Annotated in this window: 58 protein-coding genes (2 of these 58 cut by a window edge); 19 read left to right on the top strand and 39 right to left on the bottom strand. The window is 67.2% G+C overall.

Annotated elements, in window-relative coordinates:
- The 13 genes from ispC to FOZ74_RS01935 all read left to right on the top strand — a co-directional run.
- Positions 1–280, top strand: the 3' end of a protein-coding gene (gene ispC / locus FOZ74_RS01995; protein ID WP_146911498.1) for a 1-deoxy-D-xylulose-5-phosphate reductoisomerase. 896 nt of this gene lie to the left of the window's left edge; only the last 280 of its 1,176 coding nucleotides appear in the window; the start codon falls outside the window, past its left edge; it ends in the stop codon at positions 278–280.
- A 99-nt stretch (positions 281–379) separates the two neighbouring features.
- Positions 380–1,744, top strand: coding sequence for an RIP metalloprotease RseP (gene rseP / locus FOZ74_RS01990; RefSeq protein ID WP_146911497.1), 1,365 nt, complete (start codon positions 380–382; stop codon positions 1,742–1,744).
- A 47-nt stretch (positions 1,745–1,791) separates the two neighbouring features.
- Entirely contained in the window at positions 1,792–4,089 is a 2,298-nt protein-coding gene (gene bamA, locus FOZ74_RS01985) for an outer membrane protein assembly factor BamA (protein ID WP_146911496.1), read from the top strand.
- Entirely contained in the window at positions 4,089–4,619 is a 531-nt protein-coding gene (locus FOZ74_RS01980; protein ID WP_146911495.1) for an OmpH/Skp family outer membrane protein, read from the top strand. Before bamA ends, FOZ74_RS01980 begins: the two co-directional genes overlap by 1 nt.
- A 25-nt stretch (positions 4,620–4,644) precedes the next feature.
- The gene (gene lpxD / locus FOZ74_RS01975; protein ID WP_146911494.1) at positions 4,645–5,646 is read left to right on the top strand and encodes a UDP-3-O-(3-hydroxymyristoyl)glucosamine N-acyltransferase; all 1,002 of its coding nucleotides are present in this window, start codon (positions 4,645–4,647) and stop codon (positions 5,644–5,646) included.
- Positions 5,643–6,086: a 3-hydroxyacyl-ACP dehydratase FabZ gene (gene fabZ / locus FOZ74_RS01970; RefSeq protein WP_146911493.1), complete on the top strand. Its 444-nt coding sequence runs from the start codon at positions 5,643–5,645 to the stop codon at positions 6,084–6,086. Before lpxD ends, fabZ begins: the two co-directional genes overlap by 4 nt.
- Positions 6,087–6,101: 15 nt before the next feature.
- A complete protein-coding gene (gene lpxA, locus FOZ74_RS01965; protein WP_146911492.1) occupies positions 6,102–6,890 on the top strand; it encodes an acyl-ACP--UDP-N-acetylglucosamine O-acyltransferase in 789 nt (262 codons plus the stop codon).
- Positions 6,891–6,895: 5 nt separating this feature from the next.
- On the top strand, positions 6,896–8,038 hold the full coding sequence (lpxB, locus tag FOZ74_RS01960) for a lipid-A-disaccharide synthase (RefSeq protein ID WP_146911491.1): 1,143 nt from the start codon (positions 6,896–6,898) through the stop codon (positions 8,036–8,038).
- Positions 8,013–8,630: a ribonuclease HII gene (rnhB, locus tag FOZ74_RS01955; protein ID WP_146911490.1), complete on the top strand. Its 618-nt coding sequence runs from the start codon at positions 8,013–8,015 to the stop codon at positions 8,628–8,630. The genes lpxB and rnhB overlap by 26 nt, the downstream gene beginning before the upstream one ends.
- Positions 8,630–9,592: a TrmH family RNA methyltransferase gene (locus tag FOZ74_RS16225; RefSeq protein WP_255437738.1), complete on the top strand. Its 963-nt coding sequence runs from the start codon at positions 8,630–8,632 to the stop codon at positions 9,590–9,592. Before rnhB ends, FOZ74_RS16225 begins: the two co-directional genes overlap by 1 nt.
- A gap of 73 nt (positions 9,593–9,665) precedes the next feature.
- A complete protein-coding gene (locus tag FOZ74_RS01945; protein WP_146911489.1) occupies positions 9,666–10,037 on the top strand; it encodes a DoxX family protein in 372 nt (123 codons plus the stop codon).
- 39 nt (positions 10,038–10,076) lie between these two features.
- The gene (locus tag FOZ74_RS01940) at positions 10,077–10,925 is read left to right on the top strand and encodes an oxidoreductase (protein ID WP_146911488.1); all 849 of its coding nucleotides are present in this window, start codon (positions 10,077–10,079) and stop codon (positions 10,923–10,925) included.
- 251 nt (positions 10,926–11,176) lie between these two features.
- The gene (locus tag FOZ74_RS01935) at positions 11,177–11,806 is read left to right on the top strand and encodes a DUF5610 domain-containing protein (protein WP_146911487.1); all 630 of its coding nucleotides are present in this window, start codon (positions 11,177–11,179) and stop codon (positions 11,804–11,806) included.
- Positions 11,807–11,875: 69 nt separating this feature from the next.
- On the opposite strand, the gene FOZ74_RS01930 is transcribed toward FOZ74_RS01935, so the two are convergent.
- The 15 genes from FOZ74_RS01930 to FOZ74_RS01860 form a co-directional block, all read right to left on the bottom strand.
- Positions 11,876–12,538, bottom strand: coding sequence for a hypothetical protein (locus FOZ74_RS01930; protein ID WP_146911486.1), 663 nt, complete (start codon positions 12,536–12,538; stop codon positions 11,876–11,878).
- 38 nt (positions 12,539–12,576) lie between these two features.
- Positions 12,577–14,523: a lamin tail domain-containing protein gene (locus tag FOZ74_RS01925; RefSeq protein ID WP_146911485.1), complete on the bottom strand. Its 1,947-nt coding sequence runs from the start codon at positions 14,521–14,523 to the stop codon at positions 12,577–12,579.
- 292 nt (positions 14,524–14,815) lie between these two features.
- The gene (locus FOZ74_RS01920) at positions 14,816–15,190 is read right to left on the bottom strand and encodes a hypothetical protein (RefSeq protein ID WP_146911484.1); all 375 of its coding nucleotides are present in this window, start codon (positions 15,188–15,190) and stop codon (positions 14,816–14,818) included.
- A gap of 81 nt (positions 15,191–15,271) precedes the next feature.
- The gene (locus tag FOZ74_RS01915; RefSeq protein ID WP_146911482.1) at positions 15,272–15,625 is read right to left on the bottom strand and encodes a hypothetical protein; all 354 of its coding nucleotides are present in this window, start codon (positions 15,623–15,625) and stop codon (positions 15,272–15,274) included.
- 80 nt (positions 15,626–15,705) lie between these two features.
- On the bottom strand, positions 15,706–15,948 hold the full coding sequence (locus FOZ74_RS01910; RefSeq protein ID WP_146911480.1) for a hypothetical protein: 243 nt from the start codon (positions 15,946–15,948) through the stop codon (positions 15,706–15,708).
- 55 nt (positions 15,949–16,003) lie between these two features.
- Complete coding sequence (locus FOZ74_RS01905) at positions 16,004–16,639, bottom strand: hypothetical protein (protein ID WP_186764634.1); 636 nt, start codon at positions 16,637–16,639, stop codon at positions 16,004–16,006.
- An 86-nt stretch (positions 16,640–16,725) separates the two neighbouring features.
- Positions 16,726–17,085 carry an HNH endonuclease gene (locus FOZ74_RS16525; RefSeq protein WP_432417477.1) on the bottom strand — a complete coding sequence of 120 codons (360 nt, stop codon included), beginning with the start codon at positions 17,083–17,085 and terminating at the stop codon, positions 16,726–16,728.
- 253 nt (positions 17,086–17,338) lie between these two features.
- Positions 17,339–17,731, bottom strand: coding sequence for a DUF4124 domain-containing protein (locus FOZ74_RS01895; RefSeq protein WP_146911474.1), 393 nt, complete (start codon positions 17,729–17,731; stop codon positions 17,339–17,341).
- A gap of 13 nt (positions 17,732–17,744) precedes the next feature.
- Positions 17,745–17,813, bottom strand: coding sequence for a DUF1010 domain-containing protein (locus FOZ74_RS16520; RefSeq protein ID WP_432417476.1), 69 nt, complete (start codon positions 17,811–17,813; stop codon positions 17,745–17,747).
- The gene (locus tag FOZ74_RS01890) at positions 17,814–18,083 is read right to left on the bottom strand and encodes a hypothetical protein (RefSeq protein ID WP_146911473.1); all 270 of its coding nucleotides are present in this window, start codon (positions 18,081–18,083) and stop codon (positions 17,814–17,816) included.
- A gap of 72 nt (positions 18,084–18,155) precedes the next feature.
- Positions 18,156–18,509: a hypothetical protein gene (locus FOZ74_RS16020; protein ID WP_186764706.1), complete on the bottom strand. Its 354-nt coding sequence runs from the start codon at positions 18,507–18,509 to the stop codon at positions 18,156–18,158.
- A 194-nt stretch (positions 18,510–18,703) separates the two neighbouring features.
- Positions 18,704–19,543, bottom strand: a complete 840-nt coding sequence (gene sul1, locus FOZ74_RS01875) for a sulfonamide-resistant dihydropteroate synthase Sul1 (RefSeq protein ID WP_000259031.1) — start codon at positions 19,541–19,543, stop codon at positions 18,704–18,706.
- Complete coding sequence (locus FOZ74_RS01870) at positions 19,537–19,884, bottom strand: quaternary ammonium compound efflux SMR transporter QacE delta 1 (protein WP_000679427.1); 348 nt, start codon at positions 19,882–19,884, stop codon at positions 19,537–19,539. The genes sul1 and FOZ74_RS01870 overlap by 7 nt, the downstream gene beginning before the upstream one ends.
- A 205-nt stretch (positions 19,885–20,089) precedes the next feature.
- The gene (locus tag FOZ74_RS01865) at positions 20,090–20,878 is read right to left on the bottom strand and encodes an ANT(3'')-Ia family aminoglycoside nucleotidyltransferase AadA5 (protein ID WP_000503573.1); all 789 of its coding nucleotides are present in this window, start codon (positions 20,876–20,878) and stop codon (positions 20,090–20,092) included.
- Between the two features lie 5 nt (positions 20,879–20,883).
- Positions 20,884–21,129: a DUF1010 domain-containing protein gene (locus FOZ74_RS01860; protein WP_146914038.1), complete on the bottom strand. Its 246-nt coding sequence runs from the start codon at positions 21,127–21,129 to the stop codon at positions 20,884–20,886.
- 137 nt (positions 21,130–21,266) lie between these two features.
- Here FOZ74_RS01860 and FOZ74_RS01855 point away from each other — a divergent pair, with 137 nt between their 5' ends.
- Positions 21,267–22,292: an integron integrase gene (locus FOZ74_RS01855; protein WP_146911469.1), complete on the top strand. Its 1,026-nt coding sequence runs from the start codon at positions 21,267–21,269 to the stop codon at positions 22,290–22,292.
- Between the two features lie 21 nt (positions 22,293–22,313).
- On the opposite strand, the gene soxB is transcribed toward FOZ74_RS01855, so the two are convergent.
- From soxB to FOZ74_RS01800, 11 genes are all read right to left on the bottom strand, one after another.
- Complete coding sequence (gene soxB / locus FOZ74_RS01850) at positions 22,314–24,050, bottom strand: thiosulfohydrolase SoxB (protein ID WP_146911467.1); 1,737 nt, start codon at positions 24,048–24,050, stop codon at positions 22,314–22,316.
- A 103-nt stretch (positions 24,051–24,153) separates the two neighbouring features.
- The gene (gene soxX / locus FOZ74_RS01845; protein WP_146911466.1) at positions 24,154–24,834 is read right to left on the bottom strand and encodes a sulfur oxidation c-type cytochrome SoxX; all 681 of its coding nucleotides are present in this window, start codon (positions 24,832–24,834) and stop codon (positions 24,154–24,156) included.
- A gap of 16 nt (positions 24,835–24,850) precedes the next feature.
- The gene (soxA, locus tag FOZ74_RS01840; RefSeq protein ID WP_255437828.1) at positions 24,851–25,630 is read right to left on the bottom strand and encodes a sulfur oxidation c-type cytochrome SoxA; all 780 of its coding nucleotides are present in this window, start codon (positions 25,628–25,630) and stop codon (positions 24,851–24,853) included.
- Positions 25,631–25,783: 153 nt separating this feature from the next.
- Complete coding sequence (gene soxZ, locus FOZ74_RS01835) at positions 25,784–26,095, bottom strand: thiosulfate oxidation carrier complex protein SoxZ (protein ID WP_186764633.1); 312 nt, start codon at positions 26,093–26,095, stop codon at positions 25,784–25,786.
- A 49-nt stretch (positions 26,096–26,144) separates the two neighbouring features.
- On the bottom strand, positions 26,145–26,606 hold the full coding sequence (gene soxY / locus FOZ74_RS01830) for a thiosulfate oxidation carrier protein SoxY (protein ID WP_146911462.1): 462 nt from the start codon (positions 26,604–26,606) through the stop codon (positions 26,145–26,147).
- 90 nt (positions 26,607–26,696) lie between these two features.
- A complete protein-coding gene (locus tag FOZ74_RS01825; protein ID WP_146911460.1) occupies positions 26,697–27,770 on the bottom strand; it encodes a c-type cytochrome in 1,074 nt (357 codons plus the stop codon).
- Positions 27,754–29,139 (bottom strand): sulfite dehydrogenase, encoded by a 1,386-nt coding sequence (gene soxC / locus FOZ74_RS01820; protein ID WP_186764632.1) that lies wholly within the window; start codon positions 29,137–29,139, stop codon positions 27,754–27,756. The genes FOZ74_RS01825 and soxC overlap by 17 nt, the downstream gene beginning before the upstream one ends.
- 109 nt (positions 29,140–29,248) lie before the next feature.
- Positions 29,249–29,632, bottom strand: a complete 384-nt coding sequence (locus tag FOZ74_RS01815; protein WP_146911458.1) for a hypothetical protein — start codon at positions 29,630–29,632, stop codon at positions 29,249–29,251.
- A 9-nt stretch (positions 29,633–29,641) separates the two neighbouring features.
- The gene (locus FOZ74_RS01810) at positions 29,642–30,145 is read right to left on the bottom strand and encodes a thioredoxin fold domain-containing protein (RefSeq protein WP_146911456.1); all 504 of its coding nucleotides are present in this window, start codon (positions 30,143–30,145) and stop codon (positions 29,642–29,644) included.
- On the bottom strand, positions 30,142–31,116 hold the full coding sequence (locus FOZ74_RS01805; RefSeq protein WP_255437733.1) for an MBL fold metallo-hydrolase: 975 nt from the start codon (positions 31,114–31,116) through the stop codon (positions 30,142–30,144). The genes FOZ74_RS01810 and FOZ74_RS01805 overlap by 4 nt, the downstream gene beginning before the upstream one ends.
- 62 nt (positions 31,117–31,178) lie before the next feature.
- Positions 31,179–31,685 (bottom strand): DUF2165 family protein, encoded by a 507-nt coding sequence (locus FOZ74_RS01800; RefSeq protein ID WP_222434176.1) that lies wholly within the window; start codon positions 31,683–31,685, stop codon positions 31,179–31,181.
- Between the two features lie 129 nt (positions 31,686–31,814).
- On the opposite strand from FOZ74_RS01800, the gene FOZ74_RS01795 reads away from it, so the two are divergent.
- Positions 31,815–32,525, top strand: a complete 711-nt coding sequence (locus tag FOZ74_RS01795) for a carbonic anhydrase family protein (protein WP_146911454.1) — start codon at positions 31,815–31,817, stop codon at positions 32,523–32,525.
- A gap of 180 nt (positions 32,526–32,705) precedes the next feature.
- On the opposite strand, the gene carB is transcribed toward FOZ74_RS01795, so the two are convergent.
- Genes carB through carA form a run of 3 tightly spaced genes read right to left on the bottom strand, consistent with a single transcriptional unit; the run spans position 32,706 to position 37,569 of the window.
- Positions 32,706–35,984: a carbamoyl-phosphate synthase large subunit gene (carB, locus tag FOZ74_RS01790; RefSeq protein WP_146911452.1), complete on the bottom strand. Its 3,279-nt coding sequence runs from the start codon at positions 35,982–35,984 to the stop codon at positions 32,706–32,708.
- Positions 35,985–35,996: 12 nt separating this feature from the next.
- Positions 35,997–36,374 (bottom strand): hypothetical protein, encoded by a 378-nt coding sequence (locus FOZ74_RS01785; RefSeq protein WP_146911450.1) that lies wholly within the window; start codon positions 36,372–36,374, stop codon positions 35,997–35,999.
- A gap of 22 nt (positions 36,375–36,396) precedes the next feature.
- A complete protein-coding gene (gene carA, locus FOZ74_RS01780; RefSeq protein ID WP_146911448.1) occupies positions 36,397–37,569 on the bottom strand; it encodes a glutamine-hydrolyzing carbamoyl-phosphate synthase small subunit in 1,173 nt (390 codons plus the stop codon).
- A gap of 204 nt (positions 37,570–37,773) precedes the next feature.
- Between carA and ubiG the strand changes: the two genes are divergently transcribed.
- Together ubiG and FOZ74_RS01770 are read left to right on the top strand one after the other, a co-directional pair.
- The gene (ubiG, locus tag FOZ74_RS01775) at positions 37,774–38,487 is read left to right on the top strand and encodes a bifunctional 2-polyprenyl-6-hydroxyphenol methylase/3-demethylubiquinol 3-O-methyltransferase UbiG (protein ID WP_146911446.1); all 714 of its coding nucleotides are present in this window, start codon (positions 37,774–37,776) and stop codon (positions 38,485–38,487) included.
- Positions 38,484–39,155 (top strand): HAD family hydrolase, encoded by a 672-nt coding sequence (locus FOZ74_RS01770; protein ID WP_146911444.1) that lies wholly within the window; start codon positions 38,484–38,486, stop codon positions 39,153–39,155. The genes ubiG and FOZ74_RS01770 overlap by 4 nt, the downstream gene beginning before the upstream one ends.
- A gap of 243 nt (positions 39,156–39,398) precedes the next feature.
- On the opposite strand, the gene FOZ74_RS01765 is transcribed toward FOZ74_RS01770, so the two are convergent.
- On the bottom strand, positions 39,399–39,992 hold the full coding sequence (locus FOZ74_RS01765) for a uracil-DNA glycosylase family protein (protein ID WP_146911443.1): 594 nt from the start codon (positions 39,990–39,992) through the stop codon (positions 39,399–39,401).
- A gap of 75 nt (positions 39,993–40,067) precedes the next feature.
- Between FOZ74_RS01765 and FOZ74_RS01760 the strand changes: the two genes are divergently transcribed.
- Complete coding sequence (locus FOZ74_RS01760) at positions 40,068–41,378, top strand: replication-associated recombination protein A (RefSeq protein WP_146911442.1); 1,311 nt, start codon at positions 40,068–40,070, stop codon at positions 41,376–41,378.
- Between the two features lie 30 nt (positions 41,379–41,408).
- On the opposite strand, the gene FOZ74_RS01755 is transcribed toward FOZ74_RS01760, so the two are convergent.
- The 9 genes from FOZ74_RS01755 to dnaG form a co-directional block, all read right to left on the bottom strand.
- Positions 41,409–42,680, bottom strand: a complete 1,272-nt coding sequence (locus FOZ74_RS01755) for an RsmB/NOP family class I SAM-dependent RNA methyltransferase (RefSeq protein WP_146911440.1) — start codon at positions 42,678–42,680, stop codon at positions 41,409–41,411.
- Positions 42,681–42,730: 50 nt separating this feature from the next.
- Positions 42,731–43,312, bottom strand: coding sequence for a phosphoribosylglycinamide formyltransferase (gene purN, locus FOZ74_RS01750; protein ID WP_146911438.1), 582 nt, complete (start codon positions 43,310–43,312; stop codon positions 42,731–42,733).
- Positions 43,313–43,418: 106 nt separating this feature from the next.
- Positions 43,419–45,041, bottom strand: coding sequence for an ABC transporter substrate-binding protein (locus tag FOZ74_RS01745; RefSeq protein WP_146911436.1), 1,623 nt, complete (start codon positions 45,039–45,041; stop codon positions 43,419–43,421).
- A 113-nt stretch (positions 45,042–45,154) separates the two neighbouring features.
- Positions 45,155–46,177 (bottom strand): dipeptide ABC transporter ATP-binding protein, encoded by a 1,023-nt coding sequence (locus FOZ74_RS01740; RefSeq protein ID WP_146911434.1) that lies wholly within the window; start codon positions 46,175–46,177, stop codon positions 45,155–45,157.
- Complete coding sequence (locus FOZ74_RS01735; protein ID WP_146911432.1) at positions 46,174–47,175, bottom strand: ABC transporter ATP-binding protein; 1,002 nt, start codon at positions 47,173–47,175, stop codon at positions 46,174–46,176. Before FOZ74_RS01735 ends, FOZ74_RS01740 begins: the two co-directional genes overlap by 4 nt.
- 43 nt (positions 47,176–47,218) lie before the next feature.
- On the bottom strand, positions 47,219–48,142 hold the full coding sequence (locus FOZ74_RS01730) for an ABC transporter permease subunit (RefSeq protein ID WP_146911430.1): 924 nt from the start codon (positions 48,140–48,142) through the stop codon (positions 47,219–47,221).
- Entirely contained in the window at positions 48,139–49,149 is a 1,011-nt protein-coding gene (locus tag FOZ74_RS01725; RefSeq protein WP_146911428.1) for an ABC transporter permease subunit, read from the bottom strand. Before FOZ74_RS01725 ends, FOZ74_RS01730 begins: the two co-directional genes overlap by 4 nt.
- Before the next feature lie 233 nt (positions 49,150–49,382).
- Positions 49,383–51,788 carry an RNA polymerase sigma factor RpoD gene (gene rpoD, locus FOZ74_RS01720; protein ID WP_146911426.1) on the bottom strand — a complete coding sequence of 802 codons (2,406 nt, stop codon included), beginning with the start codon at positions 51,786–51,788 and terminating at the stop codon, positions 49,383–49,385.
- Between the two features lie 281 nt (positions 51,789–52,069).
- Positions 52,070–53,962, bottom strand: a complete 1,893-nt coding sequence (dnaG, locus tag FOZ74_RS01715) for a DNA primase (protein WP_146911424.1) — start codon at positions 53,960–53,962, stop codon at positions 52,070–52,072.
- 89 nt (positions 53,963–54,051) lie between these two features.
- On the opposite strand from dnaG, the gene FOZ74_RS01710 reads away from it, so the two are divergent.
- Positions 54,052–54,413, top strand: the 5' portion of a protein-coding gene (locus tag FOZ74_RS01710) for an acyl-CoA synthetase (protein ID WP_146911421.1). It continues 1,282 nt past the right edge of the window; the window shows 362 of its 1,644 coding nt (coding positions 1–362); its start codon is at positions 54,052–54,054; the stop codon falls past the right edge of the window.

The raw sequence follows: 54,413 nt of genomic DNA, 5'->3' as shown, positions 1-54,413 counted from the left end.
CACCTTCGAAGAGGCGGACGCGCGGCGTTTCCCCGGCCTGCACCTGTCCTGGCAGGCGCTGGCGGCGCCCCCTGGCACCACCGCGGTGCTCAACGCCGCCAACGAGGTGGCGGTGGCGGCCTTTCTGGCCGGGCGCATCCGCTTCGACCAGATTCATGCGCTCAACCGTGCAACTTTGGAGCGCGTCACGCCCTCCAAGCCGGATTCGCTGGCGGCGCTGCTGGAGCTCGATGCGCACAGCCGGGCGGTGGCAGCCGAGCAGGCCGGGCGCTTGCAATAAGAGAGCTTCCAGCGCTTGCCTCATAAGGGTTTCAGATAGAAAAACATCTGAAACCCGCATGGCACCAGCGCCGGCAGCTTCGTTTTTTGAAACCATGCCATGTTGCTCACCGTCCTTGCCTTTCTCTTCGCGCTGGCGCTGCTGATCGCCGTGCATGAATACGGCCACTACCGCGTGGCCGTGGCCTGCGGCGTCAAGGTGCTGCGCTTTTCCATAGGTTTCGGCAAGCCGCTGCTGCGCTGGCAGCGCAAGGGCTCGCCCACCGAGTTCGTGCTCGCGGCCTTTCCGCTGGGCGGCTACGTGCGCATGCTCGACGAGCGCGAGGCGCCGGTCGCGCCCGAAGAGCGCCACCTGGCCTTCAACAACCGGCCGCTGGCCGCGCGCGCCGCCATCGTCGCCGCCGGCCCGCTGGCCAACCTGGTGCTGGCGGTGCTGCTGTACGCGCTGGTCAACTGGATGGGCGTGATGGAGCCCGCGCCCTACCTGGCGCGGCCCGAACCGCAAACCGTCGCCAGCCTGGCCGGCGTGCAGGGCGGCGAGCAGGTGCTGGCCGCCGCGCTGGGTGACGAAAGCCTGGAGCCGGTGCGCTCCTTCGAAGACCTGCGCTGGCTGCTGGTGCGCGGCGCGCTCGACGGCCAGGACGTGCTGCTGCAGCTGCGCCGCGAAGCCGGCGCCGCGCCCGAGCTGCTGCGCCTGCCGCTGGCCCGGCTCGAGACGCACGAGCCGGACACCGCGCTCTTGCGCCACATCGGCATCACCGGCCCCTTGACGCCCGCGGTGCTGGGCGAGCTCGTGCCCGGCGGCGCCGCCGAGCGCCTGGGCCTGCGCAGCGGCGACGTGGTGCAGCGCATCGGCGCGGCGCGCGTGCACGACGGCCAGCAGCTGCGCGCGCTGATCCGCGCCAGCGTGCAGGACGGCCAGCCGCTGGCCCAGACCTGGCAGATTGAGCGCGGCGGGCGCGTGCTCGACATCCTCGTCACGCCCGAGCTGCGGGTGCAAGACGGCAAGCCGACGGGGCGCATCGGCGCCTGGGTGGGCGGCGCACCCGAGATGCTGATGGTGCGCTACGGCCCCTGGGAAGGCCTGGCACGCGGCGTGCAGCGCACCTGGGAGGTGTCGGCGCTCACCCTGCGCATGATGGGGCGCATGGTGATCGGCCAGGCCTCGGTGAAGAACCTCAGCGGGCCGCTCACCATCGCCGACTACGCGGGCAAGTCGGCGCACATGGGGCTGAGCGCCTACCTGGTGTTCCTGGCGCTGATCAGCGTCAGCCTCGGGGTGCTCAACCTGCTGCCGCTGCCGGTGCTCGATGGCGGGCACCTGATGTATTATCTTTGGGAGGGAGTGACCGGCCGTGGCGTGTCCGACGCCTGGATGGAGCGACTGCAACGTGGTGGCGTCGCACTGCTCCTGGTGATGATGACCATCGCCGTGTTCAACGATTTCACCCGGTTGTTTGGCTGACGTTTTTTGCGCGGGCGCCATCGTGCGGCGGCCAGCACACCTCATTCATGAAAAAACTTTTTCCTCGTCTGGGAGTGCGCACCGCCTTGGCCGCCGCTTCCCTGGTCATCGTGGCGCAGGCGGCCTGGGCGCTGCAGCCTTTCAAGGTGCAGGACATCCGCGTCGACGGCCTGCAGCGCGTCGAGCCGGGGACCATCTTTGCCTCGCTGCCGCTGCGCGTTGGCGACGAGTACACCGACGAGAAAGGCGCGGCCGCGATCCGCGCGCTGTTTGCGCTGGGGCTGTTCAAGGACGTCAAGCTCGAGGCGCAGGGCAACGTGCTGGTGGTCGTCGTCGAAGAGCGCCCGACGGTGGCCGAGGTGGAGTTCTCCGGCATCAAGGAATTCGACAAGGAACAGCTCAGAAAGGCCATGCGCGAGGTCGGCATGGTCGAGGGCCGTGCCTTTGACAAGGCGCTGGCCGACCGCGCCGAGCAGGAGCTCAAGCGCCAGTACATCAACAAGAGCCTGTACGGCGCCGAAGTGGTGACCACCGTCACGCCGGTGGAGCGCAACCGCGTGAACGTCACCTTCACGGTGAACGAGGGCGAGCCCGCGCGCATCAAGGACATCAGCGTCGTGGGCAACCACGCCTTCAGCGAGTCCACGCTCACCGACCTGTTCGACCTGGACACCGGCGGCTGGCTGAGCTGGTACACCAAGAGCGACCGCTATTCGCGCGCCAAGCTCAACGCCGACCTGGAAACCCTGCGCTCCTACTACCTGGCGCGTGGCTACATGGAGTTTCGCATCGACTCCACGCAGGTGGCGATGTCGCCGGACAAGCAGTCCATTTCCATCATCGTCAACATCACCGAGGGGCCGCGCTACGTGGTCTCCGGCGTGACCCTGGCGGGCAACTACCTGGAGCGCGAGGACGAGTTCAAGACCCTGGTCACGATCAAGCCCGGCGAGCCCTACAACGCCGACCAGGTGGCCGACACCACCAAGGCCTTCACCGACCACTTCGGCAGCTTCGGCTTTGCCTTCGCGCGCGTGGAGGCGGTGCCCGAGATCGACCGCGAGAACAACCGCGTGCAGCTGGAGCTGCGCGCCGACCCGGCGCGGCGCGCCTATGTGCGCCGCATCAACCTGGAAGGCAACAACCGCACGCGCGATGAAGTCATCCGCCGCGAATTCCGCCAGTACGAGGCCTCCTGGTACAACGGCGACAAGATCAAGCTCTCGCGCGACCGCGTGGACCGCCTGGGCTACTTCACCGAAGTCACCGTCGAGACGCAGGAAGTGCCGGGCGCGCCCGACCAGGTGGACCTGCTGGTGCACGTGACCGAAAAGCCCACCGGCATGATCCAGCTGGGCGCGGGCTATTCCACGGCGGAAAAGCTCTCGCTCACCTTCGGCATCAAGCAGGACAACGTCTTCGGCTCGGGCAACACCCTGGGCATCGACGTCAACACCGGCAAGTACAACCGCACGCTGGTGGTCTCCACCACCGACCCGTATTTCACCCGGGACGGCGTCTCGCGCACGCTCGACTTCTACTACCGCACCCAGCGCCCCTACCAGTACCAGGGCGGCGACTACAGCCTGGTGACCGAAGGCGGCAGCGTCAAGTTCGGCGTGCCCTTCAGCGAGGTCGATACGGTCTACTTCGGCATCGGGCTGGAGCGCACGCGCATCAAGGCGGGCACCAACATCCCCGCGGCCTATCTGGCCTATGCCGACCGCTACGGCAGCTCCAGCTTCTCGGTGCCGCTGACGCTGGGCTGGTCGCGCGACGATCGCGACAGCGCGCTGGCGCCCAATTCCGGGCGGCTGCAGCGCGTGACGGCCGAGCTGTCGCTCGCCGGCGACGCCCGCTATGCGCGCGCCGGCTACCAGTACCAGCAGTACATCCCGCTGACCAAGCGCTACACCCTGGCCTTCAACGGCGAGATCGACTACGGCAAGGGACTGGGCGGGCGGCCCTTCCCGGTGTTCAAGAACTATTTCTCGGGCGGCCTGGGCTCGGTGCGCGGCTTCGACCAGGGCACGCTCGGTCCGCGCGACGTGACCGGCGCCATCCTGGGCGGCACCAAGAAGATCACCTTCAACACCGAATTCATGGCACCGTTTCCTGGCGCCGGCAACGACCGCACGCTGCGCTGGTTCACCTTCCTCGACGTGGGCAACGTCTACGGCGACAACGAGCCGTGGTCGCTGCGCGACCTGCGCGCCTCGGTGGGCGTCGGCCTGAGCTGGATCTCGCCGCTGGGGCCGCTGCGCCTGGCCTGGGGCCAGCCCATACGCAAATTCCCGGGCGATAAAATCCAGCGCCTGCAATTCCAGATCGGAACCTCTTTCTAATGCTCGTCAAAACCCAACTCTCTCGCGGTCTTTCCGTCCTTGCCGTCCTTGCCTGCCTGGCCGCCGCCCCCGTGGCAGCCCAGGCGCAAAGCTTCAAGGCCGGCTTCGTCAATACCGACCGCATCCTGCGCGAGGCCGAGCCGGCCAAGGCAGCGCAAACCAAGCTGGAGGCGGAGTTTTCCAAGCGCGACAAGGAATTGCGCGACTCGGCCGCGGCGCTCAAGAGCGCCTCGGACAAGTTCGAGCGCGACGCACCCACCATGTCCGAGAGCCAGCGCCAGGCACGCCAGCGCCAGCTCGCCGACCAGGATCGTGATCTGCAGCGCAAGAACCGCGAGTTCCAGGAAGACCTGAACGCACGCAAGAACGAAGAGCTTGCCCAGGTGCTGGACAAGGCCAACCGCGTGGTGCGCCAGCTGGCCGAATCGGAAAACTACGACGTCATCCTGCAGGAAGCCGTCTACGTCAACCCCAAGCACGACATTACCGACAAGGTCCTCAAGGCCATGAACGGCAACGGGGCCAAATAGGCGGCCAGCGCCTGGGGATCGGGGCGTGAGCTTGCGCCTGGGTGACATCGTCGATGCCCTGGGCGGCAGCCTTGAGGGGGGCGCACGCGACACGCGCATCGAGCGCATCGCGCCGCTGCAATCGGCCGGGCCGGCCGACCTCTCCTTCCTGAACAACCCGCGCTATGCGGCGCAGCTGGCCACGAGCCGCGCGGCCTGCGTCATCGTCGCGCCGGCGCTGCGCGGGCAGGCGCTGGCGCGCGGCGCCTGCATCGTCACGCCGGACCCCTACGCCTACTTTGCGCGCGCCACCCAGCTGTGGGCGCGAACGCAGGGCCTTGCGCCGGCGCCCGGCATACACCCCAGCGCCGTGGTCCACCCCGAGGCGCGCGTGGCTGCCAGCGCCAGCATAGGGCCGCTGTGCGTGGTCGAGCGCGGCGCGGTGGTGGGCGAGCACACGGTGCTCAAGTCGCGCGTGAGCGTGGGCGAGCGCTGCCGCATCGGCGCGCGCTGCATCCTGCACCCTGGCGTGGTGATCGGCGCGGACGGCTTCGGCTTTGCGCCCGAAGGCGGCGCCTGGCTCAAGATCGAGCAGCTGGGCGCGGTGGTGATCGGCGACGACGTGGAGATCGGCGCCAATACCTGCATAGACCGCGGCGCGCTCGAGGATACGGTGATCGAGGACGGCGTGAAGCTCGACAACCTGATCCAGATCGCGCACAACGTGCGCATCGGGCGCCACACGGCCATGGCCGGCTGCACCGCGGTGGCCGGCAGCACGCAGATCGGCGCGCACTGCACCATCGCGGGGGCGGCCTCCATCATCGGGCACCTGAGCATTGCCGAGCGCACCCACATCTCGACCAACACCGTGGTGATGCGCTCCATCACCCAACCCGGCGGCCATTACACCGGCGTCTTCCCCATGGATGACAATGCGCACTGGGAAAAGAACGCCGCCACGCTGCGCCAGCTCTACCGGCTGCGCGAGCGCGTGAAGGCCCTGGAACAACAACGGCAGGACGATTCCGGATCGCTAGAACAATGATGGACATTCAATACATACTCAAGCAATTGCCCCACCGCTATCCCTTTCTGCTGGTGGACAAGGTGCTGGAGCTGGAGCCCAACCAACGCATCCGTGCGGTCAAGAACGTCACCTTCAACGAACCCTTCTTCACCGGCCACTTTCCCGGCCGCCCGGTCATGCCCGGGGTGCTCATCCTCGAAGCGCTGGCCCAGGCCGCCGGCCTGCTGGCCTTCGACGCCATGGGCCAGGTGCCCGACGAAAACAACATCTACTACTTCGTCGGCATCGACGGCGCGCGTTTCAAGCGCCCGGTGGAGCCGGGTGATCAGCTGCTGCTGGACGTCAACATCGACCGGGTGCGCGGCGGCATCTGGCGCTTCAACGCCGTGGGCCGCGTGGGCGAGGAGGTGGCCGCGGAAGCCCAGCTCATGTGCACCATGCGCCACGTGGGCGACTGACGCGGCCCGCCCGAAGTGAGCCTGATACATCCCACGGCCCTCGTCGACCCGGCGGCTGAACTGGCCGCCGACGTCAGCGTCGGCCCCTACGCCGTGATCGGCCCGCAGGTGCGCCTGGGCGCGCGCACCAGCGTGGGCGCGCACTGCGTGATCGAGGGGCGCACCACCGTGGGCGAGGACTGCCGCATCTTCCAGTTCTGCTCGCTGGGCGCGGTGCCGCAGGACAAGAAATACGCCGGCGAGCCCACGCGCCTGACGATCGGCGCGCGCAACACCATCCGCGAGTTCTGCACCTTCAACCTCGGTACCGCGCAGGACCGTGGCGTGACCGCCATAGGCGACGACAACTGGATCATGGCCTACGTGCACATCGCGCACGATTGCGTGGTGGGCAACCAGACCATCCTGGCGAACAACGCCCAGCTGGCCGGCCACGTGCAGGTGGGCGACTGGGCCATCGTCGGCGGCCTGACCGGCGTGCACCAGTTCAGCCACATCGGCGCGCACGCCATGGCCGGTTTCGGCAGCCACATCGCCCAGGACGTGCCGCCCTTCATGATGGTGGACGGCCACCCGCTGGCGGTGCGCGGGCTCAACGTCGAAGGCTTGCGCCGGCGCGGTTTTTCCGCCGAGCGCATCGCGCTGCTCAAGCTCGCCTACCGCGTGCTCTACCGCGAGGGCCACACGCTGGCCCAGGCACTGGCGCAGATCGACGAGCTGGCGGGCACCCACCCCGATTCCGAGGCCGACCTGACGCTGCTGAGCGACTTCCTGCGCAGCGCCACGCGCGGCATCGTGCGCTGAAGGCCATGCAGGGCAGCCCGCGCATCGCGCTGGTCGCGGGCGAAACCTCGGGCGACCTGCTTGCCGGCCTGCTGCTTGGCGGCCTGCGCGCGCGCTGGCCGGGCCTGGCCAGCATGGGCATAGGCGGGCCGCGCATGGCGCAGCAGGGCTTTGACGCCTGGTGGGACAGCGAGCGCCTGGCGGTGCACGGCTTCAGCCCCGAGCTGCTGTGGCGCCTGGCGGGCATCGTGCGCATCCGCAGCCAGTTGCGCGCGCGCCTGCTCGCGCAGCGCCCCGATGTCTTCATCGGCGTGGATGCGCCCGACTTCAACCTCGGGCTGGAGGCGCGCCTGCGCGGCGCCGGCATCAAGACCGCGCACTTCGTCTGCCCCTCGATCTGGGCCTGGCGGCCCGAGCGGGTGGAAAAGATCCGCGCCGCCGCCGACCACGTGCTCTGCCTCTTCCCCTTTGAGCCCGAACTGCTGGCGCGCCACGGCATCGCGGCCAGCTACGTCGGCCATCCGCTGGCCAGCCTCATCCCCATGGCGCCCGACCGCGCCGCCGCCCGCGCCGCCCTGGGCCTGTCGCCCGACGCCCCGGTGCTTGCCGTGCTGCCCGGCAGCCGCCGCGCCGAGGTCGCCCATCTGGCTTCGGTATTCTTTCAGGCTGCAGCCCATGTGCAGCAAGCGCTGCCAGCCATGCAAATCGTAGTGCCTGCGGTGCCGGCGCTGCACCAAGGCCTGCGCCGGATCGCCCAGCGGACGGGCATGGCCGGGCGCATCACCCTCGTTCCCGGCCGCTCGCACGAGGTGCTGGCCGCCTGCGACCTGACGCTGATCGCCAGCGGCACCGCCACGCTGGAGGCGGCGCTGTTCAAGCGCCCCATGGTCATCGCCTACCGCGTGCACCCGCTCAGCTACCGCCTGATGCGGCCCAGGCAACTGCAGCCCTGGGTGGGCCTGCCCAACATCCTGTGCCAGGACTTCGTCGTGCCCGAGCTGCTGCAGGACGCGGCCACGCCCCGCGCGCTGGCCGATGCGCTGCTGCAATGGCTGCACACGCCCGAGCGGGTGGACGCTCTGCAACAGCGCTTCACCGCCCTGCACGAAAGCCTGCGCCGCGACACCGCGCGGCTTGCGGCCGATGCCATCGGGGGCCTGCTTGCCTGAACAGGCCACGCTGGACTTCAGCGCGCCCGGCCTCGTCGCCGGCGTGGACGAGGCCGGGCGCGGCCCGCTGGCCGGCCCGGTGGTGGCCGCGGCCGTCGTCCTGGACCCCGCGCGGCCCATCGCCGGCCTGGCCGACTCCAAGGCCTTGAGCGCCGCCCGGCGCGAGGCCTTGTTCACGCAGATCCAGGCGCAGGCCCTGTGCTTTTGCATTGCCCAGGCCAGCCGCGAGGAAATCGACCGCCTGAACATCCTGCAGGCCACGCTGCTGGCCATGCGCCGCGCCGTCGAGGGCCTGGCCACGCAGCCCGCGCGCGTGCTGGTCGACGGCAACCGCCTGCCGCGCCTGGCCATCCCGGCCGAGGCCATCGTCAGGGGCGACGCCACGGTGGCCGCCATCTCCGCCGCCTCCATCCTCGCCAAGGTCACGCGCGACCGCTGGTGCGCCGGTTTGCATGCGCGCTATCCACACTACGGCTTCGACCGGCACAAGGGCTATGGCACGGCCGAGCACCTCGCGGCGCTGCAGGAATACGGTGCCTGCCCCGAGCACCGCCGCTCCTTCGCCCCCGTGGCCCGCGTTCTGGAGCCGTGATGAAACCGCTGCAACCCATCCTCATCCAGTCGCGCGACAACCCGCTCATCAAGCAGCTGCGCCGCCTGGCGCAGGAGAGCGGCGCCTACCGCAAGCAGGGCCGTGTCTGGATCGAGGGCGAGCATCTGTGCAGCGCCGCGCGGCTGCGTGGCTGGCGGCCCGAGGTGGTGGTCTGCGCGGAGTCGGTCTGGCACGCGCGGGGGGGCGCTCATGCTTCCTTCACCGAAGGGGGGCAGGCCCCTCACCCCTGCCTCTCCCCGAAGGGGCGAGGGCGATCGGCCGCGCCGGATTTGCCCCCTCTCCCTCCGGAAGAGGACAGGGGTGAGGGCTGGCCTTCCACAGACCCCGGCGGATATTCAAAGCCAAATCAGCCCCAAACGCTTGCCCCGCAAGCGCTGACAGCTATCAAGACAGTAGTCGTCCCCGACGTCCTCTGGCGCGAATTCACCGCGCTCGAATCGCCCGCAGGCATGGGCTACGTCCTCGGCCTGCCCGAGGCCCCCGCGCTGCTGCCCGGCGCTCCCACCGTGGTGCTGGACCGCGTGCAGGACGCGGGCAACGTCGGCTCCATCCTGCGCAGCAGCGCGGCTTTTGGCTTCACGCAGATCGCGGCGCTCAAGGGCACGGCGCTGCTGTGGTCGCCCAAGGTGCTGCGCGCGGGCATGGGCGCGCACTTTGCGCTGCGGCTGGTGGAAGGGCTGGAGCTGGCCGCGCTGGATGCGCTTGCCGTGCCCTTGCTTGCCACCAGCTCGCACCAGGGCGAATGGCTGCACCGCGCCCGCCTGCCCTGGCCCTGCGGCTGGCTGCTGGGGCATGAAGGGCAGGGCGTCTCGCCCGCGCTGCAGGCGCGCGCGGCCTGCCACATCCGCATCGCCCAGCCCGGCGGCGAGGAGTCGCTCAACGTCGCCGCCGCCGCGGCCATCTGCCTGCACGCCAGCGCGGCGCTGCAGGCCGGCGCGTAAGCCCCTACACTGCACCTTCGCCTGCCGCTTCGGGGTTCTTGTGGCGGCGGCCGTCGGCCCGAAAGGAGTTCGCATGCCTGTGAATGCTTCCACCCTGCGCCCCTATGCGCTGGCGCTGCTGCGCGTGACGGCGGCCTACATGTTCTTCCTGCACGGCGCGATGAAGCTGCTGGGCGGCGTGCCCTGGGTCTCGCTGCAGGGCCTGGCGATGGGGCTGGAGCTGGTGGGGGGCGCGCTGCTGGTGCTCGGCCTGTTCGTGCGGCCCGTGGCTTTCATTCTTTCGGGTGAAATGGCCTTCGCCTACTTCATCGCGCACGCCTCGGCCAGCAACTTCTGGCTGCCGCTCAAGAACCACGGCGAATCGGCCGCGCTGTTCTGCTTCATCTTCCTGTACCTGGCCGCGGCGGGCGGGGGCGCGTTCGCGCTCGACGGGCGCCGCCGCTGAGGGCCGGGACCGGGCGCACTCGCACCGCTGAAGGCAGACATGGCCCCGGCCATCGCCACCCCCATCTGGTTCATCACCGGCTGCTCCAGCGGCCTGGGGCGCGCCGCGGCCGAAGAGGTGCTGGCACGCGGCTGGCGCGCCGCCGTCACCGCGCGCCGCGTCGAGAGCATCGAGCCGCTGGCCCGCAAATACCCCGAGGCCGCGCTCGCCCTCACGCTGGACGTCACCCGGCCGGCGCAGATCAGCGCCGCCGTGGCCGCGGCCGAGCGGCGCTTCGGCGGCATCGACGTGCTGCTGAACAACGCCGGCTATGGCTACCAGGCCTCGGTCGAAGAGGGCGAGGAGGCGCAGATCCGCGCGCTGTTCGACGCCAACGTCTTCGGCCTGTTCGCGCTCACGCGCGCGGTGCTGCCGCTGATGCGCCGCCAGCGCCGCGGCCATGTGTTCAACATCAGCTCGGTGTCCGGCCTCTCGGGCTTTGCCGCCTCGGGCTATTACGCGGCCAGCAAGCATGCGGTGGAGGGCTGGGCCGATTCGCTGGCGGTGGAATGCAACCCGCTGGGCATCCGCGTCACCTGTGTCGAGCCGGGGCCGTTTCGCACCGACTGGGCCGGGCGCTCGCTGCAGCGCACGCCCAGCGCCATCGCCGACTATGCCGACAGCGTGGGCGCGCGCATGCGCCAGACCGAAGGCTACAGCGGCAAGCAGCCGGGCGACCCGCGCCGCGCCGCGCGCCTCATTGCCGAGCTCAGCCAGCACGCCCAGCCGCCGCGCAACATCGCGCTGGGCGCGCGCGCGGTGCAGATGGGTGCGCTGCGCCTGAAGGCCAAGCTGGCGGACATCGAGCGCTGGGCGCCCGAGGGCCTGCGCACCGACTACGAGGACTGATGCGGCGGGGCCGCCAGGCCCGCCGCTGCCCGGGCAGCCGCCGCCGGCGCAGGCGCCAGAGCGGGCAGCGCGCTCGGTGTCGGGTATCCGGCGCTGGAGACCGGCAGGCGCCTGCGCGGCGGCCTGAAAAGGCGTGCGGGCGCGCACCATGGCGGAAACGCGAAGGCGGCCCTGCCACGGATCGGCCCTCAAGAAAGCCGGAAAAGCGCCGATAACACAGGCTAGTTCCGTCGTTCAGCTGGAGTCTTGCCATGGCCACCCTTTCCGCCCTCGGCGCGGCAGCGGCGCAGCCCGTGCCCGCCAACCGCCTGCCGTCCGCCGCATCCGACACGCCGCCGGCCGCCGCCGGGCCCGCGGCCGATGCCGCGCCCCGGGACCAGCGCGCGCGCCTGAACGCGCAGATCCTGCAGGCCTCGCTGGAGGTTTCGCTCAAGGCGGGCGACGACGCCACCGCGCTGCTCTACCGCAGCGCGATCGACCGCATCAACGAACTGCTCGCGCCCGAATTCGGCCCCGGCGCACTGCAGGCCGCCTCGGCGCAGGACCACAGCCCCGCGGCCACCGCCGGGCGCATCGTCGCGCTGTCCACCGCCTTCTTCGACCGCTACGCCGCGCAGCACGCGGGCGAAGACCCCGAGGCCGTGGTGCGCAACTTCATGAAGCTGATCCGCTCCGGTTTCGAGCAAGGCTATGGCGAAGCCCGGGACATCCTGAGCGGCCTGGGCGTGATGGACGAGGGCAGCGCTATCGCCGAGGGCGTGCAACAGACCTACGCGCTGGTGCAACAGGGCTATGACGACTTTCTGGCCAGCCGCCTGGCCGCGCTGAACGGTGGCACTGCGGCAGGCGAAGCGCCCGATGCCGCCAGAAGCGCCCCGTAGCCCGCGGCGGTGCGGCGGTAGATTTCAAGTAAAAACGGCTTTTAGCCCATGGTGGGCAAGCGCTTGCAGCTACGGTTGTCGTAGCATTTTGCCGTGGCGGTGCGGTGCGGCTTCGCAGGGCTGGCCGTCGCCGCGCAGGCGCTGCATGGCCCAGTCGGCCTGCGCTTCCTGCTCGTGCAGCGCGGCCCACTGCGCGGAAGGCGGAACGCGCGCGTCCAGCAGATACAGGCACCATGGCGCGCCCCGGGCCTGCAGCAGAACCGGTGCGTCGCTCGCAACGGGCAGGCGCTCAGACCCGTGCTGCGCCCACCAACGCCCCTGCGCCAGTTGCAGCCGCCAGCCGCCCGAAAGCGGCTGTCCTGAGCGGGTGCCGCTGCCCAGCACCAGCCAGGCGTGGTCCTCGCCCGCGCGGGTGAACTCCAGCCGCGCCACCGGCCCCGCTGGCAGCTGCCGCAGTTCGCCGCGCAGCTGCTGCGGCCCCAGCCGCTGCGCCAGCTCGGCCGGCCAGGGCTGGATGCGCAGCGCGCCGGCGCTGCCCAGCGGCAGCAGCATGCGCTGCCCGTCCAGCTGCGGCTGCACCGGCGCTGCCTGCAGCGGCTCGCCCGCGCGCAGGCCGCTGATGCGCAGCAGCGCGCCATGGGCGGGCCAGGCGCTGGCGCCGGCCGCCAGTGCCAGCGCAAGGGCGGCGGACAGGCGGGCGGGGCGGCCAGCGCCGGGTGTGGCCGCGCGCATGCGGGCCGGGGACTGGCTGCCCCGGGCGTTTGCCGCCCTCACTGGCGCCAGCCGGTCGGGGTGCTGGTTTCGACGATCCACTGCCGCGGGTGGCGCGGTGCGGGCGCCGGGGCGTGTGCGCTCTTGTTCAGGGTCTGCACCGGCGCGCCGTTGTTGCTGCCGCTGTAGTAGCGCGAGAAGGGCAGCACCAGGTTGTCCCAGTCGTTGAAGTCGGTCAGCACCTGGCCCGCGGGGCAGTCGTCGTAGCCACCGAAATTCTGCGGGTTCAGGCACAGCGCGTAGGGCGCGGCGTCCGGCACGCCGTTGTGGTTCCAGTCGGCGAACGCACCCGGGTCGCTGCCGCGCCCGAGGTTCAAGCCCTCCTGCAGCCGCGCGGTATCCAGCGGCTGGCCGCTGCCGTCGGAATAGTCCAGCCTGAAGTCGGCCGTGCAGGGCGAATTGCTGACCGTGACCACGCCCGGCGGGTTGCCGCCGGGGCGCTCGCACAGCACGTAGCGGCGGGCGCTGCCGTCGTTCTGCGTATCGAGCAGGTAGCGCTCGGCCGCCGCCCCGTCGGTGAAGGAGGCACTCAGGCCCGTCATCTGGTGCAGGTAGTTCATGATGCTCAGGTAATTGGGCTTGTAGTTGGTCATCAGGTCGTCCCCGCCGTGGCCCAGCCCCAGGTTGTGGCCGAACTCGTGCATCAGCGTGCCCGCCTGGGTGTTGATCAGGCGGTGTTCCTGTGCCGGGGTTTCGGGCACCCGGGGCGTTGCGGCGCCGTCCACGTCCAGCGAGCCCAGCGTCACGATGAAGTCGTTGCCGTAGAGCTCGGCGATGCCCGACGAGCCGCCGGAGCCGTCGGCATTCTGTGAATTGCCAAAGACCACGTAGTGAAACACCAGCCGTCGGCGCAGGTCGAAACCGTCGCTCTTGTAGGCGTGGATGCTGCGACAGCCCTCGGGAACCGTTCCTATCCAGCCATAGGGGTCGAGCTTCGAAGGCACCGCCAGGCAGGGGTGAAAGGCCACCTCCTTGCCGCCGCCCAGGTTGAAGTCCGCCGGGCTGAACTCGGGCGCGTACAGCGCGCCCACGTCGATGTGCAGCGCATACGGCTTGCCGCGCGTGGGGCTGCGGGCAAAGGCATCGACCACCTTCTGCAGCGCCTCCCTGCGCGGCCTGAGCATGGGGTCGTGGCGGCCGTCGTCCGGGTCGGCCATGTAGTCGATCTGCATGAAGATGTCGCGCTGGCCCGCGCGTGCGCCCATGGCGTACAGGTCCAGCCCGCCGTAGCTGCCGCCGGGCTGCTTGGCGCTGTCGGGGATGCCGTCGCCATCGGAATCGATCACGCCCGCGGCCACGTCGTTGGCACCGGCAGGCGTGGCGAAGTTCACCTGCGCCCAGTGGCTGGCGTCACGCCCGAGCGAAGGCGGCGCGCCCTGGGGCATGGGCCGCACGATGGACCTGCCGTAGGCCAGCTTGCCCGTGGGCAGCGCCGCCAGGTTGGTGCCGTGCCAGGCACCCTCGCTCAGCGGCGCGGCGCCGCTGTCGCCAAAGCGCACGAAGTCGGCGCTGGCGCCGCCCTCCACCAGTTCGACGAAGCCGCTGCTGCCCCACCAGGGGCTGAGCGCGCCGTCCTTGACGTAGACGATCTGCTCGGTGTCGTGTGACCAGCTGCTGACCTTGGTGGCGGCGGCCACCACCAGCAGGCCGTGGCCCGGCACGCTCACGTCGGGCAGCGCGAAGGTGTGCGGCTGCGCGGGGTCCAGCGCCGTCTCGCCGTTGCTGGCGCTGGTGCGCAACTGGTAGTCGGCCAGGCGCACCGCGTGGCGCGTCGGGTTGTAGACCTCGATCCAGGCGGCATCGTCGGGCGCGGCATTGGCCGACACCTCCGAGATCACCAGAAAGCCGCTGTCGTCGCCACAGGCGGTGAGCGTGCAGGCCAGAACAGCGGGCAGCAGCCAGGCACCAAGGCGCAAACGGCTGGCGCGGGCAGGGAAAGCGGGCATGCGGGAAGGCCTTTCAGGCAAGAGATGGTGGTGGTGCAATCAGGTCCGGGAACCGTCCGGCCCCGGGGCGATGGCGCAGTGTAAGCGGATGTTGACGGGCGGCAACCCAGGTCGTCCGGGGACAGCCATGCCGGCAACCGCCTCGTGCCCGCAGGCCGGCAGCGGTCTTGCCCAGCCCTTGAAAATCTGAATGAAAAGTGCCCCAAACGCTTTGCTGGCAAGCGCTGACAGCTCTATTTTTTGATGAAAGCCATGCGCAAGCACGGTCCCGCAGCGCCGCGGCCGCGCCCGGTCAGCGCCGCTGCGCGGAATGCCCGGCCGCGGTCGCCGCAATGCCCAGCAGCCCCGCCACCGCCAGCACGTACCACAGCGGCGCCGTGCTGGCCACGGGCGTGAACAGCGCCATGGCCGAGAGCACTATGCCCGCCACGGCCGCCAGTGCCAGCGCCAGCAGCACGCAGCCCGCGGCAAAGGTGAAGTTGCGCACCTGGCCCGAGCGCCCGGCCATCGCCAGCAGCACAAAGCCGGTGACGGACAGCAGCGGAAACAGTGCCCACAGCGCCATGTCCGCCGCTGCCGGGCCCAGGCCCAGCGGCGCCAGCGCCAGCACCGCGCCGCAGAACACCCCCAGCGCCATGATCAGCGCACCAAAGACCACCAGCACCATGAGATCTGCCCTCCGCCATGCCAGGTGCCCCGCAGGGCACGATGCTGTCGATTGTGCCCGCCGCCGCCCGCGCCGCCCAGCTCAGCGCGTGGCGGTCTGCGCCGCGCCCAGGGCCTGCGCCATCGTGTCGAGCGCACTGTCCAGAAACTGCGCCCACGCGGTGATGTCGGCCAGCGCGCCGTAGTGCATCCACACGTCCGCGCCCGCCGGGTGGGGCTGGTGCTGCACGGCCACGCCAAAGACCACGACGTCCTCGTCCGGCACCACGACCTGGGCATGGGCGGCGGTGCCGGGCAATTGCAGGGTGACCGCGTTGTTGCGCAGCCGCACCTGCTCGCGCTGCTCGGGTGGCCGCCGGTCATCACCCGCCAGTTGGACTTGCAGCTTGGGCGCGGAAAGACGCTGGAATGAGACCGCAGAAAGGGCTGCAGCCATTCACAGAGAGGCTGCGGCACGCGGGACACCAGGTACAGCCAGCGCACCTGGGTCAGCGTCGGCAGCAGTTGACACCGTTGCTACACCCGCGCCGCCTGCTTCTTGGCGGGCAAGTCGGTCTGCGTGCAGGGGATACCCAGGCGTTCTTGCCCCGCGTAGTCGGCCGGATCCCGGATGGCTTCGGGCTGCAGGCTGCGCTGCGGCTCTCTGGCCCAGATCTCGCGCACCTTGGTGTAGTCCCGGTCGTTGTCGCAGTCAACGACTTGGCGGGCTTGCGCCATGGTGGCCGCGAGCTCGAGGATGGATTGGGCGGGATGCGACATCTAACGTTTGACTTCAGCGGCGCCGAAGGCGTCCGCTGGAAGGAAGGGTTGGGCGTCAGGCGGGATCAGGAGCTTGGCCTTGAATGTAGTACTTGGTCCAGCGTTTGATCCCTCGACTCTCGATCTTTCCCGCGGCCGCAAGAGGAAGAACAACGGCTTGAGTGAGTTGCAGATTTAGTTGAAGAAATTTCGATATGTCAGCCATCGTGAGGCCAGGATTTCCCGCGAGCAGCTCAACCACGGTGGCCTGTAGAGATTCGATGTATTGGTCGAGAGACTGCCGTTCGACCTTTGAGTACCGTTGGCTCAATAACGCCGCCAAGCGATCCTCGAGATCTGAGAAGCTGGTGTACTGAATTCGGTCGATTCCCTTGATGTCGCTCGGTACTTCCTGATTCGGAGTCTTGTCCGGATTCACAAGGATGTACCAGTCCTTCTGACTCATCATCCCGATTCCGAGCTCCAGAGTGACATTCGGATTCCAGCCACTGATGTCGTAAATGGAGAAATCCGCTGCTTGGATGTACGAGATGATCTTCTGCATGATGTGCATGTTGGTGATCTTCTCGTCGGCGAAGATGAACTTGACACCAAACGCCTTTTCAAGAGATGTAAAGACTTTGCGGTAGTCGCGACGGTCATACAAGGTATAGGCATACGCCACGAAGATGGATCGCTGATCTGTTGCCATAAATCTCCCCCCAGAGCTGACTGTAAATGTGGCGCCCAACGCCCTGAGTTCAGCCGCCGCCGCAGGCGGTCGGCTGCGACGAAATGTTAGGCCACATTCGCGACCCAAAGTGTGAGCTGACTTGGCTTTGGATATGATAAGGGCACAGCAGTAAGCGAGAACGGCACCTCGAAGGTATTCTCCAATGGCGTATTCATTAACCCTCGCTCGCGGCACAACTCGATTGCAAGTTTCAGATATCGCCGGAGCAGTAGCAACGGTGGAAACTGCTTCCTTTGAGCCAACCATTCGAGTGCATCGGTAGCACCCTTTGAGCTATTACATTTTCTGCATGCCCAGACGAGATTGTCTCCAGTGTTAGCGCCGCCCTTCTTTGTAGGAATGAGGTGATCCGCGGAAAGATGCTCTCGACTGCCGCAATAGCAGCAGGCCTGTGGCAAGACCATCTTGAGACGTTCATCGTCAGCGAGTGGGCCGATACTCATAGTTCCGGCGTTAAGTCCTTTATACAGACGAGCCCTAACCATAAAGTGCGTGCGCCCGTAGCCTTCCGCCTGGGTAGTGACAGCTGAGTGCGCCATTGCGAGGTTTGCGTACGACCAGTGCAACAACTCGCCAACAGTGATGGGTTTCATATGGACTAACGCCTTGAGTTCATCCGCCGCCGTAGGCGGTCGGCTGGGACGAATAGTTGGAACATTAATCTTGAATGGTGACTAAAATACCATTATCAAAATACAAATACCAGAGAGGCATTCCGTTGTAATTAGTAAACACCCATTGCTCTCTTGTGCCTCTTGCGGTTTTGGTGGCATTGATTTTAAATGGGCCGCACCACTTATACGCCTTCGTGGAACGGCATTGATCGGACTTTATAACTTGGCTAACCTCACTAGCAGACATGCCAATCCGAGGCTCCCAATTTTTCATTTCGATTTGCTTGGAAAGCTTGTTGATTTCTTCTTGTTTTCGCTGCTCATAATCTGGACATGCTTGCTCTGTCCAGTTTCCGTTTTTGTCTTTACATTTGTACGTATGGGCTTGGGCGACAGAAAGGAACAGCGCAAACAACAGGAGAAAAAAGTAACGCATGATATCTTTCAATCTAACGAGCAAGATAAGCCGCCCGCCGTAGGCGGGTCGGCTTGAGCAATGGGTTAGAAACTAAGCTCATTTATTTTATGAATCCAATTTCTGTTTTCTCATTGCCGGAAATAAACATTTTTACGAAATGGTGATGAATAGCTAATTCAGCGGTAAATGAGCTTCCATCGGTATTTTTGCAGGTAGCTACCATAACAAAATATTGACCACCTGTTTTAACTTCTTCGCAGTAGATGTACCGACCCAACGAGCCTGTACTTGTGTATGGCTCCAATGCAGAACCCAGTTCATTCCAAGCCTGTTCTGTCAAAAGCACACCAAATACTTTTTTTGAGCTCATGAACAATTACCTTCTAACACCTGAGTTAAGCCGCGCCGCGAAGCGGCGTCGGCTTGGACGAATTGTTAGGGCTCATGCTACTTGCTCCACGAGCGCCCGATGCATGGTGCGCGCCTGCTCAAGGGGAACCAGTTGGTGGTGCTCCCGAATGTAAGCGCCAAGCTGCCTCAAGAACTCTCTGGCCAGCGGTAGAGGCAGGCCAGCAAGCTCGAAGGGCAACCAATCGTCGTTTAAGGCAACCTCGAAGGACTCAAGCAGATCTAGGATGAAGCTGCCGGCAGTCGTGGCGCGCAGTGCCACAAAGTCTTCCGGCGTAAGCTGTGAGGCCAGATCTGGCACGTGCGCCGATCCGGGCGCATCCGGGTACTCCCAGCGAGGCGCGACCACAATCCTCTGAACCTGGGCGAGCAGCGCATCTAGCAACATGAGCCCTAACCTCGTCGATATCACCCGAGCAGGCGACCCGAACGTTCGGAGGCTCCTCGCTGTCCATTCGCTCCCCTGGCGCGGTATGAACCGCCGCCTCATAGTGCAGTTTGATCCTGACGAGCCCAGCATGTCTGCGCCCACCTTCGCGGAACCTGACCAGGGTCCGCTAGCGGGCGGCCGGAAGGTGAATGCTAGGCATGATCTAACCCTCGGTCTCTGGCGTCGCGACTGCGAAATTTCGCGAGGGTTTCCGAGAAGGTGATTGCGCTTCGCAGATCTCCAGGCGCGTGGGTGCGGACGTAGTCAGCGCCATTGCCGATCGCGTGAAGTTCCGCCGCAAGGCTCGCTGGACCCAGATCCTTTACAGGAAGGCCAACGGTGGCGCCCAAGAAGGATTTCCGCGACACCGAGACCAATAGCGGAAGCCCCAACGCCGACTTCAGCTTTTGAAGGTTCGACAGCACGTGCAGCGATGTTTCCGGTGCGGGGCTCAAGAAAAATCCCATCCCCGGATCGAGGATGAGCCGGTCGGCAGCGACCCCGCTCCGTCGCAAGGCGGAAACCCGCGCCTCGAAGAACCGCACAATCTCGTCGAGCGCGTCTTCGGGTCGAAGGTGACCGGTGCGGGTGGCGATGCCATCCCGCTGCGCTGAGTGCATAACCACCAGCCTGCAGTCCGCCTCAGCAATATCGGGATAGAGCGCAGGGTCAGGAAATCCTTGGATATCGTTCAGGTAGCCCACGCCGCGCTTGAGCGCATAGCGCTGGGTTTCCGGTTGGAAGCTGTCGATTGAAACACGGTGCATCTGATCGGACAGGGCGTCTAAGAGCGGCGCAATACGTCTGATCTCATCGGCCGGCGATACAGGCCTCGCGTCCGGATGGCTGGCGGCCGGTCCGACATCCACGACGTCTGATCCGACTCGCAGCATTTCGATCGCCGCGGTGACAGCGCCGGCGGGGTCTAGCCGCCGGCTCTCATCGAAGAAGGAGTCCTCGGTGAGATTCAGAATGCCGAACACCGTCACCATGGCGTCGGCCTCCGCAGCGACTTCCACGATGGGGATCGGGCGAGCAAAAAGGCAGCAATTATGAGCCCCATACCTACAAAGCCCCACGCATCAAGCTTTTGCCCATGAAGCAACCAGGCAATGGCTGTAATTATGACGACGCCGAGTCCCGACCAGACTGCATAAGCAACACCGACAGGGATGGATTTCAGAACCAGAGAAAGAAAATAAAATGCGATGCCATAACCGATTATGACAACGGCGGAAGGGGCAAGCTTAGTAAAGCCCTCGCTAGATTTTAATGCGGATGTTGCGATTACTTCGCCAACTATTGCGATAACAAGAAAAAGCCAGCCTTTCATGATATATCTCCCAATTTGTGTAGGGCTTATTATGCACGCTTAAAAATAATAAAAGCAGACTTGACCTGATAGTTTGGCTGTGAGCAATTATGTGCTTAGTGCATCTAACGCATAGTTGAGCGGCGGGCGCAGCCCGTCCGCTTGAACGCCGAGTTAGGCATCAGATGCCCTCGGCGCGGGTCGATGCACTTTTCGCACATGCCGCTCAACGCAAGATTCTCTCAATCGTTGCTTTGGCATATCGAACGAACGCGGCCGTCTCTTCGACGCGCATTGCTAGGTCGTCGTCCTCGCTACCCAGGTACGCCGCGCGTGCCTTGCAGATGAGGGGCCGATGCTCGGCAGGCAAACGCTCCGATACCCATGCGGCAGCAACGTCCTTAGGAGCAATGAGACCAGTTGAAGCGCTGTACCAAATGCGAGCAAGAGCAAGAACGACGTTCCGCTCGTCACCCTTCCAATCCGACTCTGCATTCCACTGGGCAATAGTGTCGAAAAGCGCCTTGGAGAAATGCTCCTTCGGCACCGGCTCGAAAAACGTGGCTGCGGATGGGCCTAGAAGCGCAAGGCTGTGTTGCCTCGCCTTGGTCAGCAAAATCGCAAGATCGTGATCCAGAACGGCAGGCTCGAACGTTCCGGAAAGGATGTCGTGGCGGAGCCACTCACCGAACTGAAGCTCACGCCGCGCCGGATAGCGCCAAGGCACTACTTCGCTTCGAGCGACAACAGTTAGCTCCAGCGGTCGCCATGTTCCGCCATCGCCTGGCGGTGATGAGACTTTCAGCAAATCGAGCATTAGCGCCTGCCGGAGCGAATCGTTAGGTGCGGCGCTGACGGTCACGAGCAAGTCTATGTCGCTGTCCGGCTTCAGCCCTCCATCGATCGCAGATCCGAACAGGTGGATTGTGTCCAGTGTCGCAGCCAGATGGCGCTCGATCACCGCGCGAGCGTGGGACAGCTGCTTGAAAACTTGTGCAGGGAAAAATTCACCCATGATGCCTAACGCCCAAGGTAAGCCGCCCGCCGTAGGCGGGTCGGCTTGAACGCCGGGTTAGACCCGAAGGCCAAAAGGGAGCGACCGGACTTGAAGAAGGGCGCAGCCCACGAAAAAGCGCTGGGCCACGAAAGCGGCGCAGTGCTGCAAGAACGATAGCTGGTGGCGCTTGCTACACAAGCGCTGGATGCCAAAAAGGCTTGAAAACCTTTGGAACAGGGCAGAGCGCCGGAACAAGTGGCTGCGCGCATAAAACGGTTGATGGGACTAACTGGAATTAGACGGCACTCAACAAGTGCCCTCTTGAACAATAACATGTCGCAACACCCGCCCATCCCCTCGTAAACCCGGATTTCTCGATCATTTAGGCAAACCTAAAATTTTGCGGATGGATGCATCAAGCTTCCCTCCGCCCGACGGCTCTACGGCCGCCCCCAAGCCGCCCAAGCTGCTGGAGCGCATGCGCATTCACCTGCGCACTCGCCACTACAGCATCCGCACCGAGCAGGCCTATCTGGATTGGGTGCGCCGTTTCATTCTGTATCACAACAAGCGCCATCCGCAAGAGATGGGCGCACGGGAAGTGGAGGAATTCCTGAGCCATCTGGCGGTGGATAGGCAGGTGTCGGCCTCCACGCAGAACCAGGCGAAGGCGGCAATCCTCTACCTCTACCGACAGGTGCTGGCTGTCGAGTTGCCCTGGCTCGATGAGGTGGTGCAGGCGAAAAGACCGCGTCGGCTGCCGGTGGTGCTCACGCCCGCCGAGGTGCGGCTGCTGTTGATGCACATGGATGGCACGACGGGACTGATCGCACAGTTGCTCTACGGCACGGGCATGCGGCTGATGGAGGCGCTGCGCCTGCGCGTGAAGGACGTGGAATTCGCGCGGCGCGAGATCGTGATCCGCGAGGGCAAGGGTGACAAGGACAGGGTGACGGTGCTGCCCGAAAACCTGATTGAGCCGTTGCAGGCGCAGTTGTGCAAGGCGCGGGCGCTGCACGAGAAGGATTTGGAAACGGGGCTGGGGCGGGTGTATTTGCCGCATGCGCTGGCGGTGAAGTACCCGAATGTGGACAAGGTCTGGGCCTGGCAGTGGGTGTTTCCATCACCGGTGCGTTCGATCGATCCGCGCCCGGATGCGCGCACGGGAGAACCGCTGGAGCGGCGCCACCACGTCTACCCCGAATCGGTGCAGCGTGCGGTGCGCGAGGCGGCCAAGCGGGCGCAGATGGTCAAGCCGGTGTCACCGCACGTGCTGCGCCATTCATTCGCCACGCATTTGCTGCAATCGGGCTACGACATCCGCACGGTGCAAGAGCTGCTGGGCCACGCGGATGTGAGTACGACGATGATCTACACGCATGTGCTCAACAAGGGCGGGCGGGGCGTGTTGAGCCCTCTCGATGCCTTGTAATCGCAAGGCATCGACAGGTGTTCAGCCCTCCGCGTAACCCGGATTGGGCAGCCCCCCCGTCAGCCTGGGCGCATTGAGCTTGCGCGGCGCCACCTTGCCGCCGCGCGCCTTCAGCCATTGCTCGACCTGGTCCCAGACCATGGGGTTGCCGGCCTTGGCGGCTTCTTCGGCCACGGGGGCCCAGCCGGCCACCTTGTAGGTTTTGTTCGGGTCGATCAGCTCGCCCTTCAGGCGCATGTCGCTGATGCGCTGGCCCATGTCGGCCGTCGGGTCGCAGGCGTAGGCCAGGCCCCCCACGCGCACCATGTCGCCGCCCTGCTGGTAGTAGGGGTCGGGGTTGAACAGGTTGTCGGCCACGTCTTCCAGCACGGTCTTGATCATCTCGCCCTTCATTTCGGTCAGGGTGGCGTAGCTGTAGGTGGTGGCGGTCATGTCCATCAGCCATTCGCGCGTGATGGCCTGGCCGGGCAGCAGCGTGGTGCCCCAGCGGAAACCCGGCGAGAAGGCCAGGTCCGCGCCTTGCACCTCCATCAGCGCATCGACGATGAGCTGGTCGCCCGTGCCGTTGAAGTTGCCGCGGCGGTACAGCAGGCCTTCGGTGACGGCGAGTTGTTCGGCCAGCTTGGCTTCGTAGGGCGCGCGGATCTTGGTGATGAGCGCGTCCATTTCCTTGTCCGCCGGCAGCATGTTGGCAAAGATGGGCAGCAGCCGGTAGCGGAAGTCGGCCAGCTTGCCGTCCTTTACGTCAAAGTCGATCACGCCGAGGAACTTGCCGTTGCTGCCCGCGTTGGTGACGATGGTCTGGCCCGACGGGTTCTTGACGATGGTGGGCACGGGCATGCCGTCGTGGGTGTGGCCGCCCAGGATGGCGTCCACGCCGGTGACGCGGCTGGCCATCTTCAGGTCCACGTCCATGCCGTTGTGGCTCAGCACGACGACGAGCTTGGCGCCTTTGGCGCGCGCCTCATCGACCATTTCCTGCAGGTGCTCGTCCTGGATGCCGAATTCCCAGTCGGCCACCATGTAGCGCGGGTTGGCGATCGGCGTGTAGGGGAAGGCCTGGCCGATGATGGCCACGGGCACGCCGTTGATCTCGCGCATCGTCCAGGGCTTGAACACGGGGTCGCCGAAGTCGGTGGTCTTGACGTTCTGCGCGAGGAATTCGGTCTTGCCTGCGAGGTCCTTGTCGATGATCTCCTTGACGCGCTCCATGCCGTAGGTGAATTCCCAGTGGCCGGTCATGATGTCCACGCCCAGCAGCTTGCAGGCGTCCACCATGTCCTGGCCCTTGGTCCACAGCGCCGTGGCGCTGCCTTGCCAGGTGTCGCCGCCGTCGAGCAGCAGCGCGCCTGGGCGGCTGGCGCGCAGGCGCTTGACCAGGGTGGCCAGGTGGGCAAAGCCGCCCACCTTGCCGTAGCGTTCGGCCGCGTGGTCGAAGTCCAGGTAGGTCAGGGCGTGCGCGGTGGGCGTGCCGCTTTTCACGCCCACGGCCTTGAGCAGGTGCTCGCCCACCAGGTGGGGCAGGCGGCCCTTCATGTCGCCCAGGCCCAGGTTCACGCTGGGCTCGCGAAAATGGATGGGTTTGAGCTGCGCGTGGCAGTCGGTCATGTGCAAGAGCGAGACCTTGCCGAACTTCGGGATGTCGTACAGGCCCTCGGCGGCGCTGGCGGCGCTCGCATGGCTGTAGCTGCCCAGGCCCATGCCGGCGGCGCTGGCGGCACCCAGGACTTGCAGGAATTCGCGTTTGGTGAGGTTCATGGTGGGGTCCTTCAGGCAAAGAGAACGGCCCTGGCGGCGATGGCGGGGGTGGTGCTTCACCCCCATCCATCGCGGCCAGGGCCGCTTGCGGCGCAAGGCCTGCTTATCGGTTCACGGGAGACTTGGGGTCCAGCAGCAGCGCCACGATGTCGGCCACCTGCTTCTGGGTGAGGATGCCCTTGTGCCCGGCGCGCGGCATGTTGGAGCAGGCGTTGTAGGCCTTGCTGTTCCAGATCTTGCCCCAGGTGTACCTGACCATTTCCTGCGCCTGCGGGCTGCCGGGGTCGCTCACGCCCTTGGCCTGGGCGTAGTGGTAGAGGCTGGGGCCTATGGTGCCGTAGGAGATTTCTTCCTTGGTGATCTGGTGGCAGTTGTAGCAGTTGCCGCCGTTGGCGGCGTCGGCCTTGTCCGTCCAGGTGCGCCCGCGCCCGCTTTGGGCGATCTTCTCGCCGGACTTCCAGTCGCCCAGGTATTTGCCGTCGGCCGGCCACTGGATGGTCTTGAAGTTTTCCGCTTCGAGCGCGCGCATGGTGGCGGCGTCCAGCGGCGTGCCGCTGACGTCGGCCTGGTTGCAGGCCTTCAGCGTGGCGTCGGTCGCCAGCGCTTCGCTGACCTTGACGATGCCCTTGTCGTGAAAGCTCTGCTGCACCATTTGCTGGGCCATGGCGTCCAGTTCGGCGGCGCTGGGCGTGCTGTTTGCGGCGCCGTTGCTGCCGGCGCAGCCGGCGAGGGTAGCAAGCGCCAGGACGCTGGCCGCGGTGATGAGGGCTTGGCTTGGCTTCATGTGTGTGGTCTCCGGTTCAGCGCTTGATGGCGGGCACGGCCGAAGCGGCGCCCTTGGCGTTCACGCCCATGTACACGCCCAGCGCCACGGTGATGGGGCTGGCGTAGCCGGGTTCGGGAAAGCGCTGCTGGCGGTAGCAGTCGTTCAGGCGGTGCTGCATGGTCCACATCTGGCCGTTGGAGACGCGGTAGGCCGGCCAGGCGGCAAAGCCCACGCCGTCGCCCGGGTTGCCGGTCAGCTTGGGCAGGTCTTGCAGGCGGATGCGCTTGTCGTCTTCGCCATGGCAGGTGGCGCAGGCAAAGTCGTGCGAGCCGCCGCGCTGAAAGAAGGCGCGCTTGCCCAGCTCATAGGCCACGCGCTCTTGCGGGTGGGTCTGGGGCAGGTTGAACTTCATGCCCTTGGACTGCGCCGCCACCCAGGTGGCCAGCGCGGTGACGTTGGCGCGCTCGCCCTTGCCCCACTGGCCGTTGACCACTTCCTTGGGGTCTATGCCCTGCAGCGTGCTCATGCAGGTGACCAGGCGCGACTCCAGGTCCTGCACCTGGTTGGTGTCAGCAAAATAGCGCGGCAGCTGCACGAACACGCCCTTGGTGACGCCCGCGCCCAGGCCCAGGTCGCATTGCTGCAGCGAGGCGTTCTTCGGGCCGCGGACCTTCTTCCAGAGCTCTTCGCCCTTCATTTCATACAGTTCGGCGGGGTTGCCGTCCTGCAGCATTTCACGGTATTCGTCTATGGCCTGGGTGGTGGTCTTCTGGGCATGCGCCAGCGTGGCGGCGCAGGTCCAGCCCACCGCCATCGCAAGCAGGGTCAGTTTGGCGAGTTTCATGGCTTGTCTCTCATTGCTTTTCTTCGAAAGGTGAGGGGCCGCGGGCCCCTCCAAGGCGCCGACCCCGGCGGGCAGGGCGGCGAAGCTGCAGCGCGGCGGCGCCGGCAGGAGGGCGCGGGGCCTTCAGGAGACCGTGGCCTCGTCGGTGCGCGTGTCGCCCTTGCTGTCCTTCCAGGTGATGCTGATCTTGTCGCCGGCCTTGCCGCCCTTGACGGTGAACTGCAGGAAGGGGTTCTTGGAAATGGCCGGGCCCCATTCGCAGGAGAAGACCTGCTTGTCGTTGAGCTTGGCCGTCACCTCCTGGATCCACCAGGCGGGAATCTTGTTGCCGGAGGAGTCCTTGCGCTGGCCGGACTCCATCTCGTGGGCCATCAGTATGCGCACCAGGACGTTGCCGTCCTTGGCCTGCGCGCGAATCCGCATCGGGTCACCCATGTCTATGCTCCTTGATCGATAGCTTGATTACGTGGTCTGGCCTGCCCCATCAGCCGCCGCAGCCGCCGAGGGTGACCTTGACTTCCTTCTTCGCGAAGTAGGCCTTGTTGTCCTTGGTGATGGCCACCGCATAGACGTCGGAGGTCTCGCCCATCTTGCTGCGCGTGGCGAAGTTGGCTTCCACCTCGGGCGTGACGTCGAACACGGCGGCCAGCGCGAAGGGGTTCTTCTCGACCAGCAGCACCAGCTGCTTGACGTCAGGCAGCTTGGTGGACAGGGCGAAGGGCACGACGGCGCCGTTTTCCGCGATGTCCGGTGCGGTGAGGGTGACGTCGCCGCTGGCCACGGGGTCGCCGCTCACGCCCAGGGCCTTGAGCGCGCCGTTCACGCCATTGACTTCAAAGGCCGCCTTGTTGAAGGCCGCCAGCGCGCTTTGCGGCAGAAGGCCGGAGCCGGCAGCCAGCGCCGCGACGGCTGCGCTCTGCTTCAGGGTTTGCCTGCGGGTTTGCATCTTGTCTTCTCCTTCAAAGAATTGGATATTAGTGGGCCTGTTAAAAGATCTGGTTCTATATAAATAAACGCCGAGGGCCGCATTCTGCGCCTACTTGCCGCCCCCTGCAGCCAGCCATTCGGCGATCACCTTGATGTCCGCGGCCGGCGCGTCCTGCGGCGGCATGGGGGTGTCGCCCCAGACGCCCGAGCCGCCCGCACGGATCTTGCTTTGCAGGTAGTCGGTCTTGCCCGCGTACTTCTGCGCGATGTCGGCAAACGATGGCCCGACCAGCTTGCCCTGCATGTTGTGGCAGCCGGTGCAGCCCAGTTGCTGGGTGAGCGCGATGGCGCGGGCGTGCGGGCTGTCCTCGCCCGCCGGGCCGACCACCTTGACCGGGCCGGCCGCGTCGCCCAGCTTGCCTTCGGGCCGGGTGGTGTCGGCGCCGCGCTGCGGGCCGACGGTGCGGTTTTGTTCGCGCAGATTGCCCCAGACGTTGCGCGCATGCCCGGGCAGTTCGGAGCTGATGGTGGGCGCGGGGCCGCAGTCCTTCATGCAGGCGCTGGCCTGGGTGTCGGGCTTGAGCTTGCCGGCGCCGAACTCGTTGCCCGGCCACAGGGCGTGCTGCGTGGTCATGCCCTTGCGGTTGGGCAGCTTCTGCTGCACCTCGGCCATGTTCTTGTCCGAGAGCACGAAGTCGGCCGGCACGATGTCCGCCAGGTGCAGCAGGTAGGCGGTGGCCGCATAGACCTCGTTGGTCGAGAGCGACTTGGGGTTGTCCCAGGGCATGGCGCGGCGGATGTAGTCCCAGAGCGTGGACAGGGTAGGCACCTTCATGAAGGTGGTGCGCCCCGGGTAGTCCGGGCGCTGCAGGTTGGCCACGTGCCCGCTCTTGATGTCGTCCGCCGAAGTGCCGCCCACCAGCGGGTTGAACACCGCGTTGGATTCGCCAAAGATGCCGTGGCAGGTGGCGCAGCGCGCCTCCCACAGGTCTTGCCCGTCGTCCACTGAGCCGCTGCCCGCAGGCAGGCCCTGCAGGTCGGGGCGCACGTCGATGTCCCAGGCGGCCACTTCTGCCGGGGTGGCGTCGCGCCCGATGTTCGGGAACTTGCCCTGGGACCAGGCGGGCAGGGCGAGGGTGGCCGCCAGCAGGCCGGCGGCGAGGGCGTCACGCAAGCTGGACATTCTTCACCTCGCCGTTTTCCTGCACCAGCCAGGACTGGATGGCGTTGTTGTGGTAGATGGAGCGCGAACCGCGCACCGCGCGCAGTTGCTTGTAGGTGGGTTGCACGTAGCCGGTTTCATCCATCGAACGGCTTTGCACGATGGCGGGCTTGCCGTCCCAGACCCAGTCGATGTTGAAGCGCGTGAGGCACTTGTCGAGCACCGGCGTTTCCAGCCGCGCGCTGCGCCAGTTGCGCCCGCCGTCCACCGACACGTCCACGCGCTTGATCTTGCCGCGCCCCGACCAGGCCAGGCCCGTGATGTTGTAGAAGCCCGTGCCCAGCAGCACCTGGCCGCCCGAGGGCGTGCTGATCACGCTCTTGCACTCCTGGATGCTGGTGTACTGGCGGTGCTGGCCATCGGGCATGAGGTCGATGTAGTGCACCGCCTCGTCCTTGGTCGCCCAGGGCTGGTCGCCCAGTTCCACGCGGCGCAGGTATTTGACCCAGCTCACGCCCTGCACGCCGGGCACCACCAGGCGCAGCGGGTAGCCGTTCTCGGGGCGCAGCATCTCGCCGTTCTGGCCCCAGGCGACGAGCACCTCGCCGCTCTTGACGAGCTCGATCGGGATGGTGCGCGTCATGCTGGAGCCGTCCGCGCCCTCGGCCAGGATGAACCTGCCCTTCTTGAGGTCGGCGCCGGCCATCTCCAGCAGCGTGATGAGCGGCACGCCGGTGTATTCGCAGCACGAGAGCATGCCGTGCGTGTACTGCACCGTGGGCACGGCGACGTTGCCCCAGTTCATGCCGGTGTTGGCGCCGCATTCGATGAAGTGAAAGCGCGAGACCGCGGGCAGGCGCATCAGGTCGTCCATGGTGAAGACCTTGGGGGTCTTGACCAGGCCGTTGACCATGAAGCGGTGCTGCTGCGGGTCGATGTCCCACCAGCCCTGGTGGTGACGCTCGAAGTGCAGGCCGTTGGGCGTGACGATGCCCAGCAGCGACTGGATGGGCGCGAACGAGACCGAGGCCTGGTTGGTCTGCGTCAGGCCCGGGCTCTGGCGGCGCTGCACGTTGCCTTCATATCTGGACGGCTGGCCGTAGGGGTGGGCGGCGACGGGCTGGCCCAGACTCGTGCTGTGCCGGGGCAGCTTGAGGATGGCTGGATCGCCTTCGCCCGCGGCCGCGGCGGGCTGCGCCAGCGCCTGGGTGGCCGCGCCGCCCGCCAGAGCGGCGGCGAAGACGTCGCGCAGGAAGCCGCGCCGCCCGGCGCCCGCGCCGCCCACCTGGATGGCGCGGATGTCGGCGCTGGCGAGGAAGTTTTCCGGTGCCTTGCGCACGCTGCCCCGGGTCATGCTGGCGGGTGCCGGTTGAAGCTCGATATCTGTCATGGGGCTGCTTGCAAGATATTCGTACCGGCTTATTTAAACATGGTTCAACGCCGTCCTGCTTGGGGCTAACCCTTGGATCTGTCCCGCGCTTGATCGCGGCGCTTGCGTCCTACTTGAAGTGGTAGTAGGACTGGTTGAGCCAGGCGGCGATGTCGGTTTCTTCTTCGGGAAAGAGGTTCAGGTTCAGCCCGGTGTTGCACTGGCTCACCTGCTTGCGCAGCTGCGCCACGTCGCGGATGAGCTTGCCGGGGCGGTAGATGTCTCGGCCGTCGTTGCCCCATTTCTGGGCGTGGCAGCTGTCGCACTGGCGGTCTTTCACCAGGGCCTCGCCCTCGTGCGGGTTGGCGCCCTTGAAGGCTTCGGGCGTCTGCGCGAAGGCAGGGGCGGCCACCAGCAGCGCGGGCGCGAGCAGGGCGGCCAGCCGGAGCGCTGTGGCGGCTGCCTTGAATACTATTGAATTGCTAGCTGCTAGCGCTTGGTGCATATGCGTCATGGCCGTTTTTTACCTTGAAATGGCGGCGCGTGCCGTCTCCAGCCGGCGGTCCAGCAGGGCGGAGTAGAAGTCGTTGTCCCCACCCGCCAGGCGCGGCGCCAGCTCTTGACCGCCCTGGCCGAGAAACAGCAGCGTGGGCGCAACGCTCACGCCCCAGGCGCGCACCTGCGCATCGTGGCTGCTCTCGTGCCCCTGGGCGTCGCGCAGCGCCTGCGCATCGTGCATGTTGACCTGCACCACCGGCAGGCCTTCGCGCTCGCGCATCGGCGCGAGGTAGTTGTTGCGCACCACTTCGCAGAAGGGGCAGCCGTGCAGGCTGACCATGACCACCAGCGGCTGGCCGCGCGCGAGCGCGGCGTCGATCTCGTGCGCGAGCGCGCTGGCCAGTGGCAGCTGGCGCCCGGCCGCCCATGCGCTGGCGCCCGCCGCCATGCCGGCTGCGCCGAGCGCGGCCAGCGCCGCCAGCAGGCGCCGGCGCGTGCCGGGCAGGGCGGGGTGCGCGCCGGGGCTCATTGGGCTTCGCGCTCCATCAGGATGTAGGTGTTGTAGGCGTTCATGCGGTTGGCGGCGCCAAACAGCGGCATGTGCTCATACTGGCTCCAGTCGGTGGCCTGGTAGGCCTCGTCGAAGGGCGTCATGTCCTGCGCCGCCTGGCCCATGGCCTTGCGCAGGTAGGCCAGGTAGTCGCGGGTGAACTGCATGTCCTTGCGCGCGTCGTGCGAGATCGCGCCGTGGCCGGGGATGACCACCTGCGCGCCGAGCTTGAGCAGCTCGTCGAGCGCCTTGATCCAGTGCCCGCTGTCGGCCTCGCCCACGTAGGGGATGCGCCCGCGAAACACCAGGTCGCCCGAATACAGCACCTTGCGCGCCGGCAGCCACACCACCAGGTCGTCGGGCGTGTGCGCCGGGCCGACGGGGATGATCTCGACCTCGGTGTCGCCCACGCTCAGCCTGGTGGGGCCGTCTATCCACTGGTCCGCCGCCACCAGGCGGGTGTCTTCGTCGATCCAGGGTGCGAGCTCGGTGCGCGATGCCTGCAGGCGCAGGCGCGCGGTGTCCGAATACAGGTATTCGCGCCCCTGCTGCTGCGCGATGACGTGCGCGCCCAGCGCCTTGAACACCTGCAGGCCGTAGATGTGGTCCGCGTGGTAGTGGGTCAGGACCACGTGCGAGATCGGCTTGGGCGTGAGCTTGCGGATCTGCGCCACCAGCCGCTGCGCGAGTGCGGGCGAGCCCAGCGCATCGACCACCACCACGCTGGTGCTGGTGACGATGAAGCCGGCGTTGGAGATGAAGTTCTGGTTCTCGCCCGAACCCATCTCCGACAGGCCTTGCACGTACCAGCAGCCGCTGGCGGCCTCCTGCGCCTGCATGGGGGGCAGGGCCGCGAGCGCCGGCAGCGCCAGGCCTGCGCCGGCCAGCAGGCCCAGGCGCAGCAGGGCGCGCCGGTTCAGGGGATCAAGGAGTCTGGTCAGGTCATGCATGGGCCACCACCGGGTGTTCGCTACATTGTGTACGGCTTCGGCCCGGGTTGCAGCAGGGCCGCTCAGGCGCCGGCTTCGGGTTCGGACTCGGGCTGGTTCAGGAAGATGGCCAGCGCCAGCAGCGTGATGCAGAAGCGAAAGGCCGAGGCCTGGCCGTTCCATTCGTGCGACTGCCACATCAGGAACCATTCGCCGCCCACCACCATGAAGCCGCCGAACCACAGCATGAAGCCGGCCAGGCAACCCGCCATCGCCCATTGCCGCGCCCGCGTGAACTCGCGCGCGCCGGCATGCCGCGCGCGCCACATGGCCCAGGCACCGCGCGCGAGCAGCGCGGCGGTGAGCAGCTCCAGCGCGATGATCAGGAGATAGGCCGCATGCCACAGGAGCGGCGTGTCGATCGCGCGCCAGCGGGCGCTGCTGCCGGGGAAGATCGTGTCCATGGCCAGCACGTGGCGCACGAAGGCGAAGTTGGCGCCGTAGTCGGTGAGGTTGTTGAAGGCCACCAGCGCGGCAAACAGCGCCAGCGTGGCGCTCATGAGCACCTTGGCCGAGCGGGTCATCAGCATGGCGGCCATGATAGGGCGGCGCCACGCGGCGGGCGGGCCTGGCAAGCCCCTATTGCGACAAGACCACAAGGCCGTTAGGGTTGCGCGCTTGCATGCCCCGCGCATGTCCACACTCTCCAAGGAGACCCCATGCCCATCAACAGGGACCGCCGCCACCTGCTGCAAGGCCTTGCGGCACTGTCCGCCACCGGCCTTGCCACTTCCGCCCTGGCCGAGGGCGCCTGCGCGGTGTTCACGCGCGAGAGCCAGGCGCAGACCACGCCCGCCGCCGCCCTGCAGCGCCTGCGGGAGGGCAATGCGCGCTTCGTCGCGGGCAAGGGCGTGCATTGCGACCTGATGCAGCAGGTGCGCCAGACCGCCGGAGGGCAGGCGCCGTTTGCCGCGGTGGTGGGCTGCATCGATAGCCGCGTGCCGCCCGAGCTGGTGTTCGACCAGCGCGTGGGCGACATCTTCGCCGCGCGCGTGGCCGGCAACATCGTCAACGACGACATCCTGGGCAGCCTGGAATTTGCCACCCAGCTTGCCGGCGCGCGGGCCATCGTGGTGCTGGGGCACACCGAATGCGGCGCGGTCAAGGGCGCTGTGGACGACGCCAGGCTCGGCCATCTGACCGGGCTGCTGGCGCAGATACGCCCGGCGCTCACCGCGCTCAAGTACGAGGGCGTGCCCAGTTCGAAGGACGCGGCACTGGTGCAGCGCGTGGCCGAGCGCAACGTGCAGGACGCGATGGCGCGCCTCATGGGCTCCGAGGTGCTGGCCGCGCGCGTGGGCGCGGGCGAGCTCAAGATCGCCGGCGCCATGCACGACGTGGCCACGGGCGAGATCCGCTGGCTGGCCTGAGCCTGAAAACGGCAGTTGACCGTCGGTGGGTGCCAACCAGGTACTGTTGACCTTGAGTTTGTTGGCTTCGGCGTGGTTCACCTGCTGGCGAGCGCCTCCAACTGCCGTTTTCAGGCCGAGCGGCCGCACAAAGAAAACGCCGCCCCGGGGGCGGCGTTTGTGTGACTGGCGCGCGGCCGGTCAGGCCAGCTGCGCGTGCATCTCCTGCACCGAAATCACGCCGAGTTGACCCACGCTCCTGATGCCTTCCACCGCCGCCTCCGCACCAAAGATGGTGGTGACGGTGGGCACGCGGTTGGCCAGGGCGCTGGTGCGGATGGCGCGGCTGTCGGCAATCGCGTTGCGCCGCTCTTCCACGGTGTTGATGACCAGGCTGATCTCGCCGTTCTTGATCATGTCCACCACGTGCGGGCGGCCTTCGGTGACCTTGTTCACCGTCTCGCAGGCGATGCCGGCGGCGGTGATGGCCGCTGCCGTGCCGCGCGTGGCGATCAGGCTGAAGCCCATCGCGGCCAGGCTGCGCGCGATCTCGACGGCCTGCGGCTTGTCGTGGTTCTTCACCGTGAGGAAGACCTTGCCGATGGTTTCACCTGCCTTGGGCGGGTGCGGCAGGCGCTCGCCCGCGCCGATCTCGGCCTTGATGTAGGCCTCGCCGAAGGTCTTGCCCACGCCCATGACTTCGCCGGTGGATTTCATTTCCGGGCCGAGGATGGTGTCCACGCCGGGGAACTTGACGAAGGGGAAGACCGCCTCCTTCACGCAGAAGTAGGGCAGTTTGGGCTCCTCATGGATGCCTTGCGTGGCCAGCGTGTCGCCCACCATGCAGCGCGCGGCCACCTTGGCCAGTTGCACGCCGGTGGCCTTGCTGACGAAGGGCACGGTGCGGCTGGCGCGCGGGTTGACCTCCAGCACGTAGATCACGTCCTTCGTGCTGCCGTCGTCCTGCGCCTGTTCCTGGATGGCGAACTGCACGTTCATCAGGCCGACCACGTTCAGCCCTTCGGCCATGGCGGCGGTCTGGCGCTTGAGCTCGGCCACGGTGGCGGCCTTGAGGTAGTAGGGCGGCAGTGAGCAGGCCGAGTCGCCCGAGTGCACGCCGGCCTGCTCGATGTGCTCCATCACGCCGCCGATGTAAACCTTGCCGTCGCTGTCGCGCACCGCGTCCACGTCGCACTCGATGGCGTCGGAGAGGAAGCGGTCGAGCAGCACGGGCGAGTCGTTGCTCACCTTCACGGCTTCGCGCATGTAGCGCTCAAGACTTGCCTGCTCGTGCACGATCTCCATCGCGCGACCGCCCAGCACGTAGCTGGGGCGCACCACCAGCGGGTAGCCCAGGTCGGCGGCCTTCTGCAGCGCTTCTTCCTCGGTGCGTGCGGTGGCGTTGGGCGGCTGGCGCAGGCCCAGCTTCTGCAGCAGGTGCTGGAAGCGCTCGCGGTCTTCGGCCGCGTCGATCATGTCGGGGCTGGTGCCGATGATGGGCACACCCTCGGCGGCCAGCGCCAGCGCCAGCTTCAGCGGCGTCTGCCCGCCGTACTGCACGATCACGCCGGTGGGCTTTTCCTTGTCCACGATCTCCAGCACGTCTTCGAGCGTGAGCGGCTCGAAGTACAGGCGGTCCGACGTGTCGTAGTCGGTGGAGACGGTCTCGGGGTTGCAGTTGACCATGATGGTCTCGTAGCCGTCCTCGCGCATGGCGAGGGCCGCGTGCACGCAGCAGTAGTCGAACTCTATGCCCTGGCCGATGCGGTTGGGGCCGCCGCCCAGCACCATGATCTTTTTCTTGTTCGTGGGCTCGGCCTCGCATTCCTCGTCGTAGCTCGAGTACATGTAGGCGGTGCTGGTGGGGAATTCACCGGCGCAGGTATCGACGCGCTTGTACACCGGCCGCACGCCAGCGGCGTGGCGCGCCTCGCGCACGGCCTTTTCGCTGGTCTTCAGCAGCTTGGCCAGCCTTCTGTCGGAAAAGCCTTTGCTCTTGAGCGCCAGCAGCTCTTCTTTTGATAGCTTTGCAACGGCCTGCTCGCCGTGCTGCTCGGTGTGTTTGTCCACGTCGAGCTCGATCTGCACGATCTGCTCGATCTGGGCGAGGAACCACGGATCGATCTTGGTGAGCTGGTGCACCTCGGCAAGCGACAGGCCCATGGCAAAGGCATCGCCCACGTACCAGATGCGCTCGGGGCCGGGCGCGCCGAGTTCTTTTTCGAGCAGCTCGCGGTCCTGCGTCTTCTCGTTCATGCCGTCCACGCCCACTTCCAGGCCGCGCAGCGCCTTCTGGAAGGACTCCTGAAAGGTGCGCCCTATCGCCATGACTTCGCCCACGCTCTTCATCTGCGTGGTGAGATGGCTGTCGGCGGCGGGGAATTTCTCGAAGGCAAAGCGCGGCACCTTGGTGACCACGTAGTCGATCGAGGGCTCGAAGGAGGCCGGCGTGATGCCGCCGGTGATGTCGTTCCTGAGTTCGTCGAGCGTGTAGCCGACGGCCAGCTTGGCCGCGACCTTGGCGATCGGGAAGCCCGTGGCCTTGGAGGCCAGCGCTGAGGAGCGGCTGACGCGCGGATTCATCTCGATCACGATCTGGCGCCCGGTCTTGGGGTCCACCGCGAACTGCACGTTGGAGCCGCCGGTATCCACGCCGATCTCGCGCAGGATGGCGATGCTCGCGTCGCGCATCACCTGGTATTCCTTGTCGGTGAGCGTCTGCGCCGGCGCGACGGTGATCGAATCGCCCGTGTGCACGCCCATGGGGTCGAGGTTCTCGATCGAGCAGACGATGATGCAGTTGTCCGCGTGGTCGCGCACCACTTCCATCTCGAACTCTTTCCAGCCGAGCAGCGACTCTTCGATGAGCAGCTCGTGCGTCGGCGAGGCCTCCAGACCGCGCTTGCAGATGGTCTCGAATTCCTCGGGGTTGTAGGCAATGCCCCCGCCCGTGCCGCCGAGCGTGAAGCTGGGGCGGATCACGGCTGGAAAGCCGACCTTGCGCTGCACGCCCCAGGCGTCGTCCATGCTGTGGGCTATCCCTGAGCGTGCGGACTCCAGCCCGATGCGCGTCATCGCGTCCTTGAACTTGAGCCGGTCCTCGGCCTTGTCGATGGCCTCGGGGCGCGCGCCGATCAACTCGACGCGGTATTTGTTGAGCACGCCGTTGCGCCACAGGTCGAGCGCGCAGTTGAGCGCCGTCTGCCCGCCCATGGTGGGCAGGATGGCGTCGGGGCGCTCCTTGGCGATGATCTTCTCGACCGTCTGCCAGGTGATGGGCTCGATGTAGGTGACGTCGGCCGTGGCCGGGTCGGTCATGATGGTCGCGGGGTTGCTGTTGATCAGCACCACGCGGTAGCCCTCCTCGCGCAGCGCCTTGCAGGCCTGCACGCCGGAGTAGTCGAACTCGCAGGCCTGGCCGATGATGATGGGGCCGGCGCCGATGATGAGGATGGTCTTGAGGTCTGTACGTTTGGGCATGGTGTTCTTGGTCTAACGGGTTTGCGGGGCGCCGGCGGGGCGCTGGGCCAGGCGGGCGAGCAGTTTGTCCGCGCGCTCGGGCGGCAGGTTCTTCTGCATCAGCTGCAGCAGGCCGTCGCCCTCGACGAGGGGGCGCAGCACCGCGGCTTCGGCTTCGTGGAACTGCACGTCCCAGGCCTGCAGCGTCTCGTCGAAGGTGGCGTCGTCCCAGGTCTTGCCCTTGGCCACCAGCGTGACCAGCGGCATGGCCTTGCGCTCGATGAAGGCCTTCTTGTAGGGCTTTTGCTGCCAGCGTTCATTGAACCAGGCGCGCTGCGGCGCCTCGAGCGTGAGCAGGCGCCGGGCGATCGCCTTTTCCAGCATGGCCTGGGGAAAGCTGAAGAGTTTCATGCCGGGACTGCGCGGCGCGGCGTCACTGGGCCTGTGCCGCCTGCATCAGGCTGGCAAAGCGGTCGAACAGGTAGTCCACGTCGTGCAGGCCGGGCGAGGCTTCGGGGTGGCCCTGGAAGCTGAACATCGGCTTGCCCCGGCACTGCATGCCCTGCAGCGTGCCGTCGAACAGGCTCACGTGGGTGGCGCTCAGGCTCCCGGGCAGGTCCTTCATGTCGACCGCAAAGCCGTGGTTCTGGCTGGTGATGGCCACGCGCCCGCTCTCCAGGTCCTTGACCGGATGGTTGGCGCCGTGGTGGCCGTGCGTCATCTTGAACGTCTTCGCGCCGCTGGCCAGCGCCATGATCTGGTGGCCCAGGCAGATGCCGAAGGTGGGGATGTTGCCGGCCATGATCTCCTTGACCGCGGCCACCGCGTAATCGCAGGCTGCGGGGTCGCCGGGGCCGTTGGACAGGAAGATGCCGTCGGGCTTCATCGCCAGCACCTGGGCGGCCGGGGTCTGGGCCGGTACCACGGTCACGCTGCAGCCGCGTTCAGCGAGCAGGCGCAGGATGTTGCGCTTGATGCCGAAGTCGTAGGCCACCACGCGAAAGCGCGGCTCGGTGAGGCTCCCATAGCCCTTGCCGGGCTGCCACTTGGTTTCGCTCCACTGGTAGCTTTCGCGCGTGCTGACCACCTTGGCCAGGTCCATGCCGCTCATGTCGGGCACCGCGCGGGCGGCGGCAAGCGCGCTTTCGATGCGCTCCGGCGTGAGAGTTTCGCCCTCGGCCAGCGCAAGGATGGCGCCGTTCTGCGCGCCATGCTCGCGCAGATGGCGCGTCAGGCGCCGGGTGTCGATGTTGGCAATCGCCACGGTCTCGCGCTGGCGCAGGTAGGCGGGCAGGCTCTGCTGCATGCGCCAGTTGCTCGCCAGCAGCGGCAGGTCCTTGATCACCAGGCCCGCGGCGTGCACCTGGGCGGATTCGTTGTCTTCCTCGTTGGTGCCGTAGTTGCCGATGTGTGGATAGGTCAGCGTGACGATCTGGCGGCAGTAGCTCGGGTCGGTCAGAATCTCCTGATAGCCGGTCATCGCGGTGTTGAACACCACTTCACCGCTGGTGCAGCCGCTGGCACCGATCGAGTTGCCCTGGAAGACCGTTCCGTCGGCCAGCGCCAGGACGGCGGGCGGGAAGGTGTGCTTGAGAGACGAAAGCAAGGGGTTCTCCGAAAAGAGTTCGGGTCGCCCGGTCGCGCTCGGAATGAAACAGACACCCTGAGCACGTTTGGTTGAGCTTGCTTTGGATGCTGCCGGGCGACTGTTTTATTGGAAAAAGCCGCTTATTTTAATGCTTGCGCCGCGCCCGTGTGCGCGCCAGCCCGAAACACACGCCCTGCGCGTGAAGCGGCGACAATCCCCGCCATGACCACGCCCGTGAATGCCGACCCGGCAGAACTCGAGAAATTTTCCGAACTGGCCCACCGCTGGTGGGACGCCGAAGGGGAGTTTCGCCCGCTGCACCAGATCAACCCGCTGCGCCTGGCCTGGATCGACGGCATTGCCGCGCTGGCCGGCAAGCAGGTGCTGGACGTGGGCTGCGGCGGCGGCATCCTGGCCGAGGCCATGGCGCGCAAGGCCGCGCAGGTCACCGGCATCGACCTGGCCAGCAAGCCGCTGCGCGTGGCCCAGCTGCACGCGCTGGAGGCCGGGGTGGCCAATCTGACTTACCGTGAAGTCAGCGCCGAGGCGCTGGCGCAGGAAAGCCCGGCGGCCTTCGACGTCGTCACCTGCATGGAGATGCTCGAGCACGTGCCCGACCCGGCCTCGGTCGTCGCCGCCTGCGCGCGCCTGGTGCGCCCCGGCGGCTGGGTGTTCTTTTCCACCATCAACCGCAACCCCAAGTCCTTCGCCTTTGCCATCGTCGGGGCGGAGTACGTGCTGAAGCTGCTGCCGCGCGGCACGCACGAATGGAACAAGTTCATCACCCCGGCGGAGCTGGCCGCCGCCTGCCGCGCCGCGGACCTGGACCTGCGCCACACGCGCGGCATGCAATACAACCCGCTCACGCGGCGCTACTGGCTCGATGCCGACACCAGCGTGAACTACCTGTTTGCCACCCAGCGGCCGGCGGCATGAGCAGCGCCGTGTTTGCGGGCGTGCGCGCGGTGCTGTTCGATCTGGACGGCACGCTGATCGACAGCGCCCCGGACCTGGGCGCCGCGGCCGAGCAGATGCGCCTGGCCCGCGGCCTGGCGCCGCTGGGCGTGGCCAGCTACCGCGCGGTCGCCGGCATGGGTGCGCGCGGCATGCTGGGCGTGGCCTTCGGCGTGACGCCCGAACAGCCCGGGTTTGCCGCGCTGCGCGACGAATTCCTCGACCGCTACGAGGCCTGCATCCACGACAGCACCGAGGTGTTCGATGGCGTGCAGCCGCTGGTGGACGCGCTGTGCGCGCGCGGCCTGCGCTGGGGCGTGGTGACGAACAAGCACGAGCGCTTCACCCGCCTCATCGCCGCACGCATGCCGCTGTTTGCCAGCAGTAGCTGCCTGGTGAGCGGCGACACCACGGCGCACCTCAAGCCGCATCCGGCCTCGCTGCTCGAAGCCTGCCGGCGCCTGGGCCTGAGTCCGGCGGAGTGCATCTACGTGGGCGACGACGAGCGCGACGTGGTGGCCGGCCATGCGGCGGGCATGCGCACCGTGGCCGCGCTCTACGGCTACCTGGGGCCGGGCGCGCAGGCGCTCCAGTGGGGCGCGCAGGCGGTGATCGAACGGCCAATGCAGTGCCTGGATTTGCTGGGCTGAGGGCCTGTATCCGACTGCGTACCTGATTTGCTCCCTCCCCCTCTGGGGGAGGGCAGGGGTGGGGGCCTGCGGCGCTGGAGAAGTTGCAACGCCGCTTCCAGCCGGCGAGAGCCTGCGCAGAGGAAGCGCAGCCGGCACTCACCCCAGTCCTCCCCCAGCGGGAGTGTGAGCAAAAACCAGAGCTGCAAGCGCAAGCCAGGCAATGGCTGGAGCCGGTTTTTGTTCATAATCCAGCAGCCACTTTCATAGCAACTGCGCCACCCGCTGCCTCAGCGTGGGCAGCAGCTCGGCCTCGAACCACGGGTTGTGCTTGAGCCAGCCATTGTTGCGCCCGCTCGGGTGCGGCAGCACCAGGGTGTGCGGCCACCAGCGCTGCCACTGCTGCACCGCCTGGGTCACGCCGAGGCGGCGCGCCTCCGGCAGGTGCCAGGCAAGCGCGTACTGGCCGATCAGCACCGTGAGTTCGATCTGCGGCAATTGGTCGAGCACGCGCCGGCGCCACAGCGGCGCGCATTCCGGGCGGGGCGGGGCGTCGCCCGAGCCGTGGGCCGCGCGGCCCGGGTAGCAGAAGCCGATGGGCACGATCGCGACCTTGCCCGGGTCGTAGAAGTCCGTCTCGCCGATGCCCAGCCACTGGCGCAGGCGCCGCCCGCTGGCGTCATCGAACGGCACGCCGCTTTCATGCACCTTGATGCCCGGGGCCTGGCTGGCCAGCAGGATGCGCGCGCCGTGGCCGGCCTGCAGCACGGGGCGCGGGCCCAGGGGCAGAAAGGGCGCGCAGACGGTGCAGGCGCGGATCTCGCGCAGCAGCGCGTTCAGCGTTCTTTGGGAAGCCATGCGCGCATTGTCCGGCGCGCCGGCGCGGGCGCGCCGCTACCATCGCCATTACCACCACTGGCCACCCAAGCAGTCATGACCCCGGCAAGCCCCCATGCGCCGCTCGCGGAGCGCCTGCGCCCGCGCTCGCTCGACGAAGTCGTGGGCCAGCAGCAGGTGCTGGGCCCGGGCAAGCCGCTGCGCCTGGCCTTCGAGTCGGGCCAGCCGCATTCGTGCATCCTCTGGGGGCCGCCGGGCACGGGCAAGACCACGATCGCGCGGCTGATGGCGCAGGCGTTCGATGCGCAGTTCATCAGCATCAGCGCGGTGCTGGGCGGCGTGAAGGACATCCGCGACGCGGTGGAGCGGGCGCAGGCGGCGCTGGACGGCCTGATGCACCAGCGCACCATCGTCTTCGTCGACGAGGTGCACCGCTTCAACAAGAGCCAGCAGGACGCGTTTTTGCCGCACGTGGAAAGCGGCCTGTTCACCTTTGTCGGGGCGACGACGGAGAACCCCTCGTTCGAGGTGAATGGCGCGCTGCTTTCGCGCGCCACGGTGTATGTGCTGCAGCCGCTCACCCCCGAGGATTTGAAGGAAATAGTGGTTCGCGCGCAGGCACAGCAAGCGCTGCCAGCTATCGAAAACGATGCAATCGAACGCCTGGTGGCCTATGCCGACGGCGACGCCCGGCGCCTGCTGAACACGCTGGAGCAACTGGCCGTCACGGCCGCGCAGGCCAGGGTGGAGCGCATCACCGATGCCTGGCTGGTGCAGGTGCTGGGCCAGCAGATGCGCCGCTACGACAAGGGCGGCGAGCAGTTCTACGACACCATCAGCGCGCTGCACAAATCGGTGCGCGGCTCGGACCCCGATGCGGCGCTGTACTGGCTGGTGCGCATGCTCGACGGCGGGGTGGACCCGCGCTACCTGGCGCGGCGCATCGTGCGCATGGCCTGGGAGGACGTCGGCCTGGCGGACCCGCGCGCGATGCAAATCACCAACGAGGCTGCGCAGACCTACGAGCGCCTGGGCAGCCCCGAGGGCGAGCTGGCGCTCGCCCAGGCCGTGCTCTATCTGGCGGTGGCGCCCAAGAGCAACGCGGGCTACGTGGCCTACAAGCGGGCGCGCGCCTTGGTCGAGAAGGACGGCACGCGGCCCGTGCCGCTGCACCTGAGGAACGCCCCGACCAGGCTGATGAAGCAGCTCGACTACGGCAAGGGCTACCGCTACGCGCACGATGAGGAGGACGGATTTGCCGCGGGCGAGAGCTATCTGCCCGAGGGCATGGCGCCGCCCGGCTTCTACCAGCCGGTGGCGCGCGGGCTGGAGCTGAAGATCGGCGAGAAGCTCAGGGAGCTGCGCGCGCGCAATGCGGCGGCGGGCAAGGCCGGGCCCGGGCAGTAGCGGGCCGGGGCCCGGGGCGTGAACAGGCTCTCAGCGCCGCTGCCACACGGCGGCAAAGAAGCCATCGGTCTGGTGGCGGTGCGGCCACAGGCGCAGGTAGCGCTGGCCATCGCTGCCGCCCGCGCACAGGCTCGCGGCCTGCTGCAGCTTCAGGTCCGCCAGCACTTGGCCGGCGGGCAGCGGCACGAAGTCGCGCTGCTGCGCGCCGAAGGCCTCGGCAATTGCCTCGTTCTCTTCGGCCAGCAGGCTGCAGGTGGCGTAGATGAGCCGCCCGCCCGGCTTGACCAGCCGCGCGGCGCTCTGCAGGATGGCCTGCTGCTTGACGGTGAGTTCCTGCACGCTCTGGGGCGACTGGCGCCATTTCAGGTCGGGGTTGCGCCTGAGCGTGCCCAGGCCCGAGCAGGGCGCGTCCACCAGCACGCGGTCCATCTTGCCGGCCAGGCGCTTGATGCGTTCGTCGCGCTCATGCGCGATGGCCGCGGGGTGCACGTTGGACAGGCCCGAGCGCGCCAGGCGCGGTTTCAGCGCGTCCAGCCGGTGGGCCGATACGTCCAGCGCATACAGGCGCCCGGTGCTGCGCATGCTTGCGCCTATGGCCAGGGTCTTGCCGCCGGCGCCGGCGCAAAAGTCGGTCACCATCTCGCCGCGCCGGGCGTCCAGCAGCAGCGCCAGCAGTTGCGAGCCTTCGTCCTGCACCTCGATGGCGCCGCTGGTGAACAGTTCCAGCCGGTTGATGGCCGGCTTGCCCCGCACGCGCAGGCCCCAGGGGGAGTAGGGGGTTTCTTCCGATTCAATAGCTGCTTGCGCAAGCTGGGCCTGCGTTTGCGGCCGTTTTGCCTTCAAAATATTGACGCGCAGATCAAGCGGCGCGGGCTGCAACAGGCCCTCGGCCAGCGGCCAGAAGTCCGCGCCCAGCTGGGCCTTGAGGCGCTCGGCCAGCCAGGCGGGCAGGTTGTGGCGCTCGGGCTCGAACAGCTCTTGCGGCGCCACCGCGTCGCAGTCGTGCAGCCAGCCCTTTTCCTGAGCCGAGAGCGCGCCGTCCAGAAAACCGCGCGCGCCGGCAAAGCCGAGGATGGCCAGGCGCCGCTCGCGCGCTCCTGAGCCGCTGCGCGCCAGGCGCTCGTAGAGCAGCTTGCGCCGCAGCACGGCGTAGGTGGTCTCGGCCAGCGTGGCGCGCTCGCGCGGGCCGAACTGGCGCTGGGCGCGGAAATGGCGCGAGACCACGGCGTCGGCCGGGTGCTCGAAGCGCAAGACCTCGCGCAGCAGCGCGGCGCAGGCTTCAAGCAGAGCTTGTGGGTGCATGGAATCTCATTCAAATACGGGTTTTGCGCTTGCCCCGCAAGCGCTGGCAGCTATTGCTTTGATAACACGCGCACGATGGCGCGCGGATAAACCAGGTGCTCCTGGCTGAGCACGCGCGCGGCCAGGGTGGCCGCGTCGTCGCCCGCAAGAATGGGCACCACCGCCTGCTCGACGATGGGGCCCACGTCCAGCTCGGCCGTCACCTGGTGCACGGTGCAGCCGGCGAAGCGGCAGCCCGCGTCGATCGCGCGCTGGTGGGTGTGCAGCCCGGTGAAGGCCGGCAGCAGCGAGGGGTGGATGTTCAGCAGCCGCCCGGCATAGCGCGCGACGAAGCCGGCGCTCAGGATGCGCATGAAGCCGGCCAGCACCACCAGCGCCGGCGCGTGGCGGTCGATCAGCGCGGCCAGCTCGGCGTCGAAGGCTTCGCGCGTGGCAAAGCCGCCGTGCTCCAGCACCGCGGTGGCGATGCCGCGCTCGCGCGCGAAGGCCAGGCCTTGGGCATCGGCGCGGTTGCTGATGACCGCGGCCACGCGCGCGCCGGGCTGCTCGTGCCAGCGTTCGCGTTCGGCGGCCTGCACGATGGCGGCCATGTTGGAGCCGGTGCCGGAGATGAGGATCACGATGTTGTGCATGGCCGGCCGATTATCCCCGGTGCCTGCGGGGCGGCCGGTGCATGGCGAGCCGCAAAAAAAAACAGCCCGCCATGGGGCGGGCTGCGGCTTCAGGCGTGCGCGGGGTTTACTTCATGCTCACGCCGTAGAAGTCGTGGCGGCCGAAGGGGCTGAGCTTGAAGTCCACCACTTCCTTGCGCACGGGCTTGAGTTGCACCGCGTGGGCGATGGTGAACCAGGGCGCCTGCTCCTTGAAGATCACCTGCGCCTGCTCGTAGAGCTTGGTGCGCTCGGCCACGTCGGTGGTCTTCTTGGCCTTCTGCACCAGCGCTTCGAACTCCTCGTTGCAGAACTTGGCGACGTTGGAGCCGTTGGTCTTGGCCGACTCGCAGCCCAGCAGGTTGGCCAGGAAGTTGTCCGGGTCGCCGTTGTCGCCGGTCCAGCCCAGCATGCCGGTCTGGTGCTCGCCGTTTTGCATGCGCTTGCGGTATTCGCCCCACTCGTAGCTCTTGATCTCGGCCTTCACGCCGATCTTGGCCAGGTCGGCCTGCATCAGCTCGGCGATGCGCTTGGCGTTGGGGTTGTAGGGGCGCTGCACCGGCATGGCCCAGATGTCGGTGTCCATGCCGTTGGGAAAGCCCGCCTCGGCCAGCAGCTTCTTGGCGGCTTCGGGGTCGTAGGGGTCGTCCTTGATGGCGTTGTTGTAGGACCACTGGGTGGGCGGAATCGGGTTGGTGGCCGGCACGCCCGTGGACAGATACACCGCGTCCACGATGGCCTTCTTGTTCATCGCCATGTTGAAGGCCTTGCGCACGCGCACGTCGTCAAACGGCTTCTTCTGGTTGTTGTAGGCCAGGTAGCCGATGTTCAGGCCGGGCTGCTCCATCACGGTGACGTTGGCGTCCTTGCGCATCGCGTCCAGGTCGGCCGGGTTGGGGTAGGGCATGACGTGGCATTCGCCCTTTTGCAGCTTGGCCCAGCGCACCGAGGCGTCAGGGGTGATGGAGAACACCAGGTTGTCCAGCTTGGACTTGCCGGCCCAGTACTGGTCGAAGGCCTTGAAGCGGATGATGGCGTCCTTCTGGTACTGCTGCAGCTGGAAGGCGCCGGTGCCTATCGGGTCCTGGTCGATCTTCTCGGGCGTGCCGGCCTTGAGCATCGCGTCGGCGTATTCCTTGGACTGGATGGTGGCGTACTGCATCGCCAGGTTGGCCAGGAAGGGCGCTTCGGGCGCGTTCAGCGTGAAGCGCACGGTGTGGTCGTCCACCTTCTCCACCGACTTGAGCAGCTTGGGCATGCCCATGTCGTTGAAATAGGAGTGGTTGGAACTCGTCACCTTGAAGTAGGGGTTGTCTTCCTTCCACTGGCGCTCGATGGAGAACAGCACGTCGTCGGCGTTGAAGTCGCGCGTGGGCTTGTAGCTCTTGCTGGCGTGCCACTTCACGCCCTTGCGCAGATGGAAGGTGTAGACCAGGCCGTCGTCCGAGATGGTCCATTTCTCGGCCAGCGCGGGCACGACCTTGGTGCCGCCACGCTCGAACTGCACGATGGGGTCGTAGACCGCGGCGATCACGTCGAACGAGGTGCCGGTGGTGTTCAGACTGGGCGCGAAGTTCTCTGGGCTGCCTTCGGAGCAGTACACCAGCGTCTTGGCGGCGGCCGGCGTCAGGGCCATCAGAGCCGGCAGGGCCAGGGCGCACAGCAGCGCCGTGCGCGAGCGCCGTGCAGGGGGCAGGGGGCGGAAGATCATGCAGAGGTCTCCAGAAAAAAGAACGGGCGGATCACGCCCATGGAAGAACGGGTGGCAGCTTGTGGACTGCGCTCCCGGCGGGGCATCCTAGCGGATGCGGTGGGGGCTCAATATCAGGGTTCATCCCCGGTCGCGGCGGCGATGTTCTGTGCTTCGAAACACGCCACCTGGCGCCCGTCGAAGGTTTGCTGCGGCGGGCGTTCGGCGCGGCAGCGGTCGGTGGCCCAGGCGCAGCGCGTGGAAAACACGCAGCCCGCGGGCGGGTTCAGCGGCGAGGGCAGCTCGCCCTTGAGCACGATGCGCCGCCGTCCGCCGCCCGCCAGCCCCGGCGTGGCCGCCAGCAGCGCCTGGGTGTAGGGGTGGCGCGGGCGCTCGAAGATGGCCTCCTTGCTGCCGTGCTCCACCGTATGGCCCAGGTACATCACCAGTACCTCGTCGGCGATGTGGCGCACCACGCCCAGGTCGTGCGAGATGAACAGATAGGCCAGGCCCAGCTCGCGCTGCAGGTCCGCCAGCAGGTTCAGCACCTGGGCCTGGATGGAGACGTCCAGCGCTGACACCGGCTCGTCGGCCACCACCAGGCGCGGCTGCAGCATCAGCGCGCGGGCGATCGCGATGCGCTGGCGCTGGCCGCCCGAGAACATGTGCGGGTAGCGCTCGTAGTGCTCGGGGCGCAGGCCCACGCGCGCGAGCATGGCGCGCGCCGCGTCACGGCGTTCGGCCGCGCCCAGGCGGGTGTTGATCTGCAGCAGTGCCTCCAGGATCTGGCCTATGCGCTTGCGCGGGTTCAGCGAGCCATAGGGGTTCTGGAACACCAGCTGCACCATCTGGCGCAGCTTGCGGCGCTCTTCGGGGCCGGCATGCACCGCGTCCATGCCGCCCAGCGCCAGCGTGCCCGAGGTGGGCGGCTCGATCAGCGTGACCATGCGCGCCAGCGTGGACTTGCCGCAGCCCGACTCGCCCACCACCGCGAGCGTCTTGCCCGGCTGGATGGAAAAGGACACGTCGCTCACCGCATGCAGGCGCGCCGGCGGGCGCAGCAGGCCCTGGGGAATCTGGTAGATGCGCTGCAGCCGGTGCGCCTCGATCACCGCGCCCGTGCCGGCGCCCTGCGTCGCGCTTGCGGCTGCGTTCATGCCACGCCCTCCTGCGCCGCGGCCGGAAAGCGCGCGTGCAGTTCGGCCAGCTCGAAATGGCAGCGCACCGCACCGCCCTGCAGCGGGCGCAGCAGGGGGCGGTTCTGGCATTCGGGCTGGGCGTAGCGGCAGCGCGGCGCGAACAGGCAGCCGCCGGGGCGGTCGTTCAGGCCCGGCACCATGCCGGGGATGGTGGCCAGGCGCGCGCGCCCGAGGTTGCGCTCGGGCAACGCCGTCATCAGCGCTTCGGTATAGGGGTGGCGCGGGTCGTCGAACAGGCGCTCGGCGCTTTGCTCTTCCATCACCTGCCCGGCGTACATCACCGCCACGCGCTGCGCCATCTCGCGCACCACGCCCATGTCGTGGGTGATCAGCACCAGCGCCATGCGGCTGCTGCGCTGCAGCTCGCGCAGCAGGTCCAGGATCTGCGCCTGGATGGTCACGTCCAGTGCCGTGGTCGGCTCGTCGGCAATCAGGAGCTTGGGGTTGCAGGCGATCGCCATGGCGATCATCACGCGCTGGCTCATGCCGCCCGAGAGCTGGTGCGGGTAGGCCGCCAGGCGCCTTTCGGGCGCGGGGATGCCCACTTGTTCAAGCAGCTCGATCGAGCGCCTGCGCGCCCCCGCGCGGTCCAGCCCCAGGTGCAACTTCAGGGTTTCGGCCAGCTGGTAGCCGACGGTGAAGCAGGGGTTGAGGCTGGTGGTCGCGTCCTGAAAGATCATCGACAAATGCTTGCCGGTGAGGCGCCGGCGCTCGTGCTCGGAGAGCTTGAGCAGGTCGTGCCCGTCGAACACCAGGCGATCGGCCGTCACGCGCCCAGGGTAGGCGACCAGCCCCATCAGCGCCATCATGGTGACGCTCTTGCCCGAGCCCGATTCGCCGACGATGCCCAGCACCTCGCCCGCATCCACATGCAGGCTCACGCCCTCCACCGCCTGCATGCGGCCCCGGTGCGAGGGGAACTGCACCGAGAGGTTTTCGATTTCCAACAATGCCATGGGTCTTGCGCGCCTTGCCTTGAGCGGCTGTGCCAGGCAGCGCCTAGCGTTTGAGCTTGGGGTCCAGCGCGTCGCGCAGGCCGTCGCCCAGCAGGTTGAAGGCCAGCACCGTGACCAGGATGGCCACGCCGGGGAAGGTCACCACCCACCAGGCGCGCATGACGAATTCGCGCGCATCGGCCAGCATGGTGCCCCATTCGGGCGCGGGCGGCTGCGCGCCCAGGCCGAGGAAGCCCAGCGCCGCCGCATCCAGAATGGCCGAGGAAATACCCAGCGATGCCTGCACGATCAGCGGCGCCGCGCAGTTGGGCAGCACCTCGCGGAACATGGTGCGCGCATGCCCCGCGCCGCCCATGCGCGCCGCGGTGACGTAGTCGCGCGAGGTCTCGGCAATCACCGCCGCGCGCGTGATGCGCACATAGTGCGGCAGCACCGTGATGGCCACCGCCAGCATCGCGTTGACCAGGCCGGGCCCGAGGATGGCCACGACGACGATGGCCAGCAGCAGGCTGGGCAGGGTCAGGATGATGTCCATCAGGCGCATCACCGCGATCTCGAAGACGCCGCGGAAATACCCCGCCAGCAGCCCCAGCACCGTGCCCACGAGCACCGACAGCGCCACCACCGCCAGGCCGATGGCCAGCGACAGGCGCGAGCCGTGGATCAGCCGCGAGAGGATGTCGCGCCCGATCGCGTCCGTGCCCAGGATGTGGGCCCAGCTGCCGCCCTCCTGCCAGGCCGGCGGGATCAGGAACACGTCCGGGTTGGTCTGGTTGGGCGCATAGGGCGCGATCCAGGGCGCGAAGGCGGCCAGCAGCAGCACGCCCAGCACGATCAGCAGGCCCGCCACCGCGCCGCGGCTGGCGCTGAAGTAGGCCCAGAACTCGCGCACCGGGCCCGGCGGCTCGGCCACCGGCTCGGTCGACAGGTTGGCGCTGGCGCCCAGGGTGGAAGTGCCGGTCTTCATTTCTGGTGGCGCACGCGCGGGTTGATGATGCCGTAGGTGATGTCCACCAGCAGGTTGACCGCCATGACCACCGTGCCCAGCAGCAGGATGCCGCCCTGCAGCACCGGGTAGTCGCGCCGGCTGATGGCCTCGATCAGCCACTTGCCCACGCCGGGCCAGGAGAAGATCGTCTCGGTGAGGATGGCGCCGGTGAACAGCACGCCCACCTGCAGCCCGATGATGGTCACCACCGGGATCAGCGCGTTGCGCAGCGCATGCACGCCTACCACCCGCACCGTGGACAGGCCCTTGGCGCGGGCGGTGCGGATGTAGTCCTCGCCCAGCACCTCGAGCATGGCCGAGCGCGTCATGCGCGCGATCACCGCCAGCGGCACGGTGCCGAGCACGATCGCCGGCAGCACCAGATGGGCGAGCGCCGAGCCAAAGGCCCCGGGCTCGTCGGCCAGCAGCGTGTCGATCAGGAAGAAGCCGGTGGTCGGCTCGATGAAGTACTGCACCGAGATGCGCCCCGACACCGGCGTCAGGTCCAGCTGCACCGAAAACAGCAGGATCAGCAGCAGCCCCCACCAGAAGATGGGCATGGAATAGCCGGTGAGCGACACGCCCATGACGCCGTGGTCCAGCCAGGAATTGCGCTTGACCGCCGCGACGATGCCCGCCGGTATGCCCACCAGCAGCGCAAAGACGATGGCGCACAGCGCCAGCTCCACCGTGGCCGGAAAGAGCTGCCCGAACTCCTGGAGCACGGGCGCCTGGGTGATCATGGACTTGCCCAGGTCGCCCTGCAGCACGCGCGCGATGTAGATGCCGTACTGCACCAGCACCGGCCGGTCGAGCCCGTAGTCCTTGAGCAGCTGCGCGTGGCGTTCGGCGTCGATGCCGCGCTCTCCGGCCAGGGTCTCTATCGGGTCGCCGGGCACGAGCCGGATCAGGATGAAGGCCAGCAGCGTCATGCCGATGAAGGTCGGCACGACCAGGCTCAGGCGCGTGAGCAGGAAGCGAAGCATGTTGAAGACCGGGACGGCTTCCTTGTGGGAGGCCGCCTGGCAAAAGCATCCGTGGGGTGAAGCCCAGATTGTTCCGGATGCCACACGCCGTTTTCGTGCGTTTTCAGGGGGGTTATCCCGAATGGCACTCAGCCGGCGCTTGTGCTTGCGGGCGGTGCGCCTGCGTCCGGCGGGGCACGAGCAAAAAAACGCCCCGGTGGTTTGCCGGGGCGTTTCGCTCTCAGTGGCTTCGCCTACAGCGAATCGATGAAGCTGCGCAGCTTGTCGCTGCGGCTGGGGTGCTTGAGCTTGCGCAGCGCCTTGGCTTCGATCTGGCGGATGCGCTCGCGCGTCACGTCGAACTGCTTGCCCACTTCCTCCAGTGTGTGGTCGGTGGACATCTCGATGCCGAAGCGCATGCGCAGCACCTTGGCTTCGCGCGGGGTGAGGCCGTCCAGGATGTCCTTGACCACGTCGCGCAGGCCGGCCTGCATGGCGGCGTCCACCGGCGCGGTGTTGTTCTGGTCCTCGATGAAGTCGCCCAGGTGGCTGTCGTCGTCGTCCCCGATGGGCGTTTCCATCGAGATCGGCTCCTTGGCGATCTTCATGATCTTGCGGATCTTGTCCTCGGGGATCTCCATCTTCTCGGCCAGCAGGCTGGCGTCGGGCTCGAAGCCGAACTCCTGCAGGTGCTGGCGCGAGATGCGGTTCATCTTGTTGATGGTCTCGATCATGTGCACCGGGATGCGGATGGTGCGCGCCTGGTCGGCGATCGAGCGCGTGATCGCCTGGCGGATCCACCAGGTGGCGTAGGTCGAGAACTTGTAGCCGCGGCGGTATTCGAACTTGTCCACCGCCTTCATCAGGCCGATGTTGCCTTCTTGAATGAGGTCGAGGAACTGCAGCCCGCGGTTGGTGTACTTCTTGGCAATCGAGATGACCAGGCGCAGGTTGGCCTCGATCATTTCCTTCTTGGCGTGGCGGCTGGAGCGCTCGCCTTCGTTCATGCGCTTGTGGATGGCCTTGAGCTCGGTGAGCGGCACGACGACGCGCGTCTGCAGGTCGATCAGGCCCTGCTGCAGTTCCTGCACCGGCGGGATGTTGCGCTCGAGCACGGTGCTCCAGGGCTTGCCGGCGGCGGCCTGCTTTTCCACCCAGCGCAGGTTCAGCAGATTGGGCGGGAACTCCTTGATGAAGGTCTCCTGCGGCATGCCGCACTTGTCCACGATGATGCGGCGCAGGTCGCGTTCCTTCTTGCGCACGTCGTCCACCTGCACGCGCACCATGTCGCAGAGCTTTTCGATGGTCTTGGCGGTGAAGCGGATGGTCATCAGCTTGGTCGAGATCTCGCGCTGTACCTTCATGTAGGCCGGCGTGCCATAGCCTTCCTTGTCGTAGATCTTGTGCATCTTCTCGAACAGTGCGCGCAGCTCGTCAAAGCGCTCCAGCGCATCGTTCTTGAGCTTTTCCAGCAGGCGCGTCATGGCCTTGGAGCCGCCCTTGCCGTCGTCGTCGTCCTCGTCGTCGTACTCGTCGTAGTCTTCCTCGGCGACGTAGTCATCGGCTTCCTCGGGGTCGGCAAAGCCGTCCACGATGGTGTTGATGATGACCTTGCCTTCGCGGATTTCCTCGCCCATGTTGAGGATTTCGGCGATGGTGGCGGGACTGGCGCTGATGGCTTCCATCATGTCCATGAGGCCGCCCTCGATGCGCTTGGCGATCTCGATTTCGCCCTCGCGCGTGAGCAGCTCCACCGTGCCCATCTCGCGCATGTACATGCGCACCGGGTCGGTGGTGCGGCCGAACTCGCTGTCCACGGTGGACAGCGCTGCTTCGGCCTCTTCCTCGGCCTCTTCCACGGTGGTGGCGGTGGGCGTCACGTTGTTCTGGAACAGCGTCTCGGCGTCGGGCGTCTGCTCGTAGATGGCCACGCCCATGTCGCTGAGCAGCGAGGCCACGGCTTCCATGGTTTCGGCGTCCACCAGCTTGTCGGGCAGGTGGTCGGAAATTTCGCCCTGCGTGAGGTAGCCGCGCGTCTTGCCCAGCGTGATCAGCTTCTTGAGCTGGGCGCGGCGCTTGGCCATGTCTTCTTCGGACAGGATGGTTTCATCCAGGCCGAATTCCTTCATCAAGGCCCGCTCCTTGGCCTTGCTGATCTTCATGCGCAGGGGCTTGACCTTCTCGGCTGGCGCGGTCTCGGCAGCCGGCGGGGTTTCCGGCTCGGGTTCACCCTCCAGGTCGGCCTCGATGTCCGACAGGTCGGCGTCGTCGTCGAGCTCGGCCTTGGACTTGCCTTTGGCCTTGCCCTTGGCAGCGGCCTTGGGGCGTGCGGGACCCTTGGACTTGGCGGCGGGCTTGGCCGGCTTGGCGGTTTCGCTCTTGGTGGTGCTCTTGCCCGCCGCGCTCTTGCCCGCCGCGCTCTTGGCCGCGGTGTCCTTGGTTGTGGTTTTCTTGGCCGCTGCGCTCTTGGCGGCAGGCGTCTTGGCCGCGGTCTTGGCAGCGCTGGTCTTGCCGGCGCGCGCGCCGCTCAGCGGCTTTTTCTCGGCGGCTTCATCGCTTGCCTTGGCGGCCTTCTTGGCGCTGGGCTCCGTGGCAGCGGCCTTGGTCTTCTTCTTGCTGGTGCTGTCGGCGACAGGCGTGGCGGACTTTCGAGCTGGCATGAAATTCCTCGAGGTCAAAACGGGACAGGTCAAACATCAAAACACGCGAAACGGGCGCAGCGCGCTGGCTGTCAGCGTGCGTGGCTGGCTGCAGCTGCCTGGGGGCGCGCCGCCAGCGGGCAAGATGTCTGGGCGAACATTTGGTGTGCAGCCCTTGCGGTAAACAGGTGGGCATGGCGCGGTGGTGCGCCGTCTTTGGTGTGCTGCCCGGGCCGGAGGTACTGCTGTCGCTCTTGCCGACTAACCGTACATTATAACGAAAGCGCCAATTTCAAGAGCCGTCAAGCCGGCTTGTTTTCCTGTGCCGCGCCGCCGGCGGGTGGGCCGTTCTTGAGTTCCCGGCGGCGCTCCTCGAGCCGGCGGTAGCGCGCCAGCGCCGTCGGGTCGCTGGCGCTGGCGGCGATCAGCGCGTTCTGCTCGCGCTCGATGTTTTCGATGTGCATGCGCGCGAGCAGGTCCTGCAGCTCGGCGCGCAGTTCGGCCTCGTCGCCCTCGGTCTGCGCGTGCGAGCCGGTCATGATGCGCTGCGCCAGCGGTTCGCACGCATGGCCCTGCAGGGCGGGGCCCAGTTGCGCCCAGGGCAGCACGCCGCGTTCATGCCACTGGTCTTCGAGCCAGAGGAACAAGGTGCCATGCGGCGCGGGCAGATCGGCCAGAGCCTGGCGGTCCTCGGCGTCCAGGGCGTGCAGAAAGGCCATGTGCGACAGCAGCAGGCGCAGGGCGTGGTCGCTGCGCCTGCGCCCGGGCGTGCGCGGCAGCGGCGCCTGGGTGCGCACGCGCGCACCGGGGCTGCGCGGGCCGCGCCAGTCGTTGTCCTTGCGCCAGGAGCGATATCCAGTGGAATCGGCTTCAAAACCTTGCCCCGTCTGCGCAAGATGCTCCTTTGCCCATAGCGATTCGAGCTGCTCTGGCGCGATCTGGCCACGCTCGGCGAACTGGGTCAGCAGCTGGGGCTTGAGCGCACCTTCGGGCAGCGCGGCCCACAGCGGCTGGGCCTTGCTCAGCATGTGGGCGCGGCCCTCGGCGGTGCCCAGGTCGCAGCCTTCGCTGGCGGCCTGCAGCATGAAGCGCGACAGCGGTAGCGCGTCGCCCACCAGGCGGGCGAAGGCGTCGTGGCCGAAGCTGCGCACGTAGCTGTCCGGGTCGTGCTCGGGCGGCAGGAAGAGGAACTTGACCGAGCGCGTGTCGCCCGCGTGGGGCAGGGCGGCATCCAGCGCCTTGCGCGCGGCGCGCCGACCGGCCTCGTCGCCGTCGAAGCTGAACACCACCTGCTCGCTGAAGCGAAACAGCTTGTGCACGTGCTCGGGCGTGCAGGCCGTACCCAGGGTGGCCACCACGTTGCCGAAACCGAGTTGCGCCAGCGCCACCACGTCCATGTAGCCTTCGGTGACGAGCACGTAGCCGGCCTCGCGGATCGCCTGGCGTGCCTCGAACAGGCCGTAGAGCTCGCGCCCCTTGTGGAACACCGGCGTCTCGGGCGAGTTGAGGTATTTGGGCTTCTCGTCGCCCAGCACCCGCCCGCCGAAGCCTATGCATTCGCCCTTGAGGTTGCGGATGGGGAACATCACGCGCTCGCGAAAGCGGTCGTAGCGCCGTCCGTCTTCCTCGCTCTCGATGACCAGGCCGCTTTGCACCAGCAGCGGGCTGTCGTATTCGGCAAACACGCTGGCCAGGCCATGCCAGCCGCCGCCGGCCCAGCCCAGGGCGTAGCGCTTGGCGATGGCGCCGCTCACCCCGCGCCCCTTGAGGTAGGCGATCGCCTGCGCCGCCGTGCGCAGTTGCGCGCAATAGGCCCGGGCGGCGCGTGCGAGCACTTCGCTGAGCGTGGCCTGCTGCTGGCGCTGGGCCTGGGCGCGCTCGCGCTCCTGGGGGGAGCGCTCTTCCTCGGGCAGCTGCAGGCCGGCGTGCTGGGCCAGGTCCTGCACCGCCTCGCGAAACCCCATGCCCTGGCTTTCCATCAGAAAGCCGATGGCGTTGCCGCTGCGCCCGCAGCCGAAGCAGTGAAAGAACTGCTTGGACGGGCTGACGCTGAACGAGGCCGATTTTTCCGAATGGAAGGGGCACAGGCCCATGTAGTTGGCGCCGCTCTTCCTGAGCTGCACGTAGCGGCCGACGACCTCGACGACGTCGGTGCGCTCGATCAACTCCTGGAGGAAAGACTGGGGGATGGCCACGCCGTCGATTTTGGCGCATGCACCGCCCGCGGGGTGGCGCGCAAGGGGCGGGCTCTGCTTTAATAGCCCGATCCCGCGACGGAGGCCCCATGAGCATTTTCGAGCAGAACCTGGAGCGCAACAGCGCCAATTTCGCGCCGCTGACCCCGCTGTCCTTCATCGAACGCACGGCCGAGATCTACCCCGAGCGCCTGGCCATCGTGCATGGCGAGCTGCGCCAGAGCTGGGCCGAGACCCATGCGCGCTGCCGCCAGCTCGCCAGCAGCCTGCGCCGCGCCGGCATAGGCAGGAACGACACCGTGGCGGTGATGCTGCCCAACGTGCCGCCCATGGTGGAGGCGCACTTCGGCATCCCGATGGCGGGCGCGGTGCTCAACGCGCTGAACACCCGGCTTGACCCTGAAACCGTGGCCTTCATGCTGGACCACGGCGAGGCCAGGGCGGTCATCGT

Origin of the sequence: Comamonas flocculans (assembly GCF_007954405.1) — a bacterium.
GTDB classification, from domain to species: domain Bacteria; phylum Pseudomonadota; class Gammaproteobacteria; order Burkholderiales; family Burkholderiaceae_C; genus Comamonas_C; species Comamonas_C flocculans.
Note: the sequence above shows the minus strand (reverse complement) of the source record. Positions and strands in the feature narration are given on the sequence as shown.

Bases quoted from the DNA above. Each gene is read 5' to 3' on its own strand.
- rseP (WP_146911497.1), top strand. From the start codon at position 380: ATGTTGCTCACCGTCCTTGCCTTTCTCTTCGCGCTGGCGCTGCTGATC.
- bamA (WP_146911496.1), top strand. From the start codon at position 1,792: ATGAAAAAACTTTTTCCTCGTCTGGGAGTGCGCACCGCCTTGGCCGCC.
- FOZ74_RS01980 (WP_146911495.1), top strand. From the start codon at position 4,089: ATGCTCGTCAAAACCCAACTCTCTCGCGGTCTTTCCGTCCTTGCCGTC.
- fabZ (WP_146911493.1), top strand. From the start codon at position 5,643: ATGATGGACATTCAATACATACTCAAGCAATTGCCCCACCGCTATCCC.
- lpxB (WP_146911491.1), top strand. From the start codon at position 6,896: ATGCAGGGCAGCCCGCGCATCGCGCTGGTCGCGGGCGAAACCTCGGGC.
- rnhB (WP_146911490.1), top strand. From the start codon at position 8,013: ATGCCATCGGGGGCCTGCTTGCCTGAACAGGCCACGCTGGACTTCAGC.
- FOZ74_RS16225 (WP_255437738.1), top strand. From the start codon at position 8,630: ATGAAACCGCTGCAACCCATCCTCATCCAGTCGCGCGACAACCCGCTC.
- FOZ74_RS01945 (WP_146911489.1), top strand. From the start codon at position 9,666: ATGCCTGTGAATGCTTCCACCCTGCGCCCCTATGCGCTGGCGCTGCTG.
- FOZ74_RS01940 (WP_146911488.1), top strand. From the start codon at position 10,077: ATGGCCCCGGCCATCGCCACCCCCATCTGGTTCATCACCGGCTGCTCC.
- FOZ74_RS01935 (WP_146911487.1), top strand. From the start codon at position 11,177: ATGGCCACCCTTTCCGCCCTCGGCGCGGCAGCGGCGCAGCCCGTGCCC.
- FOZ74_RS01930 (WP_146911486.1), bottom strand. From the start codon at position 12,538: ATGCGCGCGGCCACACCCGGCGCTGGCCGCCCCGCCCGCCTGTCCGCC.
- FOZ74_RS01925 (WP_146911485.1), bottom strand. From the start codon at position 14,523: ATGCCCGCTTTCCCTGCCCGCGCCAGCCGTTTGCGCCTTGGTGCCTGG.
- FOZ74_RS01920 (WP_146911484.1), bottom strand. From the start codon at position 15,190: ATGGTGCTGGTGGTCTTTGGTGCGCTGATCATGGCGCTGGGGGTGTTC.
- FOZ74_RS01915 (WP_146911482.1), bottom strand. From the start codon at position 15,625: ATGGCTGCAGCCCTTTCTGCGGTCTCATTCCAGCGTCTTTCCGCGCCC.
- FOZ74_RS01910 (WP_146911480.1), bottom strand. From the start codon at position 15,948: ATGTCGCATCCCGCCCAATCCATCCTCGAGCTCGCGGCCACCATGGCG.
- FOZ74_RS01905 (WP_186764634.1), bottom strand. From the start codon at position 16,639: ATGGCAACAGATCAGCGATCCATCTTCGTGGCGTATGCCTATACCTTG.
- FOZ74_RS16525 (WP_432417477.1), bottom strand. From the start codon at position 17,085: ATGGTCTTGCCACAGGCCTGCTGCTATTGCGGCAGTCGAGAGCATCTT.
- FOZ74_RS01895 (WP_146911474.1), bottom strand. From the start codon at position 17,731: ATGCGTTACTTTTTTCTCCTGTTGTTTGCGCTGTTCCTTTCTGTCGCC.
- FOZ74_RS01890 (WP_146911473.1), bottom strand. From the start codon at position 18,083: ATGAGCTCAAAAAAAGTATTTGGTGTGCTTTTGACAGAACAGGCTTGG.
- FOZ74_RS16020 (WP_186764706.1), bottom strand. From the start codon at position 18,509: ATGTTGCTAGATGCGCTGCTCGCCCAGGTTCAGAGGATTGTGGTCGCG.
- sul1 (WP_000259031.1), bottom strand. From the start codon at position 19,543: ATGGTGACGGTGTTCGGCATTCTGAATCTCACCGAGGACTCCTTCTTC.
- FOZ74_RS01870 (WP_000679427.1), bottom strand. From the start codon at position 19,884: ATGAAAGGCTGGCTTTTTCTTGTTATCGCAATAGTTGGCGAAGTAATC.
- FOZ74_RS01865 (WP_000503573.1), bottom strand. From the start codon at position 20,878: ATGGGTGAATTTTTCCCTGCACAAGTTTTCAAGCAGCTGTCCCACGCT.
- FOZ74_RS01860 (WP_146914038.1), bottom strand. From the start codon at position 21,129: ATGCGCGCAGCCACTTGTTCCGGCGCTCTGCCCTGTTCCAAAGGTTTT.
- FOZ74_RS01855 (WP_146911469.1), top strand. From the start codon at position 21,267: ATGGATGCATCAAGCTTCCCTCCGCCCGACGGCTCTACGGCCGCCCCC.
- soxB (WP_146911467.1), bottom strand. From the start codon at position 24,050: ATGAACCTCACCAAACGCGAATTCCTGCAAGTCCTGGGTGCCGCCAGC.
- soxX (WP_146911466.1), bottom strand. From the start codon at position 24,834: ATGAAGCCAAGCCAAGCCCTCATCACCGCGGCCAGCGTCCTGGCGCTT.
- soxA (WP_255437828.1), bottom strand. From the start codon at position 25,630: ATGGCGGTGGGCTGGACCTGCGCCGCCACGCTGGCGCATGCCCAGAAG.
- soxZ (WP_186764633.1), bottom strand. From the start codon at position 26,095: ATGGGTGACCCGATGCGGATTCGCGCGCAGGCCAAGGACGGCAACGTC.
- soxY (WP_146911462.1), bottom strand. From the start codon at position 26,606: ATGCAAACCCGCAGGCAAACCCTGAAGCAGAGCGCAGCCGTCGCGGCG.
- FOZ74_RS01825 (WP_146911460.1), bottom strand. From the start codon at position 27,770: ATGTCCAGCTTGCGTGACGCCCTCGCCGCCGGCCTGCTGGCGGCCACC.
- soxC (WP_186764632.1), bottom strand. From the start codon at position 29,139: ATGACAGATATCGAGCTTCAACCGGCACCCGCCAGCATGACCCGGGGC.
- FOZ74_RS01815 (WP_146911458.1), bottom strand. From the start codon at position 29,632: ATGACGCATATGCACCAAGCGCTAGCAGCTAGCAATTCAATAGTATTC.
- FOZ74_RS01810 (WP_146911456.1), bottom strand. From the start codon at position 30,145: ATGAGCCCCGGCGCGCACCCCGCCCTGCCCGGCACGCGCCGGCGCCTG.
- FOZ74_RS01805 (WP_255437733.1), bottom strand. From the start codon at position 31,116: ATGCATGACCTGACCAGACTCCTTGATCCCCTGAACCGGCGCGCCCTG.
- FOZ74_RS01800 (WP_222434176.1), bottom strand. From the start codon at position 31,685: ATGCTGATGACCCGCTCGGCCAAGGTGCTCATGAGCGCCACGCTGGCG.
- FOZ74_RS01795 (WP_146911454.1), top strand. From the start codon at position 31,815: ATGCCCATCAACAGGGACCGCCGCCACCTGCTGCAAGGCCTTGCGGCA.
- carB (WP_146911452.1), bottom strand. From the start codon at position 35,984: ATGCCCAAACGTACAGACCTCAAGACCATCCTCATCATCGGCGCCGGC.
- FOZ74_RS01785 (WP_146911450.1), bottom strand. From the start codon at position 36,374: ATGAAACTCTTCAGCTTTCCCCAGGCCATGCTGGAAAAGGCGATCGCC.
- ubiG (WP_146911446.1), top strand. From the start codon at position 37,774: ATGACCACGCCCGTGAATGCCGACCCGGCAGAACTCGAGAAATTTTCC.
- FOZ74_RS01770 (WP_146911444.1), top strand. From the start codon at position 38,484: ATGAGCAGCGCCGTGTTTGCGGGCGTGCGCGCGGTGCTGTTCGATCTG.
- FOZ74_RS01765 (WP_146911443.1), bottom strand. From the start codon at position 39,992: ATGGCTTCCCAAAGAACGCTGAACGCGCTGCTGCGCGAGATCCGCGCC.
- FOZ74_RS01760 (WP_146911442.1), top strand. From the start codon at position 40,068: ATGACCCCGGCAAGCCCCCATGCGCCGCTCGCGGAGCGCCTGCGCCCG.
- FOZ74_RS01755 (WP_146911440.1), bottom strand. From the start codon at position 42,680: ATGCACCCACAAGCTCTGCTTGAAGCCTGCGCCGCGCTGCTGCGCGAG.
- purN (WP_146911438.1), bottom strand. From the start codon at position 43,312: ATGCACAACATCGTGATCCTCATCTCCGGCACCGGCTCCAACATGGCC.
- FOZ74_RS01745 (WP_146911436.1), bottom strand. From the start codon at position 45,041: ATGATCTTCCGCCCCCTGCCCCCTGCACGGCGCTCGCGCACGGCGCTG.
- FOZ74_RS01740 (WP_146911434.1), bottom strand. From the start codon at position 46,177: ATGAACGCAGCCGCAAGCGCGACGCAGGGCGCCGGCACGGGCGCGGTG.
- FOZ74_RS01735 (WP_146911432.1), bottom strand. From the start codon at position 47,175: ATGGCATTGTTGGAAATCGAAAACCTCTCGGTGCAGTTCCCCTCGCAC.
- FOZ74_RS01730 (WP_146911430.1), bottom strand. From the start codon at position 48,142: ATGAAGACCGGCACTTCCACCCTGGGCGCCAGCGCCAACCTGTCGACC.
- FOZ74_RS01725 (WP_146911428.1), bottom strand. From the start codon at position 49,149: ATGCTTCGCTTCCTGCTCACGCGCCTGAGCCTGGTCGTGCCGACCTTC.
- rpoD (WP_146911426.1), bottom strand. From the start codon at position 51,788: ATGCCAGCTCGAAAGTCCGCCACGCCTGTCGCCGACAGCACCAGCAAG.